This is a genomic window from Paracoccus alkenifer (assembly GCF_900108405.1).
Taxonomy (GTDB): Bacteria; Pseudomonadota; Alphaproteobacteria; order Rhodobacterales; family Rhodobacteraceae; genus Paracoccus; species Paracoccus alkenifer.
In genome coordinates, this window is sequence record NZ_FNXG01000002.1 from 781785 (window position 1) to 835818 (window position 54034).

Below are 54034 nucleotides of genomic sequence, written 5' to 3' on the forward strand. Positions count from 1 at the left end.
AATCGGCCACCATGTGCAGAACCTGCTGGGGGTGCTGCCGCAGGTGAACCGGGCGCGGGCGCAGGCGGGGCAGGCGGAATCGAATCGCCTGTCGGTCCTGACCGAGTTGCAGGCCGACTGTTTCGCCGGGATCTGGGCGCGCCACGCCGCCGACCGTTTCGGCAGCATCCAGCCCGGCGACGTGGATGATGCCGTCAACGCCGCCCGCGCCGTCGGCGACGACATCCTGATGGAGAAATCCGGCCGCGCGCCGATGCCCGACAGCTTTACCCACGGCTCGGCCGCCGACCGCAGCGCCTGGCTGATGCGGGGGATGCGCTCGGGGCAGATCGACGATTGCGACACCTTTGCCGCAGCCGGGCGCTGAGGGCAGCCGCCGCGCCCCTTACGGCATCTGCACCCGGGGCAGGCGGCGCGGGCGGTCCTGCGTGGCCCATTCGGGAACCCAGCCCATCCACTCGATCGTGCCCAGAGCCACTACCAGCGCCCCGACGATCACCACCAGCCACACCCGCCCGGCCGGGGGCGGGTTGCGCACCCAGCGCGACATGCGCAGCAGCCAGATCATGTTGTTCATCGCGCGCGACCTCTGCTAGACGGGGGCGGTCGCAAGCAAAGGACCAGCCCTTGCCCAACCACGCCGAAACCCGTGTGCTGCCCCATACTGCGCAGCAGATGTATGATCTTGTGGCGGATGTGGAAAGCTACCCGGAATTTCTGCCGTGGAACGCGGCGGCGCGCATCCGCTCGCGCAGCCCCGGCCCCGACGGCTCCGAGGTGATCGAGGCCGATCTGGTCATCAGCTTCAAGGTGTTCCGCGAACGCTTCGGCAGCCGCGTGACGCTGTTTCCTGCCGAACAGCGTATCGACACGCAATATCTCGACGGCCCGTTCAGCCATCTGCACAGCGGCTGGCAGTTCACCGACCGGCCCGAGGGCGGCTGCGAGGTGCGTTTCTTCGTCGATTTCGAATTCCGCAACGCCATCCTGCGCAAGGTGATCGGGGTGGTGTTCGTCGAAGCGATGCACCGCATCGTCCGCGCCTTTGAAGACCGGGCCCGCGCGCTTTACGGCAGCGGCGGCCAAGGCGGGGGCGGCCAAGGCGGGGGCGGCCAAGGCAGAGGCGGCCAAGGCACTGGCGGCCAAGGCAGCAGCCATCACGGCAGCGGCGGCGGGCGCAGCGACGGGTCGGCCGCCGATTCCCACAGCGCGTAATCCTCGGCCAGCGCCTCGCGCAGCCGCGCCCTTGTTGCGGGCGACAGGCTCAGGTCGGCCTTGGGCGAGACATTGACCCGCCGCGGCGCCAGCTTGCAGTCCAGCGCGGTTTCGAAATAGCGCAGCAGATCGTCCATCCGCTCATACTGGAACAGCATGTCGGGGCCGCGCTTGCCCGGTGCGGGGGCGATGAACCCCGACTGCCGCCCCAGCGCCGCATAGGGCGGGCGTTCGTCCGACAGGTAATCCTGCACAAAGCCCTCGAAACTGATGCCGATGGTGCTGTTTGGCTTGCCCAGCGTCTGCGGGCGCTGGCGATAGCGATACCAGCTGCCCAGCCATGAAATCGGCTCACGCAGGACCGCCGCCACCCGGAACCGCGGGCCGGGGATATTGGCCAGCAGCGGCTGGATGCGCAGGTTGAACTGGCTCATGGTCAGGTGCTTGATCTCGGGGCGGGCGCGCAGCACGATCTCGGCCCGCGGCGCCAGCGCGCCCTCAAGCGCGGTGGTCCCGGTCTTGGGCACCGACAGCAGCACCAGCCTTGGCGCGACGAACCCCAGCATGACAGCAGCCTTTCCCAGTTCTCGGGGCGGTATCCCCGCGCGGGCGCGGCTTGGCAAGCCTTGGCCGCGCGCGGCGCTGGACCTTGGCGGGAGGGCGTGGCAGTCCAGAGCCAGCCAGACGCCAGCAGGGAATTGCCGCCATGACGCCTCGGGACCGGGTCTTTGCCGCCATCGACGCCGCCAACGCCGCCGATCCGCGGATGGAAAGCGGCCAGCCGGTCGAGCTGCTTTACGGCCGCCGCATGACCGAGGAACAGCGCCGCCTGTTTCCCCATGCCACCGACGCGCTGGCCATCGCCTGCCGCGGCCAGCATATCGAGCGCTGGCTGCTGCCGCGCAGCGACTACCCGCAGGGGCGCGAGGGCTATCTGCTGTGGCGCCGCGACCAGTCCCGCCGCCATGCCGAGCGGGTGATGTCCCTGATGCGCGACGCGGGCTACCCCGAGGACCAGACCGCCCACGCCGGACGGATGCTGCGCAAAGAGGGGATCAAGCGCGATCCCCAGGTGCAGGCGCTGGAAGATGTCGCCTGCTTTACCTTCATCCGCCATTACATGGGCGATTTCGCCACCACCCAGACGCCCGAATCGCTGCTGGGCATCGTCGCCAAGACCGCGCGCAAGATGTCGCCCGAGGCCCGCGCCCGCGCTCTGGCCGAATTTCCGATGCCCCAGGAACTGGCGGCTGTCTTTGACCTTGGGGATGCGCGGTGATGGTCCCAGGCCCTGCCGTGTGCGAGGGCTGCCGCTGCGCCGCCGCGACCGCGCAGGACGCCCCCCCGAACGGCCCCGCAACCGGCCCCGCAACCGGTCCGGCGGCGGCGATCCTTGCCCATGGCCAGCCCGGCGATCCCGGCGCCTTGCAGCCCGAGATCGAGGCTTTGGCCGCGCAGGTGCAGGCGCTGCTGCCCGGCTGGCGCATCCATGGCGCGACGCTTGCCTGCAAGCGCAGCCTTGCGGCGCTGCATGGGGTGAGGCTGGTCTATCCGCATTTCATGGCCGACGGCTGGTTCGTGCGCAGCGAGACCCCGCGCCGGCTGGCGCTGGCGGGGATCAACGGGGTGCGGCTGACCGCGCCCCTTGGTCTCGACCCCGGCTTGCCGGCGCTGGGGGCGGTGGTTGCGCGTGAAACCGCCTCGGCGGCCGGGATCGACCCGGCCACCGCGACGCTGGTGGTCGTCGGCCACGGCTCGGGCAAATCCCGCGCCCCGGCCCTTGTGACACGCGAATTCGCCAAGGCCCTGGCCCCCGTCGCCGGGTTTGCCGCCGTAAACGTCGGCTTCATCGAGGAACCGCCGTTTCTGGCCGATGTGCTGCCCGAAGGGCCGGCGGTCTGCCTGCCGTTCTTTGCCACCGGCGGCGAACATGTCACCGACGACATCCCGCAGGGCTGGCGCGGGCAAGGCCCGATCGCCCCCCCGATCGGCACCACCGCCGGCGTGGCCGCGCTGATCGCGGCGACCTTGCGGGCCGCAATGGCGAAAGAGGCTTCGCAGGGCTGAGGGTGGTTGCCGCGCGCGCTGTCGCAGGGGGGCTGTCTGCCCCCCGTTGCCTGCGGCAACCCCCCCGAGGATATTTGGGACCGCCCGAAGCGCTTAGAAGCCGCGGGCGCGCAGCAGGCGGCTCAGGCTGCGGTCGATCACGGTGTAAAGCGTCAGCGACAGCGCCACCACCACGAACAGCGCCGCAAACATCAGGTCGATCCTCATCCGGCCGTTGGCGTGGATCATCAGCGCACCCAGACCCCGCGCGCCGCCGACCCATTCGCCGATCACCGCGCCCACCGGCGCATAGATCGCCCCCAGCCGCAGCCCCGAGGCCAGCCGCGGCAGCGCCGCCGGAAAGCGTAGGTGGCGCAGCTCGGCCCAGTTCGACGCCCCCATCGTCCGCGCCACGTCCAGCTGTGCCGAGGGCGGCGACATCAGCCCGTCGTATAGCGCCTGCGCCACCGGCACGAACACGATCAGCACCACCATCGCCACCTTGGGCGCCATGCCGAACCCCAGCCACAGCGTCAGGATCGGCGCCAGCGCAAACACCGGGATGGTCTGGCTGACGATCAGCCCCGGCGACAGCGCCCGCCCCAGCCGCGGCCACAGCGCCATCGCCACCGCCGTCCCGACCCCCAGCACGGCGCCCAGCATCAGCCCCAGCAGCGTTTCCCAGCCGGTCAGCAGCGCCGCCGGGGCGATCTCGGCCCGGTGGGTCCACAGCGCGCCACCCACGGCCAGCGGCGAGGGCAGCAGATAGGGCGGCAGGCCGGTCAGCCGCACCAGCGCCTCCCACAGCAGCAGGGCGGCGATCAGGGCCAGCAGCGCCCTCATGCCAGCAACCGGCCGGTCAGGGCGGCCTGCGCGGCCAGAACCTCGGGCGCGTCATGGGGGCGGGGGACGGGACCGGGCGGAGCCGGGTTTGCGGTCAGCCCGGCGGGGGTCATCACCAGGATCCGGTCGCCCAGACGCGCAGCCTCGGCCGGGTCATGGGTCACCATCAGCACCGTGCGCCCCGCCAGCAGCCGCGCCGCCATGTCGCCGATCTGCAACCGCAGCGCCACGTCCAGCGCCGAGAACGGCTCGTCCAGCAGCACCAGCGGCCGGTCCTCGGCCAAGGTGCGCGCCAGCGCCACCCGCTGGCGCTGCCCGCCCGACAGGCTGGCGGGCAGGCGGCGTTCCAGCCCCTCCAGCCCGACCGCCCGGATCAGTGCGGCGACGCGGGCATTGTCCACCCGCTGGCCGCGCAGCCGGGCGCCCAGACCGATGTTGCGCGCCGCGCTCAGCCATGAAAACAGCCCCGGATCCTGCCCCATCAGCGCCGCCGGCTGCGAAGCGACGCGGCCGCGGAACTCGACCCCGGTCGGCAGCCCGGCCAGCAGCCGCAGCAGGGTGGATTTCCCGACGCCCGAGGCCCCCAGCAGGCAGGTCAGCCGCCCCGGCTCAAGCACCAGCTCCAACGGGCCGAACAGCCCCGGAACCTCGCCCGAAACCGTGGGGCGCATCTTCTGTCCTGAAATATCCCCGCCGGAGGCCCCCGCGTTGCTGATCACGCCACCCCCAGCCCCCAGAACGCGACCTCAAGGCGGGTGGCGGTGGCAAAGCGCCGCTCAAGCGCCTGCCAGCGCGGCAATGCCTCGGGCGTATCGCCCAGCCTTGCGGCGACGGCGCGGTCGATCAGGGCGCCGGCCTCGACACAGGCACGCTGGAAATCCTCGCCGGCATAGGTGTCGATCCACTCGCGATAGGGGGTGTCGGGCGCGGCCTCTTGCGCCAGCCGGGCGCCGATCTCGCCATATCCCAGCACGCAAGGCGCCAGCGCCGCCAGCAGGTCCAGGAAATCGCCGCTAAAGCCCGATTCCAGAACATAGCGGGTATAGGCGAGGTTCTGGGGCGCCTCCTCCGCAGCCTCGAGCGCCTCGGGGGTGATGCCCTCGGCGCCGCAGATACGGATATGCAGCGGCATTTCCAGGTTGATCAGCGCGTCGACGGTCGCCGCGCAGGCTCGCATTTCGTCCAGCGTGTCCGCCTTGACGATCCCCAGCGCCCAGGCGCGGCTGAAATGGATCAGGAAACGGTAATCCTGCACCAGATAGTTCAGGAACCCGGCGCGCGGCAGGGTGCCGTCGGCCATTCCCTGCACAAAGCGGTGCCGCACATAGTCGTCCCAATGCGAACCGGCGGCGGCGCGCCAGGCGGTAAAGCAGCGGCCGTAGCTCATTTTTCTGCCCCCGGGTCGATGGCAAACCGTGCGACCGGCCAGATTTCCGGCACCAGCGCGTTGTCATGCAGGAACGCCTCGAACCGCGCATAGCGGCCATGGTCCAGCGCGGCGGGTGAAATGGCGAACCGGCCAAAGGTATCGGCCCAGGCGGCGGTGTTCAGCGCGTCCGACAGGTCGGGGGCGTGGGCGGCAAAGATCGCCCGCGCCTCGTCGGGGTGGTTGAGCATGAACTGCGTCGCGCGCTCCACCGCGCCGAGAAAGCGGTTGACGCGGTCGCGGTCGACAGAGTCGGCATTGGCGACATAGATCAGCTCGTCATAGGCAGGCAGCCCTTCTTCCTCCAGAAAGAAACAGCGCCCCTCGCCGCCGGCCAGCCGCATCTGGGTCAGCTCGAAATTGCGATAGCCGCCGATGGTGGCATCGACCTGGCCCGACATCAGCGCCGGCGTCAGCGCCCAGTTGACGTTGACCATCTCGACATCGTCCAGCGTCATGCCGGCCTGCGCCAGCAAGGCAGAGACCAGCGCCTGTTCGACCCCGGCCACGGAATAACCGATGCGGCGGCCGCGCAGGTCGGCCAGCGTCGCCACCGGCCCATCCGCGCGCACCATCAGGCAGTTCAGCGGCGTGCCGACCAGCGTGCCGACCCGGACCAGAGGCAACCCTTCGTGGACCTGTAGATGCAGCTGCGGCTGATAGGTGATCGCCAGATCGGCACGGCCGGCCGCGACCAGCTTGGGCGGGTCGGCGGGGTCGGCGGGGGCGATGATCTCGACCTCCAGTCCGGCGTCGGTGAAATACCCCTGTTCGGCGGCCAGCACGACGGGGGCATGGTCAGGGTTCACGAACCAATCGAGAACCAGCGTGACCTTGTCCGCGGCCTGCGCGGGAAAGGCGGGGGCCAGCGCAAGCAGCGCGGCGGCTAGCAGATGTCTCATCAATCTCCTCCGGTAGCGATCAGGACGATGTCGGGATGGGCGGTGTCGGGATGGGCGGATGCAAGGATCCGCGCCGCCCGCCACGCCCGCAGCCCCGAGCGGCAGGCGATCACCGCGCGGGCGCCCGCGGGCGGGCAGGGCGGGGTTTCGGTCCGGGCGCGAATGGCGGCGGGGTGGATGGGAACCGGCGCCTCGTCCGCGTCGCGCAGGTCAATGACAAAATCCCCCGCGGCAATTTCGCTCGTGTCGATAAAGCGGAACCCGGATTGCGGCTCGGGGGCGCCGTCAAAGCGGAACCCGCCCCAGCGCAACCCCGGCGCCAGCGTCAGCAGCTGCCCCAGCGGCGAGGGCTGCAACCCCAGCAGCAACTCAAGCGCCATCTGCGCCTGCAAGGTGCCCAGCGTGGCCACCACCGGCCCCAGCACCCCGGCGGTGGCGCAGGTGGCGGCGCGGTCGGGCAGGTCGGGAAACACCGCCCGCAGGCTGGGTGCGCCGCCGCAGAACCCGCCGACATACCCCCCAAGCCCCAGCGCCGAGGCCGAAATCAGCGCCACCCCCGCCGCCATGCAGGCGTCCGACAGGATCAGGCCCACCGCGAAACTGTCGGCACAATCCAGCACCACGTCGCAGCCCTGCACCAGCGCCCCGGCATTGGCGGGCGTCAGCCGCTCGGCCAGCGCCCGCACCTGCACGCCGGGGTCCAGCGCGGCGGCAAAGGCGGCGGCCGATGCTGCCTTGCCCATGCCGACGCGCCCGGCGTGGATCGGCTGGCGGTGCAGGTTGGGCATCTCGACCACATCCGCGTCAACGACGGTCAGCGCGCCGATGCCGGCGCCGACCAGATACATGATCGCGGGCGAACCCAGCCCACCCGCACCCACCACCAGCACGCGGGCCGCGCGCAGCCGCGCCTGCCCCTCGGCCCCGACCTCGGGCAGCACCATCTGGCGGATGTGACGTTCTTCATCACCTGCAAATATCCCACGGGGGTCCGGGGGTGTGAAACCCCCGGTCGCGGCGGCGAAGCTTTCGGGCCTGCTCATCCGACCACCTCCAGCCATTCCCGCATCCGCGCCTCGGGGTTCTGGTGCAGGGTGATGTCGGTGACCGCCGCAACCACATCGGCGCCCGCATCCAGCGCCGCGCGGCCGCGGTCCGGGGTCAGCCCGCCGATGGCGACCAGCGGCAGCGCGCCCACGCGGGTCTTCCAGTCGGCGACGCGGTCCAGCCCCTGCGGCGCCCAGGGCATCTTTTTCAGAATCGTCGGCCAGACCGGCCCCAGCGCCACATAATCGGGTTGGACCGCCAGCGCGCGGTCCAGTTCCGCCCCGTCATGGGTCGAGACGCCAAGCTTCAGCCCCGCCGCCCGGATCGCGTCCAGATCGGCCGCGTCCAGATCCTCTTGCCCCAAATGCAGCCAGTCGCAGCCCAGCTCGATCGCCAGCCGCCAATGGTCGTTGACGACCAGAATGGCGCCCGAGGCGCGACACAGATCGCGGGCGCGGGTAATCTCGGCGCGCAGCGCGGGGGCGGGGCGGTCCTTGATGCGCAGCTGCACCATGCGCACCCCGACCGCCAGCGCCCGTTCCACCCAGTCGGCGGACTCGAAGATCGGATAAAAGCGGGGCAGGGTGAGGCGCTGCTCGCTGCCGGACCGGGGCTCTGCCCCGGACCCCGGGATATTTCCAGACAGAAGATTACTCATTGCAGGAACGCCTTGCCGATGACGGGGGTCGAGGGGGCGGCCATCTCGCGCGGCTCGATCGGGTCGGCGAGATATGCTGCGCGGCCGGCATCCGCCGCCTGCGCCATGGCGCGCGCCATCGCCACAGGGTCGCCGGCCTTGGCGACGGCGGTATTCAGCAGCACTGCGTCATAGCCCAGCTCCATCGCGCTGGCCGCATGGCTGGGGCGACCGATGCCGGCGTCGACCACCAGCGGCACCTCGGGAAAGGCCGCGCGCAGCGCCCGCAGCCCGTGCGGGTTGTTCAGCCCAAGCCCCGAGCCGATGGGCGCGCCCCAGGGCATCAGCACCTCGCAGCCCGCCCGCAGCAGGCGCTCGGCGACCGACAGATCCTCGGTGCAATAGGGGAAGACCTTGAAGCCTTGGGCGGTCAGTTCTGCCGCCGCCTCGACCAGCGCAAACACGTCGGGCGACAGCAGGTCGGAATGGCCGATCACCTCGAGCTTGATCCAGTCGGTGCCCAGCAATTCGCGGGCCATCTGCGCGGTGGTCACGGCCTCTTTGACGCTGTGGCAGCCGGCGGTGTTGGGCAGGATCGCGGCGCCCAAGCCCTCGATCAGGCGCAGGAAATCCTGTCCGCCGCCGGCCTCGCGCCGCAAGGATACGGTGGCAATACCCGCGTTTGAGGCCCGGAAGGCATCCGCGAGGATTGCCGGGCTGGGGTATTGCGCCGTGCCCAGCATCAGGGGCGAGGCGATGTGCTTGCCGTAGAAAACCGGCATCTCAGCCCCCCTGCATCGGCGCGACGATTTCCAGCGCGTCGCCGGGCGACAGCGCCGTGTCTGCACGCGCCGAGACGGGGACGAAATCGCCGTTCAGCGCGGTCGCCACCCTGGCGTCGCCCATGTCCAGCGCCGCCAGCGCCTCGGCCACCGTCGCGGCGTCCAGTTCGCGCCGCTCACCGTTGATCGTCAGTTTCATGCCAGAACTCCGGTTTGTTGCCCGTAGCGATGTGGTCGGCCAGCTGCATGGCCACCGCGGGGGCCAGCAGATAGCCGTGGCGGTAGAGGCCGTTGGCATACAGCCTTCCGTCCGCCGCACGCCCGATCCGGGGCAGGTTGTCGGGAAATGCCGGGCGCGCGTCGGCGCCCAGCTCGATGATTTCGGCCTCGCCAAAGCCGGGGTGCAGCGCATAGGCGGCGCTGAGCAGTTCCAGCACCGAGCGCGCCGTCACCACCCCGCGCCGGTCGCTTTCGATCATGGTCGCGCCCAGCATGAAGATGCCGTCGCCGCGGGGCACCAGATAGATCGGCACCCGCGGATGCAGCAGCCGCACGGTGCGGGTCAGCGCCACGTCGGGGCAGCGCAGCACCAGCATCTCGCCCCGCACGCCGCGCAGCTCGGGCAGGATGTCGCGGGCGGCGAGGCCGCGACAATCGACGATCTGGCCCGGGGTTTCGGGCGGTTCGGCGGCAATGGCGATGCCGCGTTCGGACAGGCGCGATTGCAGACCCGCCATCGCCGTGCGGGGGTCCAGATGCGCCTCGGCGGCAAAGAACAGCCCGCGGTCAAAGCGGCCGGCAAGGTCGGGCTCCAGTTCCGCCAGCCGGTTGCCGCCGATCTCGTCGAAACCATGGGTGCGGCGGGCAAAGCGGTCGAGTTCCGCGCGGTCGCGCCCCAGCGCCAGCACCAAAGTGCCCTTGCGCGTCACGCCGCCGGCGTTGCGGTCCCACCAGTCGATGGCGGGCTGGCCGTGGCGCAGCACCGGTTCCTCGGCATTCTCGAATTCGCACCAGGGCGCGAGCATCCCGCCCGCCCACCAGGAACAGCCCTGCGTGCCGGGGCCAAGCGCGGGGTCGACCAGCGTCACCGCATGGCCGCGCCCGGCCAGCTCGGTCGCGACGCAAAGCCCCAGCACCCCGGCGCCAAGGATCGTAAAGCCGCTCATTCCGGCCACCATTGGTGAAAATGATGCACCGGGCCATGCCCCGAGCCGACGTCCAGCCGGTCGGCGGCAAGGATCGCGCCGTGCAGCCAGTCATGCGCCCGAGCAACGGCCGCGGGCACCGCCAGCCCCTGCGCCAGCCCGGCAGCGATGGCCGAGGACAACGTGCAGCCGGTGCCGTGGGTGTTTTTCGTCGCGATACGGGGCGCGGTGAATTCGTGGCGCTCGGCCCCCACCAGCAGGTCGGTGCAGTCGTCGCCCGCCGCATGGCCGCCCTTCATCAGCACCCAATCGGCACCCAGCGCGGCAAGGGCGCGGCCCTGCGCCTCGGCCTCGGTGGGGTCGGACGCCACCATGCGGCCCAGCAGGCGGGCGGCCTCGGGCAGGTTGGGGGTCAGGACGGTCGCGCGGGGCAGCAGCAACTCGCGCAACGCGGCGATGGCGTCGTCCCGGATCAGCCGGTCGCCGGATTTGGCGATCATCACCGGGTCCAGCACGATGGGCAGATCGCGGCCCGACAGAGCCTCGGCCACGGCCACGGTCGCCTCGGCGGTGCCCAGCATCCCGATCTTGACCGCGCCAACGGCAAGATCGTCCAGCACCGCGTCGATCTGGGCGCGGATCATGGTTGGCGATACCGGCTCGACCAGCGTGACCGCGCGGGTGTTCTGCGCGGTGATCGCGGTCAGCACGCTGGCGCCATAAACGCCTAGCGCCGAAAAGCTTTTCAGGTCGGCCTGGATACCTGCGCCGCCGCCGCTGTCGGACCCGGCGATGGTCAGCGCAATGGCCGTCTGCTTGCCCAAATCGTCTTCCCCCATGCAGGGGTCAGCGCGGACGAGACGGGGGGATGGCGCTTGTCTGGATGCGCGCAGCCCGTTCCCTTCGCCGGCATGACCCGGATCAGGTTCGATGGGTGCTGTGCCTGGCACATCTCAGCCCCGCGCGGGGCGCCCCAACGAGCGTTGCGTGTCAATATAGCGTCAGCGGCGGCAGACGCAAGCCGGCGTCGCGAAGACCTCAGCGCAGCAGGGGGGCTGTCTGCCCCCCGTCGCCTGCGGCGACTCCCCCCGAGGATATTTTGGACCGCCCGAATCGTGCAGGAGTTCGGGCGGTCCCAAATATCCTCCGGGGGTGCGGGGGTGGAAAACCCCCGCTTGCGGCGGTGACGCAAAAGGGGCGTTACAGCCCCAGCGCGTCGTAGCTGGCCGCGATGCGGCGGATCGCGACCATATAGGCGGCGGTGCGCAGGTCGGGGATGCGGCTGTCGTCCGCCTGCACCGCGACCATCTGCTGGAACGCCGCCCGCATGGTGTCGTCAAGCCCCGAGCGCACCAGTTCGAGTTCCCCAGCGCCGCGCAGGTATTTCTGCTTGAAGCCCTCGGACAGCGACCAGCCAAGGCCGCGGTCGGCGGACAGGCGTTCGAGTTCCTCGACCAGCATCTGGTGGCGGTGTTCTTCCAGCCGGCGCTCCAGCCGGCCAAAGCTGATCTGTTGCAGGTTCTTGACCCATTCGAAATAGCTGACCGTCACGCCGCCCGCGTTGGCATAAAGATCGGGGACGATCACCACCCCGCGTTCGCGCAGCATCCGGTCGGCGCCGGCGGTGGTGGGGCCGTTCGCGGCCTCGAGCACCAGTTTCGCCCTGATCTGCCCGGCGTTGGCTTCGTGGATCGCACCCTCCATCGCGGCGGGGATCAGGATGTCGCAGTCAAGCGCCAGCGCCGCGGCGGAATCGGCGATGTATTCGCCGCCGGCAAAGCCGCGCACGCCGCCGGTTTCGCGCAGATGCTCGCGCAAGCTTGCAATGTCCAGCCCGTCGGGGTTGGACACCGCGCCGTCGCGTTCCGAGACCGCGATGATACGGGCGCCGTCCTCGGTCGACAGGAAATGCGCGGCGTGAAAGCCCACGTTGCCCAGCCCCTGCATGACGATGCGCTGCCCGTCCAGACTGCCCGACAGCCCGGCGCTTGCCAGCACCTCGGGGGTGCGGAACAGCTCGCGCAGCGCGTATTGGACGCCGCGGCCGGTGGCCTCGACCCGGCCGGCGATGCCGCCCAGCCCCAGCGGCTTGCCGGTCACGCAGGCGCGGGCGTCGATGTCCTCGGGGTGCAGGCGTTTATAGGCGTCGGCCATCCACGCCATTTCGCGTTCGCCCGTGCCCATGTCGGGGGCCGGCACGTTCTGGCTGGGCGAGATCAGGCGGCGGCGCGACAGCTCATAGGTAAAGCGGCGGGTGATCTTTTCCAGCTCGTCCGCATCCCATTCGCGCGGGTCGATCGACAGCCCGCCCTTGGCGCCGCCAAAGGGCAGATCCACCAGCGAGCATTTATAGCTCATCAGCGCGGCCAATGCCTCGACCTCGTCCTGATCGACGTTGGGGGCATAGCGGATGCCGCCCTTGACCGGTTCGTGATGTTCGGAATGGACCGAGCGATAGCCGGTAAAGGTGTGGATCTGCCCGCGCAGCCGCACGCCGAATCGCACCACATAGGTCGAGTTGCAGACCCGGATCTTTTCCTCCAGCCCGGGCCCGAGGTCCAGCAGCCGCGCGGCGCGGGTGAACATCTGGTCGACGGAATCGCGAAAGGACGGGTGTTGAATGGCGGTGTCGGTCATGGCGGCGTCCTTGTGGCGGCGGGGCTGGAATGGGGTTGGTGATCCCGCCCTTTTGCCAGTCAGGTGACGCGACGTCCAGCGATGCGGATCATTCCGCGGCCTGCGGGGATTTCTGCGCCCGCCCCGCGACATAGGTTTCCACCACCGCGCGGTCGTCGCCCATCACTTGCAGGATGAACAGCTCCTGCATCAGGCTGTCCACCTTGTCATGGCGCAGCCGCATGGCTGCGGTCGCGCACGGGTCCAGCACCACCAGATCGGCAAAGCGCCCCGGCTGGACGCTGCCGATGCGGTCCTCCATCCCCAGCGCGATGGCGTTGCCGCGGGTGGCCCAGTGAAACGCCGCCAGCGGGTGCATCCGCCGCCCGCGCAGCTGCGCGATCTTGTAAGCCTCGGCCAGCGTCGCCAGCATCGACCAGCTGGTGCCGCCGCCGATGTCGGTGGCAACGCCCGTGACCACCCCCGCCGCGCGCATGGCGTGGTCGTCAAACAGCCCCGAGCCGAGAAACAGGTTCGAGGTCGGGCAGTGGATCGCCCGAGTGCCGGTCTCGGCCATGCGGGCGGTTTCGCGGTCGCTCAGGTGGATCGAATGCCCCATCAGGCTGCGCGGCCCCAGCAGGCCAAAGTGGTCGTAGATGTCCAGATAATCGCGCACCTCGGGGTAAAGCTGCATGGTCAGCTCGATCTCGGCGCGGTTCTCGCTCAGATGGGTCTGGACCGCCATGCCGGGGTTTTCGGCGGCAAGCTGGCCCGCCGCGCGCAGCTGTTCGGGGGTCGAGGTGATCGCAAATCGCGGGGTGATCGCGTATTCCAGCCGCCCGCGCCCGTGCCAGCGTTCGATCAGCGCGCGGCTGTCGTCATAGGACGATTGCGCATCGTCCAGCACTGCGTCAGGCGCGTTGCGGTCCATCATCACCTTGCCGGCCAGCAGCGCCATGCCGCGGGATTCGGCGGCCGCGAACAGCGCCTCGGCACTGGCCTTGTGGACCGAGCCGAATGCGCAGGCGGTGGTGGTGCCGTTCCGGATCAGCTGGTCCAGAAACGCCCCGGCCATGCGGGCGGCGTGGTCGGGGTCGCGATACTGCGCCTCGATCGGAAAGGTATGGTCGTTCAGCCAGTCCAGCAGCTCGGCCGCCCAGGCGGCGACCACCTGCACCTGCGGGAAATGAAGATGCGGGTCGATGAAGCCCGCCATGACGATATGCGGGCGGTGGTCGATTTCCTGCGCCTGCGGGTCCGCGATGTCGGCGTAATCCCCGACCGCAAGGATACGCCCGTCCTGCACCAGAATCGCGCCGTTGTCCCAGAAACGATGGTTGTCGTCGGTCTCGGCGGGATCGGCGTAAAAGCTCAGCACGCGGCCGCGGATCAGGGTTTTCATCGGGGTTCCTTCAGGCGGGCGCAGGGGCGGGGCCGGGGGTCGGGGCAGAGGCGGTGGCCAGCAGCCGGGCCATGATCTCGGTGGCGGTAAAGGCGGCGATCACCTCGGGGCGCTTGTCATGGATGCCTGCGCCGATGGGGCAGGTCAAGCCGCCCGAGTCGATGCCGCGGGTGCGGGCGAAACGGGCGAAGGTGGCGCGTTTTGTGGCGCTGCCGATCATGCCGACATAGGCGGCATCGCCCCTTGCCAGCGCCTCGGCCGCGATCAGGAAATCCAGCGCGTGGTCGTGGGTGACGATGACATGGGCGGCGCCTTCGGGCGCGCGGCGGACCTCGGCCTCGGGCAGGGGGGTAAGGGTCTGCGGGATGCCGGGCGCCAGCGCCAGTTCCGCCGCGCGGGGGTCGATCAGCCGCACCGACACCGGCAGCGGCAGCATGGCGCGCGCGAGCGCCCGGCCGACATGGCCGGCGCCAAAGATCAGCACCGCAGTCCGGGGCGCGGGCGGGCTGGCGGGTTCGCGGTCCAGCGTCAGTTCCACCCGCCCGCCACAGCATTGGCCGATTTCCGGGCCCAGCGGGATATCCATCACCGCCAGCGCCTCGTTTCGCCGCAGCATCTGCCGGGCGCGGTCGATGGCCAGATATTCCAGCTGCCCGCCGCCGATGCTGCCCAGCGTCCGGTCGGGGCCGACCAGCATCTCGGCGCCCAATTCGCGCGGGGTCGAGCCGCGGGCGCGTGTGATGCGGACGCGGATCATCGGTCCCGCAGCCCCAGCGCCCCGCCGCGCAGCCGTTCGGCCGCCATCAGCACCCGTTCCGGCGTCGCGGGCGCGTCCAGCCGTGGGCATTCACGGTAATCTGCCAGCGAGGCCACGGCATGGCCGATCGCCTCGAACACCGAAATCCCCAGCATGAAGGGGGGCTCGCCCACCGCCTTGGACCGCCGAATCGTCGGCTCGCGGTTCACCGACCAATCGGCAAGCGCCACGTTGAAGACCTTGGGCCGGTCGGACGCCAGCGGGATCTTGTAGGTCGAGGGCGCGTGGGTGCGCAGCCGCCCCGCATCATCCCACCACAATTCTTCGCTGGTCAGCCAGCCGGCGCCTTGCACGAAACCGCCCTCGATCTGGCCGATGTCGATGGCGGGGTTGAGCGATCGGCCCACGTCATGCAGCACATCCGCGCGCTCGATCACATATTCCCCGGTCAGCGTGTCGACCGAAACCTCGGCGCAGGCGGCGCCATAGGCGAAATAATAGAACGGCCGCCCCGAGCCTTGCGCGCGGTTCCAGTGGATTTTCGGCGTCGCATAGAACCCCGCCGCCGACAGCTGCACTCGGGCCATATAGGCCATCTGCACCGCTTGGGAAAAGGGGATGGTTTCGTCGCGGACCACGATGTGATCGGGGATGAAACGGATTTCCTCGGGGGTGGCATCCTTGGCCTTGCACAGGAAATCGACCAGCCGCGCCTTGATCTGATTGGCCGCATCCAGCGCCGCCATGCCGTTGAGATCAGTCCCCGAGGACGCCGCCGTGGCCGAGGTATTGGGCACTTTTTCCGTGGTGGTTTTCGTCACCCGGATGCGCTCCAGCCCGACCTGAAACGCCTCGGCCACCACCTGCGCGATCTTGGTGTGCAGGCCCTGTCCCATCTCGCAGCCGCCGTGGTTCAGCTGGATCGAGCCGTCGGTGTAGATGTGGACCAGCGCGCCCGCCTGATTGAAATGCGTGGCGGTAAAGCTGATGCCGAACTTGACCGGAGTCATCGCGATGCCGCGGCGGATCGGGCTGCCGGCGCCATCCATCCGCGCGTTGAAATCCAGCACCGCCTGCTGGCGGGCGGCATAGTCGCAAGAGGATTCCAGTTCGTCGAAGATGCGCGGCAGGATCATGTCCTCGACCGGCTGGTGATAGGGGGTGGGCTGGCCGTTCTGGTAAAGATTCGCGCGGCGGACCGTCAGCGTGTCCTGCCCGGTGGCATAGGCGATTTCCTCGATGATGCGTTCCGCGACGATCACCCCCTGCGGGCCGCCAAATCCGCGAAAGGCGGTGTTCGACACGGTGTTGGTGCGCAACGGATACGAGCGCAGTTCCACATCGGGGTAGAAATAGGCGTTGTCGGCGTGAAACAGCGCCCGGTCGGTCACCGCCATGCTGAGATCGGCCGAAAACCCGCAGCGCGCATACCAGTCGCCCGTCACCGCAAGGATACGGCCCGAGTCGTCAAAGCCGACGCTGTAATCCACCACGAAATCATGGCGCTTGCCGGTGGCGATCATGTCGTCGTCGCGGTCGGGGCGCAGCTTGACCGCCCGGTTCCACTTGCGCGCGGCGATGGCGGCGACGCAGCAGAACAGGTTCATCTGGGTTTCCTTGCCGCCGAAACCGCCCCCCATCCGGCGCACGTTCACCACCACCGCATTGGCCGGCACGTCCAGCGCATGGGCAACCATGTGCTGCACCTCGGTCGGGTGCTGGGTCGAGGTAAAGACGGCCATTTCCTCTTCGTTCGGGATCGCCAGCGCGATCTGGCCCTCAAGATAGAAATGGTCCTGCCCGCCGATGGTAAAACGCCCGTCCAGCCGCCGGGGCGCGGCGCCCAGACCGGCAGCGGCATCGCCCCGGCGCAGGGTCATGCCCGGCACCACCAGATCGCCCCCCGATTCCAGCGCCGCCAGCGGGTCCAGCGCATGGGGCAGAGCCTCGTATTCGATCCGCGCCAGCACCGCCGCGCGGCGGGCCTGATCGCGGGTCTCGGCGATCACGGCAAACACCGGCTGGCCGTGGAAATGCACCTCGCCGCGCGCAAGGATCGGGTCGTCGCCGGCCCCGATCGGGCTGACGTCGTTGCGGCCGGGGATGTCCTCGGCGGTCAGCACGTCGATCACGCCGGGCGCTGCGCGCACCGCCGACAGCTCCATCGACAGGATGCGCCCATGCGCGACCGAGGACAGCCCCAGATAGGCGTGCAGCGCGCCCTGCGGCAGCGCCAGATCGTCGGTATAATCGGCGGTGCCCGTCACATGCCGCTGCGCCGATTCATGCGGCGTGTCGGCGGGTCGGGCGCTCAGGGTTTCGTGTTTCATGCTCAGCCCCCCACTGCCCGGTCCAGCCGGACGGGAATGTCGCCGCTGCCATGTTCCAGCCAGAAACGCCGAAACAGATTGCCCGCCACCATGCGGCGGTAATCGGCGGTGGCGCGGAAATCGGACAGAGGCGCAAAATCGCCCTGCACGGCGGCGGCCGCAGCCTCGAAACTGGCGGCGGCAAAGGGCTGGCCGATCAGCGCCGATTCCGCCGCCCGCGCGCGCAAAGGCGTGCCCGCCATGCCGCCAAAGGCCACGCGGGCGTCAGCGATCACCCCGCCGTCCACCCGGATGCAGAACCCCGCCGCCACCGCTGAAATATCCGACGCCTGCCGTTTCGACACCTTATAGGCCGCAACCAGCGCCTCGCCCGGCCGGGGGATTACCACGGTTTCCAGAAACTCGCCCTCGGCCCGGTCCTGCCGCCCGTATTCGATAAAGAAATCCTCAAGCGGCAGTTCGCGCCGCGCGTCCCCCCGGCGCAGGACGATCCGCGCCCCCAGCGCGATCAGCAGCGGCGGGGTTTCCCCGATGGGCGAGCCGTTGGCGATATTGCCGCCGATGGTGCCGGCGTTGCGCACCTGCCAGCCGCCGATGCGCTGGATGTAATCCTGAGCCTGCGGCAGATGCTCGCGGACCACCGGCAGGAACTCGGAATAGGTGACGCCGGCGCCGATGCGGATCTCGTCTGCGGTGATCTCGATGTCTTTCAGCAGATGGCCGATGAAGATGGCGGGGGAAATCGCACGCATCTGCTTGGTCACCCACAGCCCGACATCGGTTGCCCCTGCAACGATATGGGCCTTGGGGTGATCCAGCAGCGCCGCCGCCAGCGCGTCGCTGTCCGCGGGCAGGATGGCGCGCTCGTCGCCGCGGGCAACCTCGGCCCCCGCGGGAATGGCCGAGAGTTTCCCGCGCACCGAGTCCCGCTCGACCGTCAGGAAATCCTGCAACTGCCCGCCCGCCTGCGCCGCCGCCAGCGCCGCCCGGATGATCGGCGCATAGCCGGTGCAGCGGCACAGATTGCCCTGCAATGCGGTTTCGATCTGCACCGCATCCGGGTCGGGGTTCGCCATCCACAGCCCATACAGCGCCATGACGAAACCCGGCGTGCAGAAACCGCACTGGCTGGCGTGATGATCGACCATGGCGCGCTGGATCGGGTGCAAGCCGCCGTCCTGGCCGCGCAGATGCTCGATGGTGACGACATGGCAGCGGTGGCAGGACGCAAGGAACCGGATGCAGGCGTTCACCGGCTCATAGACCAGCGCGTCGCCCGACAGCCGCCCGACCAGCACCGTGCAGGCGCCGCAGTCGCCCTCGGCGCAGCCCTCCTTGGTGCCGGTCAGCCGACGCCCCAGCCGCAGGAAATCCAGCAGCGTATCGTCCGGCCCGGCCTCGGTCAGGCGGATCTCGGTATCGTTGAGCAGGAAACGGATCATTGTAAAACAGCCGCCTTTCGTCACTGCGCCCCAGCATGGCGCATTTTCCCGCTTGCACAAAACGCCCCCACGCGTGAACAGTTTATGCCATTTCAAGAAAAAGCGGGCGAAAATGTCCTATCTGGAAAGCCTCAAGGTGTTCGTGCGGGTGGTCGAGCTGGGCTCGATCACCGCGGGCGGGCGCGACATGCGGCTGTCGCCCGCCGCCGCCTCGACCCGGATCCGCGACCTGGAAAACCGCTTTGGCGCGCGGCTTTTGAACCGAACCACCCGAACCCTGACCCCGACCGAGATCGGGCAGGTGCTTTACGACAACGCCCGCAAGGTTCTGGCGGCGCTGGACGAGGCCGAGGCAGCCGTCGCCAGCCACTCCGGCACGCCGCTGGGGGCGATGCGGGTATCGGCGCCGCTGGGCGCGGGGCGGCGGCTGATCGCGCCGCTGGTGCCGCGCTTTGTGGCCGAAAACCCCGAGGTGCAGGTGCGGCTGCGCCTGTCCGACCGGGTGGTGAACATCGTCGAGGACGCCATCGACCTGGCATTCTATCTGGGCCAGCCCGAGGATTCGACGCTGATCCGCCGCAAGATCGCCGATTGCCCGCGGGTGCTGGTGGCCTCGCCCGAATATCTGGCGCAGCACGGAACGCCCGATGCGCCCGAAGACCTGAAACGCCACAACTGCCTGTTGCTGCGGTTTCCGCGCTCGCCCGAATATTACTGGGTGCTGCAAACGCCGGAAGGGCCGCGGAAATTGGCGGTGGCGGGCGGGTTCGATTCCGACGACGGCGAGGTGCTGACCGACTGGGCGCTGGCCGGAACCGGCATCGCCAACCGCCCCCGCTACGAGGTCGCGGCGGCGCTGCGCGATGGCCGGCTGGTCGAGATCCTGCCCGACACGCCGCCGGTCGCCGTGGAATTCGGCGTGCTGACCCCGCACCGCGACCTGCAAGACCCCAAGCTGCGCCTGTTCATGGATTTTGCCGTGCGAGAGCTGAAATTCGCGATGGGGTAAAGGGGGGCGTTGCCCCCCGCGCTGCGCGCTCCCCCCAGGATATTTTCACACCAAAGACGAAGCCTGGAAAAAAGGGTCGCGCGCGTCTTTGGTGGGCAAATATCCTCCGGGGGTCCGGGGGCGGAAAGCCCCCGGCTGCGGCGACACCGGATCAGCTGCGGCCGGCGCTGTCGAACCAGGCGCGCAGGATGGCGCGTTCCTGCGGCTCCATGAAGCTGACGTTCGCCGGGGGCATGGCGTCGGTCAGCCCGGCTTGCAGAAAGATCTCGCGTGCGTGGCGGGCGATCTGGGCGTCGGATTCCAGCACCACCCGTTTCGGCGCGGTGGCGATGCCTTGCCAGCCCGGTTCCGCCGCGTGGCACATCGAGCAGCGGCCCAGCACGATGTCGCGCACCTCGTCGAAATGCGCGTCGCCGACCAGTCGCGCCTCGGCCGTGGTCAGGGCGGCGGCATCGTCTTCGAGCCGCTGGGTGCCTTGCGCAGACAGGAACACCGCCGCCAGAAACAGCGCCGCCGTCGCCCCCCAAGTCCACCACGGCGCGGGTTTGCGCGCGTGCATGGTGTTGAAGAAATGCCGGATCGTCACCCCCATCAGGAACACCAGCGCTGCGATCAGCCAGTTCCAGCGGCTGGCGAACACCAGCGGGTAGTGGTTCGACAGCATCAGAAACACCACCGGCAGGGTCAGGTAGTTGTTGTGCGTTGACCTCAGCTTGGCGATCTTGCCATAGCGTGGGTCGGGCGTCCGCCCGGCCTTGAGGTCGGCGACCACGATCCGCTGGTTGGGGATGATGATCATCGCCACATTCGCGGTCATGATCGTCGCGGTAAAGGCGCCCAGATGCAGCAGCGCCGCGCGGCCGGTGAAGACTTGATCATATCCCCACGCCATCGCGACCAGAGCCACGAACAGCAACAGCATCAGCGTGGTGGGGTTCTCGCCCAGCCGGCTTTTGCACAGCTGGTCGTAGATCACCCAGCCCCCCGCCAGCGACAGCGCCGAAATCAGCATCGCACCCCAGGGCGCCAGCGCCAGCTTGGCCGGGTCGATCAGGTAAAGCTCGGACTGCGCCCAGTAGAGCACCATGAGCATCGCCACCCCCGACAGCCAAGTGGAATAGCTTTCCCATTTGAACCAGGTCAGATGCTCGGGCAGGCGTTCGGGCGCCACCAGGTATTTGGTGATATGGTAAAACCCGCCGCCGTGGACCTGCCATTCCTCGCCATGCGCCTTGTCGGGCAGGCCGGGGGCTTTTCGCAGGCCAAGGTCCAGCGCGATGAAATAAAAGCTCGACCCGATCCAGGCGATGGCGGTGACGACATGAAGCCAGCGGATCGCAAAGGCCGCCCAGTCGTGCAGGATGATCCATTCCATCTCAGCTGCCCCTGTAGGTGGAATAGCCGTAGGGCGAGATCAGCAGCGGGACGTGGTAGTGATCGTCCTCGGCCATGAGGAAACGGATCGGCACCTCGTCCAGGAACCGCGGCGCGGGGGCGTCGTCCTGCCCCCCCAGCCACTCGCCGACGTGGAACAGCAGCTCGTAGCGGCCGGGGCGGAACTCGGCCTCGGGCAGGATCGGGCCGTCGGTGCGGCCGTCGGCGTTGGTGACTAGCTCGCGCAGGCAGCGCCGCTCGCCCTCCAGCGCGTATAGCGTGATGCGCAGCCCCGCGGCGGGGCGGCCCCGCGCGGTGTCCAGCACATGGGTGGTCAGATAGCCGGCCATGGTCCCCCCGTTGGTTGCCTGTTCCCGTGATAGGGCAGGAACGCCGGCGCTGGACAGCGCCCGCGTCAACATTCAGCTTATCGTTTCGCGAAAGAATGATAAGCGAGGAATCATGTCAGACGACCGCATCATCCGGGCCGCGCCCCTGACCGCGCAGGCATTCGCCCCCTGGGGGCAGGTGATCGAGGCTGCGGGCGACCCCGACCGGCTGATCAACGCGGGCCGCTGCGGGCGCTGGCACGACCGCGCCGCGCCCGATGTCGAGGGCCGGGCCGGGATCTCGGTATTTCGGTCGCAATCGGTGCGGCTGCCCTATCGCTTTCGGCTGGTCGAGCGGCATCCGCTGGGCAGTCAGGCGTTCCTGCCGATGACCGAAAACCCGTTTCTGGTGATCGTGGCGCCGGATGAGGGCGGGCATCCGGGCCGGCCGTTGGCGTTTGTCACCGCGCCGGGGCAGGGGATCAACCTTGCGCGGGGCGCGTGGCACGGGGTGCTGACGCCCCTGGCCGATCCGGGGCTGTTTGCGGTGGTGGACCGCTGCGCCGAGGGGCCGAATCTACAGGAATACCGCTGGGATCAGGACTGGACGGTGCTGGGCTGAGCGGCAAGGAAAGCCGCGAACTCATCCGGCGTGGCGTAAGAGGACTGCGCCCCCGGCCGTGTGACCGACAGCGCCGCATAGGCCGAGGCAAGGCGCAGGGCACGCTCGGGCGCATTGCCCGCGGCAAGGTGATGGGCGAATGCGCCGACAAAGGCATCGCCCGCGCCGGTGGTGTCGACCGGGGCAACCGTCAGCGCCGGAATAGCGGTCGTGCCTGCGGCGGTGACCAGAGCCGCGCCGCGCGCGCCCAGCGTGACCACCACATTGCCGAGGTCTTGCGCGTATAGCCTGCGCGCGGCGGCTTCGATCTGCGCCGGGGTCTCGACCGCCAGCCCGGTCAGCTGCGACAGCTCGGTTTCATTGGGACAGATCCACGCCAGCCCGCGCAGGCGCGACAGATCCAGCCCCGGGGCGGCGGGGGCGGGGTTCAGGATCACCCCCAGCCCCAGCCGGGCGGCAAGCGCGACGGTATGATAGACGGTGTCCAGCGGGATTTCGAGTTGCAGCAGGATCAGGTCGCAGCGGGCCAGATCCGGGGCCGCGCGGTCCACGTCGGCGGGCGACAGCGCCGCATTCGCCCCCGCCACGATGACGATGGTGTTTTCGCCCGCCGGATCGACGAGGATCGAGGCGACCCCGTTCGGCAGCCCCGGCGCCTTGGTCACATGGGTCAGATCAATGCCGGCGGCCAGAAGATTGCGGCGCATGTCGCGTCCGAAACCGTCGTCGCCGGTACGCGTGACCATGGTCACCGCCGATCCCAGCCGCGCCGCCGCCACCGCCTGATTGGCGCCCTTGCCGCCGAAGCCGGTGGAAAACCCGGTTCCCGCCAGCGTTTCCCCCGGCGCGGGCATCCGGGGCACGGTGGCGACCAGATCGACGTTGTTCGACCCGATCACCGCGATCCGCCCGGCCATGCGCCGCCCCCTTTGCCCTGCCGGCCGCGCGGCTTAGCGCACCACCAGCACCGGCACCGCGGTCTTGACCAGCACTTCCGAGGTCTGGCTGCCCAGCAGCAGCTTTTGCAGCCCGCGCCGCCCGTGCGAGGACATCACGATCAGGTCGCAGCCCTGCAAATTGGCGGTGCGCAGGATCGCCTCGGCCGGGGAATCGTCGATCTCGTGGATCAGCTCGACGGGCACGCCTTGCTCGGCGGCCTCGGCCTGCACGGCGGCCAGACGTTCTTTCATCATTTCATCGACTTGCAGGTCGTAGCGGCCGACAGGATCGTCGATTCCGGCCATCTGGGCGGCCTGCGCGACCTGCGGGCGCAGCGGCTCGATCACCGTCAGCGCCGTGACCTTGGCGCCCGACAGCTTTGCCAGCCCCAGCCCCTGGCGCAGCCCCTTGAGCGAAAGTTCCGAGCCGTCGGTGGCGATCAGAATATGCTTATACATTCGCAACCCCTTCTGTTTTCAGAAACAAGGTGCATGATCCCGTGGCAAACGCAAGCTGTCAGCTTGTCCCACGGCGCATCGAGGGGGCATCGAGCGCGCATCGGCGGGGCAGGGTGACAGCTGCGAAACTAGCGCTTGTCAGGGGCGCCAGCTTGCCGCGAACACCGGGGCATAGATCGCGGCCAGACGCTCGACCGCCTGCGCGGGCGGCAGCTCGACCGATTCGCCGCTGCGGCGGCTGGTCAGCTCGACCACGTTCGAGGCCAGCCCGCGCGGCCCGACGGTGATCCGCCACGGCAGCCCGATCAGGTCCATGGTGGCGAATTTCGCCCCCGCGCGCTCGTCGCGGTCGTCGTAAAGCACCTCGAGCCCATGGGCGCGCAGCTCGCGTTCCAGCGCCTCGCAGGCGCTGTCGGTCGAGGCATCGCCCTGTTTGAGGTTCACCAGCCCGACGTGGAACGGGGTCACGCCCTCGGGCCAGATGATGCCGCGATCGTCGTGGCTGGCCTCGATGATGGCGCCCAGCAGGCGAGAAACGCCGATGCCGTGGCTGCCCATGTGAACGGGCACCCGCGCCCCGTCCGGGCCGACCACGGTTGCGCCCATCGGTTCTGAATACTTGGTGCCGAAATAAAAGATCTGCCCGACCTCGATGCCGCGGGCAGAGCGACGGCGGTCCTTGGGGATCTGGTCGAACAGCGTCTCGTCGTGGGTTTCATCCGTGCGGGCGTAGCGGCTGGTGAATTCATCCAGCACCGCGCGGCAGGCGGCGGGGTCGTCATAGTCGATGGCGCGGTCGCCGAAACGCAGCTCGGTGATGGCGCTGTCATAGAACACCTCGGATTCGCCGGTCTCGGCGAGGACCAGGAATTCATGCGTGTCCTCGCCGCCGATGGGGCCGCTGTCGGCGCGCATCGGGATCGCCTGCAACCCCATGCGTTCATAGGTGCGCAGATAGCTGACCAGATGGCGGTTATAGGCGTGCAGCGCGTCTTCGCGCGTCAGGTCGAAGTTGTAGCCGTCCTTCATCAGGAACTCGCGCCCGCGCATGACGCCGAAGCGGGGGCGGATCTCGTCGCGGAATTTCCACTGGATCTGATAGAGCGTCAGCGGCAGATCCTTGTAGCTGTTCACATGGCCGCGGAAGATGTCGGTGATCATCTCTTCGTTGGTGGGGCCATACAGCATGTCGCGCTTGTGGCGGTCGGTGATGCGCAGCATCTCTTCGCCGTAATCGTCGTAGCGGCCGGATTCGCGCCACAGGTCCGCGGGTTGCAGCGTCGGCATCAACAGCGGGATATGGCCGGCGCGGCCCTGTTCCTCGTGCACGATCTGCTCGATGCGCTTCAGCACCTTGAGCCCCAGCGGCAGCCAGGAATAGATCCCTGCGGCCTGCTGCTTGATCATGCCGGCGCGCAGCATCAGCCGGTGGCTGACGATCTGTGCCTCGGCGGGGTTTTCTTTGAGGACGGGCAGGAAATAGCGCGACAGACGCATGGGGCAGCACCTTTGGGCGAGTTCACGGCCGGGTTAGCGGATCGCGGCGCAAGGGGCAACGGTTGCGGCGGGGGGCAAGGTCCGGGACGCCTGCGGCGCGGGTATTTGGGCCAGAAAGAAGCCACGGTCGCGGGGCGCGGGCGACGCATTTGCGTGAGGCGGGGGCCGGGTGCGCTTGCGCCGCGCCGGCGGACGCGACAAACAGGGGCGACGCCGGGCCTGGCCCGGGATGAGGCGGGGCCGATGGCCCCAGGCGGGAGCGTTCGCGATGCGGTTTGCCGGCAGCAAGCAGGCCATCTGGTGGGGCGCCGCGGCGCTGGTGCTGGTGCTGGTCCTGTGGTTTCTGGGCAATGCGATCATGCCGTTCCTGCTGGGCATGGCCATCGCCTATTTCCTTGACCCGGTGGCCGACCGGCTGGAACGCGCGGGATTGTCGCGCACGCTGGCGGTGGTGCTGATCACCGCCGTGGTGGTGCTGACCTTTGCCGCGGCGATGGTGTGGCTGGTGCCGCTGCTGATCCGGCAGGGCACCCAGCTGGTCGAGACCACCCCTCACATGATCCAGCGCCTGCAAGAGGTCGTGCAGGCAAGATTTCCCGATCTGCTGCCCTCGGGCGGGTTTCTGGACATGGCGCTGGCCAAGGGGCGCGAGACCGTGGCCGGCAGCATGGGCACCATCGTCGGCAGCGTGATGGGATCGCTGAACGGGGTGATCGGCTTTGTCATGGTGGTGGTGATCGCGCCGGTGGTGGCGTTCTACATGCTGCTGGACTGGGACCGCATGGTCGAGCGGATCGACGCGCTGCTGCCGCGCCCGCATCTGGACACGCTGCGCAGCCTGTTTTCGCAGATCAACGACAGTATTTCCGGGTTCGTGCGCGGGCAGGCGGTGGTGATCCTGATTCTGGCGCTGCTGTATTCGACGGGGCTGGCGCTGGCGGGGCTGCCGTTCGGCATCGTGATCGGGGTCTCGGCGGCAATGCTGTCCTTCATCCCCTATCTGGGCACGCTGCTGGGGGGCGTGCTGTCGATCGGAGTGGCGCTGTTTTCCTTTTGGGACGAGCCGGCGCGGATCCTGATCGTCGCGGGGATATTTGCCGCAGGACAGATGCTGGAAAGCAATTACCTGCAACCCAAGATCATCGGCGGCCATGTCGGGTTGCATCCGGTCTGGCTGATGCTGGCGCTGGCGGTGTTCGGCACGCTGTTCGGGTTTGTCGGGCTGCTGGTGGCGGTGCCTTTGGGCGCCGCCGTGGGGGTGGTCGTGCGCCACACCGTCCAGCGCTACAAGGAAAGCGCGCTTTACACCGGCGCGCAGCAGCCCTTGCCGCCGCCGCAGCCGACGCTGGTCGAGATCGTTCCCAACGGCACCGTCGCCCGCCGCATCGCGCATGAGCAGCGCACCCATGACGAGGCCGTGCGCGAGGCGCGCGTCGGCGCGCAGCCGCCCGAGGCGCAGGGGCCCGGGCTGCCCGGCGGCAGGGCGGGGTTCGCCGCGCCGCGCGGCAGGGCCGGGGAGCCTTAGGATTGCCGCGGCAACTGACGCTGGACCTGCGCACGCCTCCGGCGCTGTCGCGGCAGGATTTCCTGCCCGCCCCCGCCAATGCCGAGGCCCTGGCGCTGCTGGACCGGCCGCAGGACTGGCCGCAGGGGCGGTTGCTGCTGGTCGGCCCCGAGGGTTCGGGCAAGTCGCATCTGGCGGCGTTCTGGGCGGCCGAAAACGGGGCGCAGCGGATCCGTGCCTCGGCGCTGCGGCCCGAGACCGCGGATGCGCTGGTCGCGCCCGGCGGCGCGCTGGTGGTCGAGGACGCGCATCGCGCCGGGGGTGCGGCCGGGGCCGAGGCGGCGCTGTTTCACCTGTGGAACCTGTGCGCCGCGCAACGGACGCTGCTGCTGGTCACCGCGCGGACGCCTCCGCGCGGCTGGGGGCTGGCGCTGCCCGACCTTGCCTCGCGCATGGAGGCGATGGCGCTGGTGCGGCTTGAGCCGCCCGACGAGGCGCTGCTGGCCGCGGTGCTGGTCAAGCTGTTCGCCGACCGCCAGCTGATGCCCGGGCCGGGGGTGGTCGAATCGCTGGCGCGGCACATGGACCGCGACCTGGGGCTGGCCCGGCGCGTGGTGACCGAGATCGACCGCACCGCCCTGGCCGAGGGGCGGGCGGTGACGCGGCCCCTGGCGCTGGCGGCGCTGGCGCGGATCGCGGGCGCGGCGGGATGAGTGGCGGGATGAGCGGCGGGATTACTGGCGGGATTACTGGGGGGGCCGAAGCCGGGGGGCTGTCTGCCCCCCGCACCCCCCCGAGGATATTTGGGGCAAGATGAAAGCGCCGGGCGCGCGGCGCGGGGGCGTGGGGTGCGGACGCGCATTCATGTCGGTTGTGTGAAGAATATCCGGCGCGGTTTGACACTTGTTGGCGGGCGTTCCAGAAACCTCGGGACCGCCCCGCGTTTTCCTGCATGATGTTTCCATGACCCAGGCCGATTTTCTCAAGACCCCGATCCCCCCCGCCCGTGCCCTGGCCGAAGGGGCGCCCGAAGGCCCGGCGCGGTTCTTCAACCGCGAGCTCAGCTGGCTGAGCTTCAACTGGCGGGTTCTGGACGAGGCCCGCAACCCGCGGGTGCCGCTGCTGGAACGGCTGCGCTTTCTGTCGATCTCGGCCGCCAATCTGGACGAGTTCTATACCGTCCGCGTCGCCGGGCTGCGCGAGCTGGTGCGCGAGGGCAACGTCACGCCGTCGGACGACGGGCTGACCCCGGGCGACCAGCTGGCGCTGATCAACGCCGACGCCCGCCGGCTGATGGGCGCGCAGCAGACCGTGTGGAACAAGCTGCGCCGCGAGATGGAGGCCGAGGGCATCACCATCCTGTCGCGTTCGCGGGTAAGCCGGGCAGAGGCCGCGTTCCTGCGCACGCATTTCCTGGAACAGGTGTTCCCGGTGCTGACGCCGCTGACCATCGACCCCGCGCACCCGTTTCCCTTTATCCCCAACGCCGGCTTCTGCCTGGCGCTGGAGCTGGCGCGCGAATCCGACGGCAGCCAGATGCAGGCGCTGCTGCCGATTCCGGGGCAGCTCAAGCGGTTCATCCCTTTGCCGGGGGGGCAGCGGTTCCTGCGGCTGGAAGATCTGCTGCTGATGTATCTGCCGCGGCTGTTCCCCGGCTATCGCGATGTCGGCCACTGCGCCTTTCGGGTGCTGCGCGACAGCGATCTTGAGCTTGAGGACGAGGCCGAGGATCTGGTGCGCGAGTTCGAGACCGCGCTGAAGCGTCGCCGCCGCGGCGATGTGATCCGGCTCAAGATCACCGCCGGCGCCCCCGACCGCCTGCGCAAGCTGATCATGCAGCGGTTGCAGGTCGGGCTGGACGAGGTGATCCAGGTCGAGGGGCTGCTGGGCATGGCCGATGTGCGCGAGCTGGTGCTGGACGGCCGCACCGACCTGCAATGGCCGTCCTTTGTGCCGCGGGTGCCGGAACGGGTGCAGGATCACCACGGCGACATGTTCGCCGCGATCCGGCAAAAGGACATGCTGCTGCATCACCCCTATGAGACCTTCGACATGGTGGTGCGGTTCCTGCAACAGGCGGCGCGCGACCCCGATGTGGTGGCGATCAAGCAGACGCTTTACCGCACCAGCCGCGACAGCCCCATCGTCAGCGCCCTGTGCGAGGCGGCCGAATCGGGCAAGTCGGTGGTGGCGCTGGTCGAGCTCAAGGCCCGTTTCGACGAAGCCGCCAACATACGCCAGTCGCGGCGGCTGGAACGGGCGGGGGCGCATGTGGTCTACGGGTTCTTCAACTACAAGACCCACGCCAAGATCTCGACCGTGGTGCGGCGCGAAGGCGACGCGCTGGTCACCTATACCCATTTCGGGACCGGCAACTACCACCCGATCACCGCGCGCATCTATACCGACCTGTCGCTGCTGACCTGCGACCCGGCGCTGGGGCGTGATGCGACCAAGGTGTTCAACTACCTGTCGAGCTATGTCGAGCCGGTGGGGCTGGAAAACCTGGCGATCAGCCCGATCGACCTGAAATCCTCGCTGATCGAACTGATCGCGCGCGAGGCCGAATTCGCCCGCCAGGGTCGCCCGGCCGAGATCTGGGCCAAGCTCAACAGCCTGGTGGAAAAGGACGTGATCGACGCGCTTTACGCGGCCTCGGCCGCGGGGGTGCGCATCAATCTGGTGGTGCGGGGCATCTGCGCGCTGCGCCCCGGCATCGCGGGGCTGTCGGACAATATCCGGGTCAAGTCCATCGTCGGGCGGTTTCTGGAACACAGCCGCGTGGTCTGTTTCGGCAACGGCCACGGGCTGCCCTCGCGCCGGGCACGGGTGTTCATCAGCTCAGCCGACTGGATGGACCGCAACCTGTCGCGGCGGGTCGAGGCGCTGGTCGAATGCATGAACGAAACCGTCAAGGCGCAGATCACCAGCCAGATCATGGCCGCAAACCTTGCGGACGAGGCGCAAAGCTGGATCCTGCAACCCGACGGCCGCTATCTGCGCCACCTGCCCGAGGACCGCGAGGATCTGTTCAATTGCCACCAGTATTTCCTTGACAACCCGTCGCTGTCCGGGCGCGGAACCGCCGGGGCGCAGGATGTCGCGGCACTGACCCACGCCCCGGATTGATCACCAGCGCCGGGGGGCGCCTGCTGCGCCCCTTGGCAAACCGTCGGCAAAACGAAAAGGCCCGCCATGAACGTCAAGTCCGCCAGCGGCCAGAAATTCGCCCCCTTCGGCAAGCACGGGCTGCCGGTCCGATCGATGCGGGAACTGGCACGGGTGGGGGTGGTGGATGTCGGCTCGAACTCGATCCGGCTGGTCGTCTTTGACGGCGCCGCCCGCAGCCCGGCGTATTTCTACAACGAAAAGGTCATGGCCGGGCTGGGGCAGGGGCTGGCCTCGACCGGGCGGCTGAACCCCGAGGGCGTGCAGCGCGGGATGGCGGCGCTGAAGCGGTTCTCGACCCTGGCGCGCGACATGGGGATCGAGGCGCTGACCTGCGTCGCCACCGCCGCCGTGCGCGAGGCCGAGGACGGCCCCGCCTTTCACCGCGCCGTCGCCCGCAAGACCGGGCTGAAGCTGGTGATCATCGACGGCGAGGAAGAGGCGCGGCTGTCGGCGCAGGGCGTGCTGCTGGGCTGGCCCGACGCGCGCGGGCTGGTCTGCGACATGGGCGGCAGCTCGGTGGAGCTGGCCGAGGTCGCCGACGGAAAGATCGGCCGGCGCGCCACCTCGCCGCTGGGGCCGTTCCGGTTGCAGCTGGTCGAGCGCAAGGCGCTGCGCCGCCATGTGGAAAAGCTGGTCGAGGCGCTGGCGGAATCCGTGGGCCGCGACCATGCGCGCATCTATCTGGTCGGCGGCTCGTGGCGGGCGATCGCGCGGCTGGACATGGAACGGCGCGGCTATCCGATGACGGTGCTGCACGAATACCGCATGACGCCCGACGACGTGATGGCGACGCTGAAATGGATCGGCAACGCCACCCCGGCCGAGCTGAAATCGCGCACCGGCATTTCCGCCCTGCGGCTGGAACTGGTGCCGCTGGCCGTGCAGGTGCTGCGCCAGATGGTGCTGACCTTTGCCCCGCAGGAAATCGCCGTCAGTTCCTACGGGATCCGCGAGGGGCTGCTTTACGAACAGATGTCCTCGGGTATCCGCAAGCGCGACCCGCTGATCGAGGCCGCCAAGTTCACCGAGCGCAAGATGGCGCGGCTGCCCGGCGCCGGCAAGCGGCTGTTCCAGTTCCTCGCGCCGGTCTTTGCGGGCGCGGCCCCCGAACGCGAAAGGCTGATCCGCGCCGCCTGCCTGCTGCACGATACCAGCTGGCGCGCCCATCCCGATTACCGGGCCGAGGCCAGTTTCGACAACGTGACCCATTCCAACATGACCGCGCTTTCGCACCCCGAGCGGGTGTTTCTGGGGCTGTCGCTGCTGCACCGCTATACCAACAGCCGCACCGGCTGCCTGGTCGAGCCGCTGCTGCCGCTGCTGGGGGCCGAGGAAATCCGCGATGCCGAGATCGTCGGCCGCGCCATGCGCTTTGGCGCGATGTTTTCCATCGGTGACCCGACCGAGGCCGGCGCGCTGGAACTGGACCGCGACGCCGGCACCCTGACCCTGACCCTGACCGACAGCGGCCGCGAGCTGATGGGCGAGGTGGTCGAGGCCCGCTTTCGCGCCCTCGCCTCGGCGCTCAAGGTGACGGCGGTGATAAGCTGAACACCTGCAAGAAAGGTCAGGGCGATGACGTTCGAGACATGGTTGCTGTTCCTGCTGACCTCGACGGGCATCGCGCTGACCCCGGGGCCGAACGGGCTGCTGGCGCTGACCCATGGCGCGCTGCACGGCAATCGCCGCGCCCTGTGGACCATCTGCGGGGGCGTTGCCGGGCTGGTCGCGGTGATGGGGCTGTGCATGTTCGGGATCGGGGCGCTGGTGCAGCGCTCGGCGCTGTGGCTGACCGGGCTCAAGCTGGTGGGCGGCGCCTATCTGGTCTGGCTTGGCATCCGGCTGTGGCTGTCGCCGCCGATCGTGCTTGACGCGCCGGTGGCGGGCCTGCCCGTGCGGGGCTGGGGGCTGTTTCGTGCCGGTTTCCTGACCGCAGCCACCAACCCCAAGGGGCTGTTGTTCTTCAGCGCGCTGCTGCCGCAGTTCCTGTCGGCGGATCGCAGCCTTGCCGGGCAGTTTCTGGTGATGGGCGCCACCTATGCGGTGGTCGAATTCGCGGTGGAATATCTTTACGCCGCCGCCGCGCATCGGGTGCGGCCGTGGCTGGCCCGGGTCGGCCGCCGCTTCAACCGGGTCTGCGGCGGCATCTTTGTCACCATCGGCGCGGCGCTGCCGCTGCGCTGAGCGCGTCAGGCCCGGGCGCGTTGCAGGCTGCGGCTCAGCCGTCGCCCGTCGCGCATGTTCAGCGCCAGCAGGGTGAGGTTGCCGGCCCCGGCCAGCAGCTCCAACGCCTGCACGGCATAGAACACCGCGTCGAACTGGCCGTGCCGGGCCTTCCACGCCAGGAACAGCGCCGAGGGGATCAGCACCAGCAACCCGTTGGCGGCGATCAGCGGCATCCGCCGGATCTTGGCGCCGACCAGCCCACCGCGCCGGCCCTTTGCCGCGGCAAAGCCGCTGCCTCCGGTGGCGGCCAGCGCCGGGATCAGCAGAATGAACCCCCAGGGGATTGCGGTCTTGACTGCCACCACCACAGCGGTGGGCGCGAACAGCTCGGACAGCACCGTTGCCAGCCAGAAGCCGGCGATCATCGCCAGCGCAATGGCGCCGGCAATCGGATGGATGGTTCTGGACATGGTATTTCATCCCCAATATGACACTATGATGACAAACTGCCCGATGCATATGGAGATATTGACATGGTGATGTCAATGCGGCGTGGTGATGAATATGGGATGCCGCAGGCGACCGAGGCCGGCGCCGAGCTGACCGGCCTGATCCTGGCGCTGTTTCGCACCAGCAACCGCACCCTGGCCTGGGGCGACCGGCTGGTGGCGCCGCTGGGGTTGACCAGCGCCCGCTGGCAGGTGCTGGGGGCCATCGCGCTGGCCGAACACCCGCAGCCGGTGGCTTGGCTGGCCCGCGACCTTGGCGCCAACCGCCAGAACGTGCAGCGCATCGTCAACGACCTGCTGGCCGAGGGGCTGGTCACGCTGGAACCCAACCCCCACCACCGCCGCGCCCGGCTGGTGGTGCTGACCGACAAGGGCAGGGCGGCCTATGAAACGGCGCTGGCGCGTTACACGCCGCGGGTCAATGCGCTGGCCGAGGCGCTGTCGCTGCCCCAGATCGAGACCGCCCGGCAGGTGCTGGCGACATTGCGCGAATTGATCGAGGCTGAGGATGACACCGGCGAGGGCACCGGCGACGGCACTGGCAACAGCACCGGCGACGGCGGGAACCGCGAGGGCGGCGGCTGACTCTCGCCGCGCCGCTGGCCCTCAGATCACCCCGTGCCGGCGCAGCAGCGCCTGTTCGTCGCCCGAGACCCAGCCGAACACGCGCGCCTCGCCCCCGGCCAGCCGGACCAGGTAATGCACGTCAAAGTCGATGTAGGTTTCGGGCAGGTCGTCGCGGGCATAGGTCGCGGTCCAGCCGACATGGGCGATGCAATGCAGCGCGTCGATCGGCGACAGGCGCAGGTCGCGGATGCGCATCGCGGCGGTGCCGATGGCGCGGTAATGGGCATAGCCCTCGGCCATGCGGTCGCGCAGCTGCGCGTCGTTGCGGCCGCAGACCACCCCGGCCGGTGTGCTGGCGATGAACTCGGGCGCATAGAGCGTCGCCAGCTCGTCCATCGACACCCGCCCGGCCAGCGCCTGCGCGAACATCTGCTCATAACGGCGAAACAGCGCCGTGACCGCGGCGTCCATGCCGTCCCCCAGCTCTTCCGACCGCGCCAGCCTGCCACGGCCCGCCGCCGGCGGCCATGAAAAAGGGCGCCCGCAGGGGGCGCCCTTTCTGTCCGTGCGGGATCCGCGCGGGTGGGGGTGATTACATCATCCCGCCCATGCCGCCCATGTCGGGCATCCCGCCGCCGGCCGGGGCCTTGGGCTCGGGCTTTTCGGCGATCATGGCTTCGGTGGTGATCAGCAGGCCGGCGACCGAGGCCGCGTCCTGCAACGCGTGACGCACGACTTTCGCCGGGTCGATCACACCGAACTTGAACATGTCGCCATATTCTTCGGTCTGCGCGTTGAAGCCAAAGGTCTTGTCGTCGGATTCGCGGATCTTGCCGGCAACCACGGCGCCGTCGACGCCGGCGTTTTCGGCGATCTGGCGCATCGGCGCCTCAAGCGCGCGGCGGATGATGCCGATGCCGGCGTTCTGGTCGGCGTTGGCGCCTTTCAGCCCTTCCAGCGCCTTGCCGCCCTGGACCAGCGCAACGCCGCCACCGACGACGACGCCTTCCTGCACCGCGGCGCGGGTGGCGTTCAGCGCGTCATCGACGCGGTCCTTGCGCTCTTTCACCTCGACCTCGGTCAGGCCGCCGACGCGGATCACCGCAACGCCGCCGGCCAGCTTGGCCACGCGCTCTTGCAGCTTTTCGCGGTCATAGTCGCTGGTGGTTTCCTCGATCTGCTGGCGGATCTGGGACACGCGCGCCTCGATCTCGGCTTTTTCGCCGGAACCGTCGACAACGGTGGTGTTGTCCTTGTTGATCGAGACCTTCTTGGCGCGGCCCAGCATGTCGAGGCCGACGTTTTCCAGCTTCATGCCCAGGTCGTCGCTGATGACCTGGCCGCCGGTCAGGATCGCGATGTCCTGCAACATGGCCTTGCGGCGATCGCCAAAGCCCGGCGCCTTGACGGCCGCGACCTTCAGCCCGCCGCGCAGGCGGTTGACGACCAGCGTGGCCAGCGCCTCGCCCTCGACGTCCTCGGCGATGATCAGCAGCGGCTTCTGGGTCTGGATCACGGCTTCCAGCAGGGGGACCATCGGTTGCAGCGACGACAGTTTCTTTTCGTGCAGCAGGATATAGGCGTCTTCCAGCTCGGCGATCATTTTGTCCGGGTTGGTGACGAAATAGGGCGACAGATAGCCGCGGTCGAACTGCATGCCTTCGACGACTTCGACCTCGGTCTCCATCCCCTTGTTTTCTTCGACGGTGATCACGCCTTCGTTGCCGACGCGCTGCATCGCCTCGGCGATCTGTTCACCGATGAAGGTTTCGCCGTTGGCCGAGATGGTGCCGACCTGCGCGACTTCGGCGCTGTCGTTGACCGGGCGGGCGGCGGATTTGATCGATTCCACGACGCTGGCGGTGGCCAGGTCGATGCCGCGCTTGAGATCCATCGGGTTCATGCCCGCGGCGACGGCTTTCAGCCCTTCGCGCACGATGGCCTGCGCCAGAACGGTGGCGGTGGTGGTGCCGTCGCCGGCCTCGTCATTGGTGCGCGACGCGACTTCGCGGACCATCTGCGCGCCCATGTTCTCGAACTTGTCGGAAAGTTCGATTTCCTTGGCGACCGAAACACCGTCCTTGGTGATGCGCGGGGCGCCGAACGACTTGTCGATGACCACGTTGCGACCCTTGGGGCCCAGCGTCACCTTGACCGCATCCGCCAGGATGTTGACGCCCTTGAGCATCCGGTCGCGGGCATCAGTGCCGAACTTGACTTCCTTGCCAGCCATTTATCTATTCCTTGTCAATGAGTTGGAAATGATCCGTCAGGGATTACGAGATGATCCCGAGGATGTCGCTTTCCTTCATGATCAGCAGTTCTTCGCCGTCCAGCGTGATCTCGGTGCCCGACCATTTGCCAAACAGGATGCGGTCGCCCGCCTTGACGTCCAGCGCGATGCGGTCGCCGTCGTCGTCACGGGTGCCGGCGCCGACGGAAACCACCTCGCCCTCGGCGGGCTTTTCCTTGGCGGTGTCGGGGATGATCAGGCCGCCCTTGGTCTTTTCGTCGGATTCGACGCGACGGACCAGGACACGGTCGTGCAGAGGGGTGAAAGCCATCGTGAACACTCCGATTCAGGTTGCAGTGTTGCGTTGTTGGCACTCGGGCTTGCTGAGTGCCAATGACCGCCAGATAGGCCGCGGTCACGACCCTGTCAAGCCGGCTGCGCGCCCCGGATGCCGGGTTGGGTTCGCCCGCCCGCCATGCAATGCTTGCCGCGAAAAAAGAGGGCGAAACAAGATGATGAAGCTCGCTAAAGGATGGGCGGCCGCGCTGCTTGTGGCCCTGTCGGCCCCTATCCCCGGCCACGCGGACGAGAGCGCGGCGATCTGCGCCGGCCGCGACCTGATGGCGACGCTTTCGAATGCGGACCGGGCGCAGATCGCCCGCGCGGTGGCCGCGACCCCCTATGCCGCCGGCACCCGCTGGCGGGCCACCCGCGATGATGCGGTGATCGAGATCGTCGGCACCTATCACTTTCCCGACCCCCGCCACGCGCCGGTCGTTGCAGCGCTGCGCCCGCTGATCGCAGAGGCGGGCGCGCTGCTGGTCGAGGTCACCCCCGAGGGCGAGCTGCAGCTGACCCGCGCGCTGGCGCAAGACCCCTCGCTGATGGTGGACGCCGACGGCCCGACCCTGCCCGAACGCCTGCCCCCCGAGCAATGGCAGCAGCTGGGCCGCGCGATGGAGGCCCGCGGAATCCCCCCGATCATGGCCAGCAAGATGCGTCCCTGGTATGTGGCGACGGTGCTGGGGCTGTCGCCCTGCATGATCGAGACATCGCGCAGGCGCGGCGCCTCGCCCGATGCTGCGGGGCTGGACCACCAGCTGATCGCCGCCGCGCAGGATGCCGGCACCAGCGTGCTGGCGCTGGAGCCGTGGGACAGCATGTTCGCGATCTTTGCCGGCCTGACCCCCGAAGAAGAGCTGGACATGATCCGCGCCGCCCTGCCGGCCGCGCAGCTGGCCGACGACTATGCGGCCACCACCATCGAGGCGTATTTCCGCGGCGACATCTGGGCGATCTGGGAATTCAGCCGGCTGGATGCGCTGAATTCCTCGGACCTCCCGGCCGAGACCGTGGCCCACCAGATGCAGCTGGCCGAGGAACGGCTGATGACCGCACGGAACGGAAACTGGATCGCGCCGTTGACCAAGGCGGCACAAGAGGCCGCGACACAGGGCCGCCACGTTGTCGCCGCCTTTGGCGCGCTGCATCTGCCGGGCGAAAACGGGGTGCTGCGGCTTCTGGAACGGGACGGCTGGACGATCGAATAACCGGGGAGAGACAGCATGGGCAGGACCACGGACCGCTGGGGCGGCGAAGAGGCCCTGTGGACAATGGGCGCGGCCGAGGCTGCGCTGCGCATCGCCCCCGTCTGCATCATGGTTTTCCCCGAGGGCGTGATGCAGGGACCGCAGATCATCGACGGGATGAAACAGGGCAGCCGCTGGAAGAACCTGCGCATCAGCCAGCGCCACACCTCGGAACTGGGCGATACGATGGTGCTGGCCTATCGCGCCCGCGCCACCCGCGGAACCACCCAATGCGACGTGCTGTGCAGCTCGACCTGGGTGCGCCAGGGCGGCGACTGGAAACTGATCCAGCACCAGCAGACCTTGCCCGCCACGGACTGACCCCGACCGCCGCCCCACCGCCGCGCCCCACCGCCGCCCCGACCGTGTGTCCGCGCCTATGCGCCGGTTCTTTCATCTTGCCCCAAATATCCCGGGGTGCGGGGCAGCGCCCCGGCTCGGCGCCGCGCCGCGCTTCACAAGCCCCCGACACGCCCCTATAAGCGCGGGCGACTCCGCCATGAAGGAACGCGTTGGATGATCCAGGTTTTCGGCCACAAGGCCCCCGATACCGATTCCACCGGCTCGCCCCTGATCTGGGCCTGGTATCTGTCGGATATCCGCAAGACCCCGGCAAAAGCGGTGCTGCAAGGCACGCCCAACACCGAGGCGCTGTGGATGCTGGGCAAATGGGGCGTGGACATGCCCGAGATCATCCAGGACGTGGCCGCGGGCGACCAATGCGTGATCGTGGACACCAACAACCCCGCGGAACTGCCCGCCTCGCTGGCGCAGGCCGAGGTGCTGGAAATCATCGACCACCACCTGCTGGCCGGCGGCATCACCACCCGCACCCCGATCAACGTCACCATCCGGCCGCTGGCCTGCACCGCGACGATCATGCACGACCTGATCGGCGACGACCTTGACCGCGCGCCGGCTGCGATCAAGGGCATGATGCTGACCTGCATCCTGTCGGACACGCTGGAATTCCGCAGCCCCACCACCACCCCGCATGACCGCTGGGTGGCGGAAAAGCTGGCGAAAGACCTGGGCATCGCGATCCCCGCCTATGCGGCCGAGATGTTTGCCGCGAAATCCGATGTCTCGGCGTTTTCCGATGCGGCGCTGCTGCGGATGGACAGCAAGGAATACGAACTCGGCGGCACGCAGCTGCGGGTCTCGGTGCTGGAAACCACCGCGCCGCAGGTGCTGATCGACCGCAAGGCGGCGCTGATCGCCGCCATGCCGGGCGTCGCGGCCGAGGACGGCGCCGATCAGGTGCTGCTGTTCATCGTCGATATCCTGAACGAACGCTCGACCCTGCTGGTCCCCAACGACTTTGTGGCCCGCATGGCGCAGGCGTCGTTCGGCGTCAGCGTGGACGGCGACAGCGTGGTGCTGCCCGGCGTCGTCAGCCGCAAAAAGCAGATCATCCCCGCGCTCAAGCTCTAAGGCGCACCAGCGCCGCATTTTCGGGGGGCCGGGCGGATCGCGCCCCGGCCCCCTCTCCATGTCCATTCCCCTGAAAGGCCCCCACATGACCCGGATCATCCACGAGCTTGCCGAGATCGGCGGCGATTACGGCGTGTTGTTCTGCGATCTCTGGGGCTGCGTCCACAACGGCAAGGCTGCCTATCCGGCGGCGATCGCGGCGTTGCAGCGCTGGCGGCAGGGCGGGGGCAAGGTGGCGCTGGTCACCAACGCACCGCGCCCGCGCGCCATGGTGGAACGGCAGATCGACCGGCTGGGGGTGCCGCGCGACGCCTGGGACGACATCGTCACCTCGGGCGATGCGGCGCAGGATGCGATGTTTTCGGGCCGGGTCGGGCGCCGGGTCTGGCATGTCGGGCCGGACAAGGATCTGAGCTTTTTCACCGACACCGCCGATCCCCGCGCCGCCGGGCTGGAACGGGTCGCGCTGGACGAGGCCGAGGGCATCGTGGTCACCGGCCCCTATGATGACCTGACCGAGACCCCCGAACATTACCGCGAACGCCTGGCCGCCGCCCGCGCCCGCAACCTGCCGCTGCTGTGCGCGAACCCCGATCTGGTGGTGGATTACGGCGAACAGCGGCTTTATTGCGCCGGCGCCCTGGCCCAGCTTTACGAAGAGATGGGCGGAGAGGCGCTGTATTTCGGCAAGCCCCACGACCCGATCTATGACCTTGCCCGCCGCCGGCTGGGCGTTGGCCGCGACGTGCCGGCGCTGGCCATCGGCGACGGCATCGGCACCGACGTCGCGGGCGCCGTGGCGCAGGGAATCGATTCGATCTTTGTCACCGGCGGGCTGGCGGCCGAGTTCATGGGCGGCGACGTCGAAAGCCCCGATCCGGCGCTGCTGGAGCGCTGGCTGGACGGGCAGGGGATCCACCCGAGCTTTGCCATCGGCCGGCTGCGCTGACGGCTGCGCAACAATCCATCCCCGCACGCGCCCCGCGCATAATATTGTTGCGGGGCGGTTTCGCCGCTGCTATGCTGCACCGCGGCTAAGGGAGGCCGGAATGATGCTCGACAATCAGCCCCGGGGCACCATCGTCATCGAGGATCTCGAAGTCGGGATGCTTCGCTACCTGCAAAAACAGGTGACGGATCAGGACATCGAGATGTTCGCGCAGGTCTCGACCGACCGCAACCCGGTGCATCTGGACGATGATTACGCCCGCGACACCATCTTTCAGGGCCGCATCGCCCACGGGATGCTGACCGCGGGGCTGATCTCGGCGGTGATCGGGGAACAGCTGCCCGGGCATGGCACCGTCTATCTGGGCCAGACGCTGAAATTCATGGCCCCCGTGCGCCCCGGCGACATGGTGCGCGCCGAGGTTCAGGTCGAGGCGATCGACCATTCGCGCCGCCGCGTGACCCTTGCCACCCGCTGCCTCGTGGGCGATACGGTCGTGCTCAAGGGCGAGGCGGTGGTTCTGGCGCCGTCGCGCAAGTTCGACTGACCACGACGACCGGGGCATCGCATGGCCCGGAGACGGGAGCCCATGCAAAATCCGCCGATGCATATCCATCGCGACTGGCGCGGGCTTGCCGCGTCCTCTCGCGGCGCAACCGTGGCCATGGGCAATTTCGACGGTGTGCATCGCGGCCACCGCGCGGTGATCGAGGCGGCGCGCGCCGCAAGCCCCGACGCACCCCTGGGCATCATCACCTTTGAACCCCACCCGCGCGAATATTTCGCGGCGCAGGCCGGGCGGGTCGAGCCGCCGTTCCGGCTGATGAACGCCGAATCGCGGGCGACGCGGCTGGCGCGCCACGGGGTCGGGCAGCTTTACGAGCTGCCCTTTGGCCCGTATCTGGCCGGGCTTTCGCCCGAGGATTTCGCCCGGCAGGTGCTGGCCGAGGGGCTGGGCATCGCCCATGTCGCCGTGGGCGAGGATTTCCGCTATGGCCGCGGCCGGGCGGGTGACGCGGCGACGCTGGCCGAGGCCGGCGCCCGGCTGGGTTTCGGCGTCACCATCGTGCCGCTGGTCTGCGGCGGGGCCGAGGGTCGCGCCAGTTCCACCGCCATCCGCGCCGCGCTGGCCGAGGGCCGCCCCCGCGATGCCGAAGCGATGCTGGGCCACTGGCACCGGATCGAGGGCGAGGTGCTGCACGGCGAGAAACGCGGCCGCGAGCTGGGTTTTCCCACCGCCAACATGGAGCTTGACGGGCTGCACCTGCCGCGGCTTGGCGTCTATGCGGTGCTTGTCGATGTGCTGGACGGCCCCGACCGCGGCAGTTATCGCGGCGTGGCATCCTTGGGGGTGCGGCCGATGTTCGGGCAGAACGCACCCAATCTTGAAACTCATCTGTTTGATTTCAAAGGCGATCTTTACGGGCATCACCTGTCGGTCGCCCTGGTCGAATATCTGCGCCCCGAGGAAAAATTCGACGGGCTCGACGCGCTGATCGCCCAGATGCAGGCCGATGCGACGCAGGCACGGCGCATCCTGTCGGCGCCATGAGGCGGAAACGATAATGCGGGAACGGTTCTGGGAACTGCCGCTCGAATCGCTCAGCGCCGAGGAATGGGAATCGCTTTGCGACGGCTGCGGCAAATGCTGTCTCAACAAGATCGAGTATGAGGACGACGGCGCGCTGGTCTATACCCGCGTCGCCTGCCGGCTGCTGGACGGGCACAGCTGCCGCTGTTCGTCCTATGAAAACCGCCACGACTACGTTCCCGAATGCGTGGTGCTGACCCCTGAAAAGCTGCAATCCATCGCCTGGTGGCTGCCCGCGACCTGCGCCTATCGCCTGCGGGCCGAGGGCAAGCCGCTGTATGACTGGCACCACCTGATCTCGGGCGACCCGGAATCGGTGCATCGCGCCGGGGCCTCGGTCCGCGGCTGGACGATCAGCGAGGCCGAGCTGTCCGAAGACGACTGGGAAGACCATATCATCGAGGATCTGTCATGAATTTCGGCTCTGACAACGCGTCTGGCGTGCATCCGGCGGTGATGGCGGCGCTGGCGGCCGCCAATGACGGCACCGTGGCGTCCTATGGGCGCGATCCGCTGACCGCACGGGCGGCCGATGCGGTGCGCGAGATGCTGGGCGCGCCCGATGCGGCGGTATTCCTGCTGGGCACCGGCACCGCGGCGAACGCGCTGGCGCTGGCGCAGCTGTGCCCGCCCTGGGGCCGGATCTTCTGCCACCGCAGCGCGCATATCGAGACTTCGGAATCCGGCGCCCCCGCCTGGATGGCCGGAGGCGCGCAGCTGGCGCTGGTCGAGGGTGATTTCGGGCGGATGACCCCGGAGACGCTGTCCTCCCGCATCGCCGATTATCCGCAAGAGGACGAACACGACGGCCGGAACGCCGCGCTTTCGATCACCAACGCCACCGAATGGGGGACGGTGCATGCGCCGGATGCCGTGGCGGCACTGGCCAAGGTCGCGCATGGGGCCGGCATGGCGGTCCACATGGACGGCGCCCGTTTCGGCAATGCCGTCGCGGCCACCGGCGCCACCCCCGCGGCGCTGACCCATCAGGCCGGCGTCGATGCGCTGTCGCTGGGGGGCACGAAAAGCGGCTGCCTCGCGCTTGAGGCGGTGGTGTTTTTCGACCCCGAGCGCGCCCGCGATTTCGCCTTTCGCCGGATGCGCGCCGGGCAGCTGTGGTCCAAGCACCGCTTTCTGGCCGCGCAGATGCTGGCCTGGCTGGACGGCGGGCTGTGGCTGCTACTGGCGTCCCACGCCAACGCGGCCGCGGCGGAACTGGCCTCGGGGCTGCAAGCCGCGGGGATGCAGCCGATGGCCCCGGTGCAGTCGAACGAGATCTTTCTGCGCCTGCCCCGCACCACCATCGTGCGGCTGCGCAACGCCGGCCTGCGCGCCGCCGACTGGCCGACGCCGGGGGACAATACGGACAATGCCACGATCCGGCTGGTGACCAGCTGGGCCACGCGCGAGGACGAAATCGCGGCGCTACTTGGCGCGCTCTGACCCCAGCGCCGCCAGCAGCAACGCCAGCGCACGGGCGACGGTCGCCCGGCGCACGGCGTCCCGGCCGATGGCGCCGAACTCTACCGTTTCGGTGCTTGTGCCGGCGGGGGTCGAGATGCCGAAACAGACCCGCCCCTCGGGCTTGGGGCCGCTGCTGCCCGGCCCTGCGACGCCGGTGACCGCGACCGCCAGCGTGGCCGCGGAATTTCGGCGCGCACCCTCGGCCATTTCTGCCGCGACCTCTTCGCTGACCGCGCCATGCCCGCGCAGGGTGGCGGGCAGCACGCCCAGCATCTGGGTCTTGGCCTCGTTGGAATAGGTGATAAAGCCGCGGTCGAACACGTCCGAGGCCCCGGCGATGTCGGTCAGCGCCGCCCCGATCATCCCGCCGGTGCAGCTTTCGGCGGTGGCGAGCATCACGCCCCGCGCGCGGGCGGCCTCAATGACGCTTGCGGCGGCGGCGGTGAAATCCCCGCTCACAGCATCGGCTCCAGCACCGCGTGGTAAAGCCCGGCCAGCACGACCGATCCCAGCCCCGCGAACACCCCGGCCAGAATATCGTCCAGCATCAGCCCGGTGGCGTCGCCGCGCCGGTCCGCGCGGCCGATCAGCCAGGGTTTCCAGATGTCGAACAGCCGAAACAGCAGGAACGGCACCACATAGCCCGGCCAGGCGTCAAGGATCGACACCCCGTGCCTTGCCAGCGGCACCACGGTGAAACACAGCGCCAGCGACTGCCCGGAAACCTCGTCGATCACCACCCAGGACGGGTCGCGGTCGGCGCTGGTGGCCAGCAGCCGCGGCACCGCCCAGAACCCCAGCAGCGTCGAGGCGACGAACCCCGCCGGCACCAGCCACGGGCTGAGGTGTTCATAGGCCAGCACCGCCAGCAGAACCGTCACGGCCGAGGCCCATGTCCCCGGCGCCGGCCGCAGATAGCCGATGCCGAAACCGCTTGCGATCATCCGCTTCATCAGCGCCCCCCGATCAGCGTGGCGGTGGCGATGGCGGCGATGCCTTCCTCGCGCCCGACGAAACCCAGCCGTTCCGAGGTGGTGGCCTTGACGCTGACCCGCGCCGGCTCGATCCCCATGATCCCGGCCAGCCGCGCCTGCATGGCGCCGGCATGTGGGCCGATCTTGGGCCGCTCGGCGATCAGGGTCACGTCGACGTTGCCGATGGCATAGCCCATCTCGCGCGCCAGTTCGGCGGCGTGGCGCAGGAAAATTTCGCTGGCCGCGCCCTTCCACTGCGGGTCCGAGGGCGGGAAATGCCGGCCGATGTCGCCCTGCGCCAGCGCCCCATAGATGGCGTCGGTCAGCGCGTGCATCCCCACATCGGCGTCGGAATGGCCGATCAGCCCGCGGTCATGCGGCAGCTCGACCCCGCACAGAAACACCCGGTCCCCCGGCCCAAAGGCGTGCACGTCATATCCGTTGCCCAGCCGCACATCCATGCCGGTCCCCCGTTCTGCCAAGATAAGTTCGGCCCGCGCCATGTCGCCGGGCCAGGTGAGTTTCAGGTTATCCTCGTCGCCCGGGGTAATGCGCACCGGCACCCCGCGGCGCTGCATCAGCTCGACATCGTCGGCGGCATCCCCGCCGCCCTCGCGATGCGCGGCCAGGATCGCCGCCAGTTCAAACCCCTGCGGGGTCTGCGCCCGAAACAGCCCCTCGCGCGAGGCAATCCCGGTGACTACCCCCCCCGCGCCGCGCCACAGCGCATCGGTGACCGCCAGCCCCGGCGCCGCCGCAACCGCGCCTGCGTCCAGAGCGGCGACCACCGCATCAATCACCGCCGACGATACCAGCGGCCTTGCGCCGTCATGGATCAGCACATGGGTGATGGCGGAACCTTCCAGAACCTCAAGCCCCGCGCGCACGCTTTCGGCGCGGCTGGCACCGCCCGCGACCAGCGTGACCCGCCCGCCCAGCAGCTCGACGGCGCGGTCCATGTCGCCCGGCGCCACCGTCACCACCACCCGGCCGAACCCGTCGAACGCCGCGATGCTGCGCGCCAGCACCGACCGGCCCGCCAGCGCCTGCCACTGCTTGGGCAGATCGCCGCCCATCCGCTCGCCTCGGCCGGCGGCGGTGATCAGGACGGCGACATGGGCGCGGGTCGGGGCAGGGGCGGTTTCCATCCGCACCCGATACGCCATGCGCCCCGGCCCCGCAATCGCGGCCATCTCTTTCATCTTGCGATAAGTATCCCGGGGGTGCGGGGGCTGGCCCCCGCTGCGGCCCCGCCGCCGCGCCCCCTCGCATCCTCCGGCCATCCCCGTTATAGCCGCAACGGACACGCAACCGCAGGAGCCCGCGATGCCAGACCTGTCACCGGCCGACACCGCCAAGGACGCCGCAGCCCGCGCCGCCATCGCCCTGGTCGAGGACGGGATGCGGCTGGGGCTGGGCACCGGCTCGACTGCCGTGTTCATGGTCCAGCGCCTGGCCGAGCGGGTGCGGGCCGAGGGGTTGCGGCTGCGCTGCGCCGCGACCAGCCGGGCCACCTGCGATCTGGCCGAAAGCCTCGGGATCCGCATCGAGGAACTGGACGCGATCGGCTGGCTGGACCTGACCATCGACGGCGCCGATGAAATCGACCCCGACCTGAACCTGATCAAGGGCGGCGGCGGCGCGCATCTGCGCGAAAAGATCACCGCCGCGGCCTCGGACCGGATGGTGGTGGTGGCCGATCCCGGCAAGGTGGTCGAGCGTCTGGGCGCCTTTCACCTGCCGGTCGAGGTGGTGCCCTTTGGCATGGAAACCACCCGCATCCATATCCGGGGCCTGCTCGATTCGCTTGGGCTGAGCCAGCGCCCGATGCTGCTGCGCCAGCGCGAAGGGCAGGATTTCCGCACGGATGAGGGCAATGTGATCCTTGACCTGTCGCTTGACGAAATCCCCGAATGCGGCGCGCTGGCGCAGGGGCTGGCGGCGATTCCGGGCGTGGTGGAACACGGGCTGTTTCTGGGCATGTGCGACCTGGCGCTGATCGGCAGCCCCGACGGCCGCGTGATCGAGATGACTGCGGCGCAGGTGGCGCAATGAGCTTTGACTATGACCTGTTCGTGATCGGTGGCGGCTCGGGCGGGGTGCGGGCCGCACGGATCGCCTCCAGCCAGCACGGCGCCCGCGTGGGCCTGGCCGAGGAAAGCCGCATGGGCGGCACCTGCGTCATCCGCGGCTGCGTGCCGAAAAAACTGATGATCTTTGCCTCGCAAGCCCCCGCTGCGGCGGCCGAGGCGCGCGGCTATGGCTGGCCCGATGCCGACGCCGGCAGCTTTGACTGGCCGGCATTCCGCGCCAAGCTGCATGACGAGCTGTCGCGGCTTGAGGGGATCTATACCGACGGGCTGCGTGCGGCGGGGGTCGAAATTCACCATGCCCGCGCCCATCTGGTTGACCACCACACGGTGGCGCTGGCCGACGGGCGGCAGTTCACCGCGAAACACATCCTGATCGCGGCCGGCGGTCGCCCCAGCCTGCCCGGCATCCCGGGCGAGGAACTTGGGATGATCTCGGACGATCTGTTCACCATGGACCGGGTGCCGGGCCGGGTGCTGGTGGTCGGCGGCGGCTTTATCGCCTGCGAATACGCCACCATCCTGCAAGGGCTGGGCGCCGACGCCACGCTGGCCTATCGCGGCGACAAGGTGCTGCGCGGTTTCGACGAGGAATGTCGCCAGCTCGTCACCCATCAGCTGGAACATGTCGGCATCACCCTGCGGCTGAACGCCAACCCGGCGCGGCTGGACCGCGAAGGGGCAGGGGTCCGCGTCACCTATGAGGACGGCGCGGCGGAAAGCTACGACGCGGTGATGTTCGCCACCGGCCGCCACCCCTATACCGCCGGGCTGGGGCTGGAAAACACCGGCGTGCAGCTGGGCGAGCGCGGCGAGATCGTGGTGGACGAATGGTCGCAGACCGCGGTGCCCTCGGTCTATGCGGTGGGGGATGTGACCGACCGGGTGAACCTGACCCCGGTGGCGATCCGCGAGGGGCATTCATTCGCCGACACCGTGTTCGGCGCCCAGCCCCGCCGTGTCGATCACGATCTGGTGGCCAGCGCCGTCTATGTCCGCCCGCATGAGCTGGCCACCATCGGCCTGACCGAGGACGAGGCCGCCGACCGCGGCCCGGTCGAGGTCTATCAGGTGCTGTTCCGGCCCATGCGCTCGCTTTTCGCGGGGTCCGAGATCCGCGCGATGATGAAGCTGGTGGTCGATTGCAACAGCCGGCGGGTGCTGGGCTGCCATATCTTCGCCCCCGAGGCGGGGGAAATGATCCAGCTGGCCGCGGTGGCGGTCGGCATGGGCGCGACCAAGGAACAGTTCGACGCCGCCATCGCCGTGCATCCGACCCTGGCCGAAGAGCTGGTGACCATGCGCCAGCCGGTCCGGCGGGGCGGAGCGACGGTCTGAACGACGGACCAATCAGCGCGGTGCCGGGAATGGCACCCGAAAACTCTTGTCCTTCACGGCTTTGACCCTAGTTAGGACACAGGCTCAGACGAAAGGCAGATGGATGGCACAACAGGGACCATGGGGCGGCGGCAGCGGCGGAGACGACAACGGCCGCCCCCGCCCCCCGCACACCCCCGGCCCCGAGCGTGGGGACAACCCGCGCCCATGGGGTCAGAGCGGCCCCGGCCAGCAGGGCGGCGACCAGCCCCCCGGCGGCGGACGGCGCCCCGAGCAGGTCCCCGAGATCGAAGAGATGATGCGCCGCGGCCAGGAAAAGCTGCGGGTGCTGATGGGCGGGCGCGACGGCGGCGCCCGGCGCCCGGGCGGCCCGCGCGGGCCGCGCCCCGAACTGCCGCGGATGAATCGCGGACAGTGGGGGATCTTTGCGCTTGGCGCGGTGGCGCTGTGGGCATTTGCCAGCGTCTATCAGGTGGACACCTCGGAAAAATCGGTCGAACTGCTGTTCGGCCGCCCCTATGCGGTGCGCGACGACGGTCTGAATTTCGCGCCATGGCCCTTTGTCACCCGCCAGATCGTGGGGGTGACCCGCGAACGCACCATCGACATCGGCGTGGGCCGCGACCCGATGGATAGCGGGCTGATGCTGACCCGTGACCAGAACATCGTCGACATCACCTATCAGGTGGTGTGGAACGTCTCGAACCCCGAACAATATCTGTTCAACCTTGCCGACCCCGAGGGCACCATTCGCGCCGTCGCCGAAAGCGCGATGCGCGACATCGTGGCCCGCAGCGAGCTGGCGCCGATCCTCAACCGCGACCGCGGCGTGATCCAGGTCGATCTGGAACAGGCGATTCAGGCCACGCTGGACAGCTATCAGGCCGGCATCAACGTGCTGCGCGTCAACCTTGGCCGCGCCGACCCGCCGGGCGAGGTGATCGACAGCTTCCGCGAGGTGCAGGCCGCCCAGCAGGAACGCGACCGCCTGGAAAAAGAGGCCGACGCCTATGCCAATCGCGTTCTGGCCGCCGCAAGGGGCGAGGCCGCGGCGCTGGTCGAACAATCCGAGGCTTACCGCGCGCAGGCCGTGAACGGCGCGCAGGGCGAGGCCGCGCGCTTTATCTCGGTCTATGACGAATACATCAAGGCGCCGGACGTGACCCGCCGCCGCATGTATCTGGAAACCATGGAAAAAGTTCTGGGCGGCATCGACAAGGTGCTGATCGACGGCGACACCGGGCAGGGCGTCGTGCCCTATCTGCCGCTCGACCAGCTGCGCCAGACCCCGCCGCCGCAGACCCGCAGCAATGGCAACACCACTCAGCAGGGGGGCAACTGATGCGCCGCACGCTTTCCATCATCGCCCTGCCGCTTGTGGTCATCGTCGCGCTGGCGGTGATGGCCTCGGTCTATATCGTCGATGTCCGCGAAAAGGCGCTGGTGCTGCGCTTTGGCGAGGTCGTGAACGTGCGCGAGGAACCGGGGCTTGGTTTCAAGCTGCCGGTGATCGACCGCGTGGTGCGCTATGACGCGCGCATCCTGGGGTTGCAGACCGACCCGATGGAGGTCACGCCGCTGGACGACCGCCGTCTGGTGGTGGACGCCTTTGCCCGCTGGCAGATCTCGGACGCGGTGACCTTTCGCCGCGCGGTCGGCGAGGGCGGCGTCGATTTCGCCCAGCAGCGGCTGGGGGGCATCCTGACCAACGCCATCCGCGGGATGCTGGGTTCGGTGCCCTCGACCACGGTGCTGTCGGACGACCGCACCGCGCTGATGAACCGGATCCGCGACATCGCCCGCGCCGAGGCCGACGCTTTGGGCGTTCAGGTCATCGACGTGCGGCTGACCCGCACCGACCTGCCCGAGCAGAACCTGACCGCCACCTATGCGCGGATGCGCGCCGAACGCGAACGCGAGGCCGCGGACGAAATCGCCCGGGGCGGCGAGGCCGCGCAGCGCGTGCGCGCCACCGCCGACCGCACCGTGGTCGAACTGACCTCGGACGCGCGCCGCCAGGCCGAGATCATCCGGGGTGAGGCCGACGCGCAGCGCAACGCAATCTACGCCGACGCCTTTGGTCGCGACCCGGAATTCTTTGCCTTCACCCGCTCGATGACCGCTTATGAGCGGGCCTTGCAGACCGGCAACAGCTCGGTGGTGATCAGCCCGGATGGCGAGTTCTTCAGCTATCTGGGTGCGGGCGGGCAGGGCGGCACCAGCCCCGTCACGGTCCCCGATCAGGTCGCGGCCGCGGTGCCGCCGGACGCGCCCTCGTCGCAAGAGGTGGCAGCCGAGGCCGCGGCGCAGGCCGCCGCCGCAGCAGCAGCGGCCGAGGCCGAGGCCGCGCTTGCCGCCGATGAAAGCGCCGCTGTCGCCGGTGTTCCCGACGACGACGCGGCCGAGCCGGATGCCCAGGCCCAGGCCGACGCAGCCGCCGCTGCGGCTGACGCGGCCGAGGTGGTGGTCGATGATACCACCCCGCCCGCGTCGCTTGAGCCGCTGCCCGAGGCCGAGACCGAGCCTGCGCCCGGCAATTGATCGGCGCTGCCCGGCCGCCCGGCAGGCGGGATAAACAGGCCGCACTGAAAACGGGGCGGGGCGCGTTTTGTCGAAATGCGCCCCGCCCCCTGCGCGGCCCGGCGGCAAGACCTGTCAACCCGCGCCGCGCATCACGATGAAATGACGCAGGAACAAGTTGCCAATCCGCAACGGCTGTCTCCATATCGGGGACGCATCCCGCAACCGGCCGGGGTCAGCTGTGCCGGTCAGTCATGGAGATCATGCATGAGGTTTCTTCCGCTTACGACACGGCTCAGCCTGACCGCATCCGCGGCGGCGCTGATGCTGGCCCTGCCTGCGGTGCTTGGGGCGCCGGCGCTGGGGCAGGCCGTTCCCGATGCCCAGCCCGAGGTTCAGGCGCAGGCGCTGCCCCCGGCCGAGGCCGTGCCGGGCACCCCCGAGACCACCACCACCCCCGATGCCGCCAACAGCGGCGAGGTGCCGCAGGCGCCCGACGCCACCACGGCCGTGGGGGACCATGTGGCGGCGGTCGGCTCGATCATGCCGCAAAGCTTTTCCGGGATCGTGGCCGAGGTCAGCCCGGCGGTGGTCAACATCACCACCACCTCGGTGGTGTCGCGGCCGGCGGGGCGCCAGCGCGGCGGGCCCGCATTCCCGCCGGGCAGCCCGTTTTCCGACCTGTTCCGCGACTTTGGCATCCCCGGCTTTCCCGGCCCCGAATCGCCCTTTGGCGACCCGGGCTTCGGCGCGCCGCAGATGCAGCAGCGCTCGAATGCGCTGGGGTCGGGGTTTGTCGTGTCGGCCGAAGGGCTGATCGTCACCAACAACCACGTGATCGACGGCGCCGACGAGATCGAGATCGAGTTCCAGTCCGGCGCCCGCCTGCCCGCGACGCTGATCGGCACCGACCCCTCGACCGATATCGCCGTGCTCAAGGTTCAGGTGGACAAGCCGCTGCCCTTCGTGCGCTTCGGCGACAGCGACCGCGCGCAGGTCGGCGACTGGGTGCTGGCACTGGGGAACCCGCTGGGTCAGGGGTTTTCGGCCTCGGCCGGGATCATCTCGGCGAAAAGCCGCGCGCTGACCGGCACTTACGACGACTTCATCCAGACCGACGCCGCCATCAACCGCGGCAACTCGGGCGGGCCGCTGTTCAACCTGCAAGGCGAGGTGATCGGGGTGAACACCGCGATCCTGTCGCCCAACGGCGGCTCGATCGGGATCGGGTTCTCGATGGCCTCGAACGTGGTCAAGGGGGTGGTCGACCAGCTGGAAAACTTTGGCGAGACCCGTCGCGGCTGGCTGGGCGTCAAGATCCAGGACGTCAGCCCCGAAATCGCCGAATCGCTGGGGATGGAGGTCGAATCGGGCGCCATGGTCACCGATGTGCCCGCCGGCCCCGCGCTTGAGGCCGGGATCCAGGCGGGCGACGTCATCACCTCGTTTGCGGGCAATCCCGTCACCGACACCCGCGATCTGGTGCGCCGCGTGGCCGACGCGCCGGTGGGCGAGGCGGTGGATGTGACTGTCCTGCGCAGCGGCGCGCCGGTCACCTTGCAGGTGACGCTGGGCCGGCGCGAGCTGGCGGATGCCGACGGCAGCGGTGCGCCGCAGGGCGAACAGCCGTCCGAGGGCGCCAGCTCCGAGCTGCTGGGCATGTCGCTGGTGCCGATGACCCCGGAACTGGCGGCGCGGCTGCAACTGCCGGAAACCGCGCAGGGGCTGGTGGTGCAGGACATCGACGCGACCAGCGATGCCTCGGCCAAGGGGCTGCGGATCGGCGACGTGATCGTCGAGGCCGGGCAGCAGCCGGTGGCCGCGCTGGCCGACCTGCGCGCCCGCATCGACGAGGCGCGCGAGGCCGGGCGCCAGTCGGTGCTGGTGCTGGTGCGCCGCGAGGGCGAGCCGCGGTTTGTCGCGCTGTCCATCGCCGAGGACTGACCCGGCGGCACATGGCCAAAACGCAAAGAGGCGCCCCGGGGCGCCTCTTTTTTCGATCATGGGGGGCGGTTTATTCGGTCGCCGGCCCGTCGCCCAGCGGCTGCGCATGCAGCGCGTCAAAGCCGGCGGTAAAGCCTTTCAGCGACACTGGCAGGTTGACCGCGTTCTTTTCCGGGTCGCCGCCGAACGGCAGCAGCGTCACAGTGGCCTGATTGCCGCGCTTGAGCGCGCCCAGCTCAGCCTCGGACATGCCGATACGCGCCACGCAGCCGATGGGCGCGCAGACGAGGAACGGATAGCGGCGACCCTCGGCGGCATCGATCTTCAAGCCCATGCCCATTTCCAGATCGGTTTCCAGCGGGGCCACGAAATTCATGATTGCGGCGGCCTGACCCTCGAACGGGATCACGGAAATCTCGGCCACCGGGCCCTGATTTTCGTCGCGCAGCAGCTGGTAAAGCTCGCACGGATCCTTGCCGTCCGGCGTGCGCAGGCAGCGCAACTGCCAGTCGCCATGGCTTTCGCGGTTGTAATAGGCGGCGACGATCTGGTCGTCGGCGGGCTGTTGCTCGGCTGCTTCCCCGGCCGTTTCCCCGGCCGCAGCTTCGGCGGGTGCAGCTTCGGATTCGGCGGCCTCGGGTTCGGTCGCCGGGGCCTCGGCGGCCTCGGCCGGGGTGGTATCCGGGGCGGCGTCTTGCGCAGCCGCGGGCGGAGTTTCGGGCTGGGTCTCGGATTGCGCAAGCGCGCCCGCGACAGGCGCTATCGCGAGCAGAGCCGCCAGAACGGCAGAAGTTGTGCGAGCCATGTCTTTTCCTTTTCGGCTGAACGCGTCCGGGCATGTAGCATGGGCAGGCGCGGTTGTCAGCGTCCGCAGCCGGGCGCCGAATAACCTTTGCGTGGAAAGGAGTTGCGCGGTTTCGCGCCGGCGATTTCTCGCTGTTTGCGGGGGCGTGGAAACGGGGAATGCAACGTCGCGGCTGCATCCCCCGTCTGTCCCTGTCGGACCGGCGGTTTATTGCCTGCGACGTTAGGCTGGGGGATACAGCGCGTCAACTGCCTGAAAAGACAGGTTGTTCGACATTTTTCATGTCGGGCGGCGGCGGGGAAAAGCGTGAAACCTCTGGCGGGGCCGAGGGGCTGCGCTATGCTGGGCGCAAACCCGCGCCTGCGGGGACCACCCAAAGGATCGCCCGTGACCGACCAGCCAGCCCAGCCCGACAGCCCTGTGCCCGTGACCGACCATGCGGACGCAACCCCTTGGTCCCTGGTGGATTTCGCCGCCGGCACCGTCTTTGTCGGCGGGGGCGGCGAGGCGCACGCCACCCCCCAGACCCTGCTGCTGAAATACGCCAACCGCCACGGGCTGATCGCGGGCGCCACCGGGACCGGCAAGACCGTGACCCTGCAAACGCTGGCCGAATCGCTGTCGCTGGCGGGGGTGCCGGTGGTGCTGGCCGACGTCAAGGGCGACCTTGCCGGCATGGCGCTGCCGGGGGGCGGCAATCCCAAGCTGCTGCAACCCTTTGCCGAACGCGCAGCCCAGATCGGCGCGCCGCTGGATTACCGCGGCTTTCCGGTCACCTTCTGGGATGTCTGGGGCCAGCAGGGCCACCCGGTCCGCACCACCCCGGCCGAGATGGGGCCGCTGCTGCTGTCGCGGCTGATGGACCTGACCCCGGCACAAGAGGGGGTGCTGAACATCGCCTTTCGCGTCGCGGACGAAGAGGGGCTGCCCATCGCCGACATGAAGGATCTACAGGCGATGCTGCTGTGGGTCGGGCAGAACGCGCGCGAATTGTCGCTGCGCTATGGCAATATCGCCGCCGCCTCGGTGGGCGCGATCCAGCGCGCGCTTCTGGTGTTGGAACAGCAGGGCGGCGACCGGCTGTTCGGGGAACCGGCGCTGGAGCTGGCGGACATGATGCGCACGGATGCCTCGGGGCTGGGGATGGTCAACATCCTGGCGGCGGACCGGCTGATGCAGTCGCCCCGGCTGTATTCGACGCTGCTGCTGTGGCTGCTGTCCGAGCTGTTCGAGCAGCTGCCCGAGGTCGGCGACCCGGAAAAGCCGCGGCTCGCGTTCTTTTTCGACGAGGCGCATCTGCTGTTCGACCGCGCCCCCCGCGCGCTGGTCGAAAAGATCGAGCAGGTGGCGCGGCTGGTGCGGTCGAAAGGGGTCAGTGTCTGGTTCATCACCCAGAACCCCGCCGATCTGCCCGATTCGGTGCTGGGCCAACTGGGCAACCGCGTCCAGCACGCGCTGCGCGCCTTTACCGCCAAGGACCAGCGGGCGCTGCGGATGGCGGCGGAAAACTATCGCGCAAATCCGGGGTTCGACACCGCCGACGCCATCCAGCATGTCGGCACGGGCGAGGCGGTGACCTCGTTTCTGGGGGCCAAGGGCGCGCCGGGGGTGGCCGAGCGGACGCTGATCCGGCCGCCGCTGTCGCAGCTGGGGCCGATCCCGGATGCCGAGCGGGCGCGGGTGATGCAGCTGTCGCCGCTGGGGCTGAAATACGACACCACCATCGACCGCGATTCCGCCCATGAGATGCTGGCCCGGCGCACCGAGGCCGCAGCCCGCACCGAGGCCGAGGCGGATGCCCCGCAGGCCCCGGACGCACCCGACAAAGACTATGCGCGCGGCCGTCGCTATCAACCCGGGACCACGGCGGCCCGCAAACCGGCCGCCTCGCGCCGCAGCGATTCGATGCTGGAGGCATTCGGCAAAAGCATGGCCCGGCAGCTGGGCACCCGCTCGGGCCAGATTCTGGTGCGCGGGATCCTTGGGTCGCTGTCGCGCGGGCGCTGACGTTCAGCCAAGCCCGCGCAGCCGGGAAACAGGGCGGGAATCGGGGCGGACATCAGGCTGGGCCGCACGGCGTGTTTCGGCAAGAATCGCGACCAGCAGCAACACATGCCGCCGCATGTCGTAGTCGGCGGCGCCGTCAAGCCGGGCGGTGTTCAGCCGTTCCTCGTCCTCGCGCAGCCGCAACAGCGCCCGCCCCGGCGCTGGCGTCGAATCGCTGCCCAGCACCCTGCGCAGATCGCGCTCGCGCCGCCACAGCGCCTGCCCGGCGACTGCCGCCCGGATCAGCACCGCCGGCCGGCGCAGGGGTGCGGCTGCATGGGCAGCAGCGGCCGGCACCGGCACGGCGTATGTGGGAACGGCG

The 54034-nt window shown here is 69.1% G+C and carries 56 protein-coding genes, 1 pseudogene and 1 riboswitch (2 of these 58 only partly in view); of the genes and pseudogenes, 26 read left to right on the plus strand and 31 right to left on the minus strand.

The genetic code is table 11. From position 1 onward, the window contains the following. Nucleotides 1–367: the final stretch of a KPN_02809 family neutral zinc metallopeptidase gene (gene ypfJ, locus BLW83_RS07885; protein ID WP_090847236.1), read on the plus strand. 479 nt of this gene lie to the left of the window's left edge; only the last 367 of its 846 coding nucleotides appear in the window; its start codon lies off the left edge, out of view; the stop codon is at nt 365–367. A gap of 18 nt (nt 368–385) precedes the next feature. Here the strand turns inward: ypfJ and BLW83_RS07890 are convergent, their stop codons facing one another. Then, on the minus strand, nt 386–577 hold the full coding sequence (locus BLW83_RS07890; protein ID WP_090847238.1) for a hypothetical protein: 192 nt from the start codon (nt 575–577) through the stop codon (nt 386–388). 50 nt (nt 578–627) lie between these two features. Here BLW83_RS07890 and BLW83_RS07895 point away from each other — a divergent pair. Continuing rightward, a pseudogene (locus tag BLW83_RS07895) lies at nt 628–1074 on the plus strand (type II toxin-antitoxin system RatA family toxin); the annotation flags it as partial. An 83-nt stretch (nt 1075–1157) separates the two neighbouring features. On the opposite strand, the gene BLW83_RS07900 reads toward BLW83_RS07895, so the two are convergent. Next, nucleotides 1158–1781 carry a sulfotransferase family protein gene (locus tag BLW83_RS07900; RefSeq protein ID WP_090847242.1) on the minus strand — a complete coding sequence of 208 codons (624 nt, stop codon included), beginning with the start codon at nt 1779–1781 and terminating at the stop codon, nt 1158–1160. 140 nt (nt 1782–1921) lie between these two features. Between BLW83_RS07900 and BLW83_RS07905 the strand changes: the two genes are divergently transcribed. After that, nucleotides 1922–2494 carry a DUF4202 domain-containing protein gene (locus BLW83_RS07905; RefSeq protein WP_090847244.1) on the plus strand — a complete coding sequence of 191 codons (573 nt, stop codon included), beginning with the start codon at nt 1922–1924 and terminating at the stop codon, nt 2492–2494. Beyond that, the gene (locus BLW83_RS07910) at nt 2494–3282 is read left to right on the plus strand and encodes a cobalamin biosynthesis protein CbiX (RefSeq protein ID WP_245728676.1); all 789 of its coding nucleotides are present in this window, start codon (nt 2494–2496) and stop codon (nt 3280–3282) included. Before BLW83_RS07905 ends, BLW83_RS07910 begins: the two co-directional genes overlap by 1 nt. Before the next feature lie 93 nt (nt 3283–3375). Here BLW83_RS07910 and BLW83_RS07915 read toward each other — a convergent pair whose 3' ends face one another. From BLW83_RS07915 to xdhA, 15 genes are all read right to left on the minus strand, one after another. After that, nucleotides 3376–4104: an ABC transporter permease gene (locus BLW83_RS07915; protein ID WP_090847246.1), complete on the minus strand. Its 729-nt coding sequence runs from the start codon at nt 4102–4104 to the stop codon at nt 3376–3378. Next, entirely contained in the window at nt 4101–4775 is a 675-nt protein-coding gene (locus BLW83_RS07920; protein ID WP_090847248.1) for an ABC transporter ATP-binding protein, read from the minus strand. Before BLW83_RS07920 ends, BLW83_RS07915 begins: the two co-directional genes overlap by 4 nt. Nucleotides 4776–4819: 44 nt before the next feature. Continuing rightward, complete coding sequence (gene tenA, locus BLW83_RS07925) at nt 4820–5491, minus strand: thiaminase II (RefSeq protein ID WP_090847250.1); 672 nt, start codon at nt 5489–5491, stop codon at nt 4820–4822. Next, the gene (locus BLW83_RS07930; RefSeq protein ID WP_090847252.1) at nt 5488–6432 is read right to left on the minus strand and encodes an ABC transporter substrate-binding protein; all 945 of its coding nucleotides are present in this window, start codon (nt 6430–6432) and stop codon (nt 5488–5490) included. Before BLW83_RS07930 ends, tenA begins: the two co-directional genes overlap by 4 nt. Further along, nucleotides 6432–7376, minus strand: a complete 945-nt coding sequence (locus BLW83_RS07935; RefSeq protein ID WP_245728678.1) for a HesA/MoeB/ThiF family protein — start codon at nt 7374–7376, stop codon at nt 6432–6434. The genes BLW83_RS07930 and BLW83_RS07935 overlap by 1 nt, the downstream gene beginning before the upstream one ends. A gap of 95 nt (nt 7377–7471) precedes the next feature. After that, complete coding sequence (locus BLW83_RS07940) at nt 7472–8137, minus strand: thiamine phosphate synthase (RefSeq protein WP_090847255.1); 666 nt, start codon at nt 8135–8137, stop codon at nt 7472–7474. Then, entirely contained in the window at nt 8134–8898 is a 765-nt protein-coding gene (locus tag BLW83_RS07945; protein WP_090847257.1) for a thiazole synthase, read from the minus strand. The genes BLW83_RS07940 and BLW83_RS07945 overlap by 4 nt, the downstream gene beginning before the upstream one ends. Nucleotide 8899: 1 nt before the next feature. Then, nucleotides 8900–9097, minus strand: coding sequence for a sulfur carrier protein ThiS (gene thiS, locus BLW83_RS07950; RefSeq protein WP_090847259.1), 198 nt, complete (start codon nt 9095–9097; stop codon nt 8900–8902). Further along, the gene (locus tag BLW83_RS07955; RefSeq protein WP_090847261.1) at nt 9075–10064 is read right to left on the minus strand and encodes an FAD-dependent oxidoreductase; all 990 of its coding nucleotides are present in this window, start codon (nt 10062–10064) and stop codon (nt 9075–9077) included. Before BLW83_RS07955 ends, thiS begins: the two co-directional genes overlap by 23 nt. After that, nucleotides 10061–10882, minus strand: a complete 822-nt coding sequence (gene thiD / locus BLW83_RS07960) for a bifunctional hydroxymethylpyrimidine kinase/phosphomethylpyrimidine kinase (RefSeq protein WP_090847263.1) — start codon at nt 10880–10882, stop codon at nt 10061–10063. Before thiD ends, BLW83_RS07955 begins: the two co-directional genes overlap by 4 nt. Before the next feature lie 42 nt (nt 10883–10924). After that, nucleotides 10925–11029: riboswitch (TPP riboswitch) on the minus strand. A gap of 214 nt (nt 11030–11243) precedes the next feature. Then, complete coding sequence (locus BLW83_RS07965; protein WP_245728680.1) at nt 11244–12680, minus strand: Glu/Leu/Phe/Val family dehydrogenase; 1437 nt, start codon at nt 12678–12680, stop codon at nt 11244–11246. An 88-nt stretch (nt 12681–12768) separates the two neighbouring features. Next, complete coding sequence (gene guaD, locus BLW83_RS07970) at nt 12769–14061, minus strand: guanine deaminase (protein ID WP_090847265.1); 1293 nt, start codon at nt 14059–14061, stop codon at nt 12769–12771. A 10-nt stretch (nt 14062–14071) separates the two neighbouring features. Then, complete coding sequence (gene xdhC, locus BLW83_RS07975; RefSeq protein ID WP_090847266.1) at nt 14072–14818, minus strand: xanthine dehydrogenase accessory protein XdhC; 747 nt, start codon at nt 14816–14818, stop codon at nt 14072–14074. Continuing rightward, nucleotides 14815–17148: a xanthine dehydrogenase molybdopterin binding subunit gene (xdhB, locus tag BLW83_RS07980; protein ID WP_090847268.1), complete on the minus strand. Its 2334-nt coding sequence runs from the start codon at nt 17146–17148 to the stop codon at nt 14815–14817. Before xdhB ends, xdhC begins: the two co-directional genes overlap by 4 nt. A gap of 2 nt (nt 17149–17150) precedes the next feature. Continuing rightward, the gene (gene xdhA, locus BLW83_RS07985; protein ID WP_090847270.1) at nt 17151–18590 is read right to left on the minus strand and encodes a xanthine dehydrogenase small subunit; all 1440 of its coding nucleotides are present in this window, start codon (nt 18588–18590) and stop codon (nt 17151–17153) included. Between the two features lie 112 nt (nt 18591–18702). Here xdhA and BLW83_RS07990 point away from each other — a divergent pair, with 112 nt between their 5' ends. Then, nucleotides 18703–19599, plus strand: coding sequence for a LysR family transcriptional regulator (locus BLW83_RS07990; protein WP_090847272.1), 897 nt, complete (start codon nt 18703–18705; stop codon nt 19597–19599). Nucleotides 19600–19750: 151 nt separating this feature from the next. Here BLW83_RS07990 and BLW83_RS07995 read toward each other — a convergent pair whose 3' ends face one another. Then, entirely contained in the window at nt 19751–20974 is a 1224-nt protein-coding gene (locus BLW83_RS07995; RefSeq protein ID WP_090847274.1) for a urate hydroxylase PuuD, read from the minus strand. Nucleotide 20975: 1 nt separating this feature from the next. Then, on the minus strand, nt 20976–21323 hold the full coding sequence (gene uraH / locus BLW83_RS08000) for a hydroxyisourate hydrolase (RefSeq protein WP_090847276.1): 348 nt from the start codon (nt 21321–21323) through the stop codon (nt 20976–20978). A 112-nt stretch (nt 21324–21435) separates the two neighbouring features. Here uraH and BLW83_RS08005 point away from each other — a divergent pair, with 112 nt between their 5' ends. After that, the gene (locus BLW83_RS08005; RefSeq protein WP_090847278.1) at nt 21436–21924 is read left to right on the plus strand and encodes an ureidoglycolate lyase; all 489 of its coding nucleotides are present in this window, start codon (nt 21436–21438) and stop codon (nt 21922–21924) included. Here the strand turns inward: BLW83_RS08005 and rbsK are convergent. The 3 genes from rbsK to proS all read right to left on the minus strand — a co-directional run bounded on the left by rbsK (nt 21900) and on the right by proS (nt 24818). Then, nucleotides 21900–22841, minus strand: a complete 942-nt coding sequence (gene rbsK / locus BLW83_RS08010) for a ribokinase (protein WP_090847280.1) — start codon at nt 22839–22841, stop codon at nt 21900–21902. The genes BLW83_RS08005 and rbsK overlap by 25 nt on opposite strands. A 33-nt stretch (nt 22842–22874) precedes the next feature. Continuing rightward, complete coding sequence (locus BLW83_RS08015) at nt 22875–23321, minus strand: universal stress protein (RefSeq protein ID WP_090847282.1); 447 nt, start codon at nt 23319–23321, stop codon at nt 22875–22877. A gap of 138 nt (nt 23322–23459) precedes the next feature. Further along, nucleotides 23460–24818, minus strand: a complete 1359-nt coding sequence (gene proS / locus BLW83_RS08020) for a proline--tRNA ligase (protein ID WP_090847284.1) — start codon at nt 24816–24818, stop codon at nt 23460–23462. Nucleotides 24819–25086: 268 nt separating this feature from the next. Here proS and BLW83_RS08025 point away from each other — a divergent pair, with 268 nt between their 5' ends. The 5 genes from BLW83_RS08025 to BLW83_RS08045 all read left to right on the plus strand — a co-directional run bounded on the left by BLW83_RS08025 (nt 25087) and on the right by BLW83_RS08045 (nt 31677). Then, nucleotides 25087–26343, plus strand: coding sequence for an AI-2E family transporter (locus BLW83_RS08025; RefSeq protein ID WP_090847286.1), 1257 nt, complete (start codon nt 25087–25089; stop codon nt 26341–26343). A gap of 2 nt (nt 26344–26345) precedes the next feature. Next, nucleotides 26346–27035 (plus strand): P-loop NTPase family protein, encoded by a 690-nt coding sequence (locus tag BLW83_RS08030; RefSeq protein WP_090847288.1) that lies wholly within the window; start codon nt 26346–26348, stop codon nt 27033–27035. 250 nt (nt 27036–27285) lie between these two features. Beyond that, entirely contained in the window at nt 27286–29451 is a 2166-nt protein-coding gene (locus BLW83_RS08035) for an RNA degradosome polyphosphate kinase (RefSeq protein WP_090847290.1), read from the plus strand. Between the two features lie 66 nt (nt 29452–29517). Continuing rightward, the gene (locus tag BLW83_RS08040; RefSeq protein WP_090847292.1) at nt 29518–31044 is read left to right on the plus strand and encodes a Ppx/GppA family phosphatase; all 1527 of its coding nucleotides are present in this window, start codon (nt 29518–29520) and stop codon (nt 31042–31044) included. A gap of 24 nt (nt 31045–31068) precedes the next feature. Beyond that, complete coding sequence (locus tag BLW83_RS08045) at nt 31069–31677, plus strand: LysE family translocator (protein WP_090847294.1); 609 nt, start codon at nt 31069–31071, stop codon at nt 31675–31677. A gap of 5 nt (nt 31678–31682) precedes the next feature. Here BLW83_RS08045 and BLW83_RS08050 read toward each other — a convergent pair whose 3' ends face one another. Beyond that, nucleotides 31683–32129 (minus strand): hypothetical protein, encoded by a 447-nt coding sequence (locus BLW83_RS08050; RefSeq protein ID WP_090847298.1) that lies wholly within the window; start codon nt 32127–32129, stop codon nt 31683–31685. A gap of 63 nt (nt 32130–32192) precedes the next feature. Between BLW83_RS08050 and BLW83_RS08055 the strand changes: the two genes are divergently transcribed. After that, nucleotides 32193–32753 (plus strand): MarR family winged helix-turn-helix transcriptional regulator, encoded by a 561-nt coding sequence (locus tag BLW83_RS08055; RefSeq protein ID WP_245728682.1) that lies wholly within the window; start codon nt 32193–32195, stop codon nt 32751–32753. A gap of 21 nt (nt 32754–32774) precedes the next feature. Here the strand turns inward: BLW83_RS08055 and BLW83_RS08060 are convergent, their stop codons facing one another. From BLW83_RS08060 to BLW83_RS08070, 3 genes are all read right to left on the minus strand, one after another. Then, the gene (locus BLW83_RS08060) at nt 32775–33206 is read right to left on the minus strand and encodes a hypothetical protein (RefSeq protein WP_090847302.1); all 432 of its coding nucleotides are present in this window, start codon (nt 33204–33206) and stop codon (nt 32775–32777) included. Nucleotides 33207–33327: 121 nt separating this feature from the next. Continuing rightward, nucleotides 33328–34968, minus strand: a complete 1641-nt coding sequence (gene groL, locus BLW83_RS08065) for a chaperonin GroEL (protein ID WP_090847303.1) — start codon at nt 34966–34968, stop codon at nt 33328–33330. A 43-nt stretch (nt 34969–35011) separates the two neighbouring features. Then, nucleotides 35012–35299 (minus strand): co-chaperone GroES, encoded by a 288-nt coding sequence (locus tag BLW83_RS08070; RefSeq protein WP_073066221.1) that lies wholly within the window; start codon nt 35297–35299, stop codon nt 35012–35014. 181 nt (nt 35300–35480) lie between these two features. Here BLW83_RS08070 and BLW83_RS08075 point away from each other — a divergent pair, with 181 nt between their 5' ends. The 8 genes from BLW83_RS08075 (at nt 35481) to BLW83_RS08110 (ending at nt 41974) form a co-directional block, all read left to right on the plus strand. Continuing rightward, complete coding sequence (locus BLW83_RS08075) at nt 35481–36518, plus strand: TraB/GumN family protein (RefSeq protein WP_177172517.1); 1038 nt, start codon at nt 35481–35483, stop codon at nt 36516–36518. Nucleotides 36519–36533: 15 nt separating this feature from the next. Beyond that, the gene (locus BLW83_RS08080) at nt 36534–36878 is read left to right on the plus strand and encodes a nuclear transport factor 2 family protein (protein ID WP_090847307.1); all 345 of its coding nucleotides are present in this window, start codon (nt 36534–36536) and stop codon (nt 36876–36878) included. 195 nt (nt 36879–37073) lie between these two features. Beyond that, nucleotides 37074–37991, plus strand: a complete 918-nt coding sequence (locus BLW83_RS08085; protein WP_090847309.1) for a manganese-dependent inorganic pyrophosphatase — start codon at nt 37074–37076, stop codon at nt 37989–37991. An 85-nt stretch (nt 37992–38076) separates the two neighbouring features. After that, nucleotides 38077–38940: a TIGR01459 family HAD-type hydrolase gene (locus BLW83_RS08090; RefSeq protein WP_090847312.1), complete on the plus strand. Its 864-nt coding sequence runs from the start codon at nt 38077–38079 to the stop codon at nt 38938–38940. A 103-nt stretch (nt 38941–39043) separates the two neighbouring features. Then, nucleotides 39044–39487 carry a MaoC family dehydratase gene (locus BLW83_RS08095; protein ID WP_090847618.1) on the plus strand — a complete coding sequence of 148 codons (444 nt, stop codon included), beginning with the start codon at nt 39044–39046 and terminating at the stop codon, nt 39485–39487. 57 nt (nt 39488–39544) lie between these two features. Further along, the gene (locus BLW83_RS08100; protein WP_090847314.1) at nt 39545–40492 is read left to right on the plus strand and encodes a bifunctional riboflavin kinase/FAD synthetase; all 948 of its coding nucleotides are present in this window, start codon (nt 39545–39547) and stop codon (nt 40490–40492) included. Between the two features lie 13 nt (nt 40493–40505). After that, nucleotides 40506–40946: a YcgN family cysteine cluster protein gene (locus tag BLW83_RS08105; protein ID WP_090847316.1), complete on the plus strand. Its 441-nt coding sequence runs from the start codon at nt 40506–40508 to the stop codon at nt 40944–40946. Beyond that, a complete protein-coding gene (locus tag BLW83_RS08110; protein ID WP_090847318.1) occupies nt 40943–41974 on the plus strand; it encodes a threonine aldolase family protein in 1032 nt (343 codons plus the stop codon). The genes BLW83_RS08105 and BLW83_RS08110 overlap by 4 nt, the downstream gene beginning before the upstream one ends. Here BLW83_RS08110 and BLW83_RS08115 read toward each other — a convergent pair. The 3 genes from BLW83_RS08115 to BLW83_RS08125 are packed head-to-tail and all read right to left on the minus strand — an operon-like array spanning nt 41957 to nt 44117. After that, nucleotides 41957–42454: a CinA family protein gene (locus BLW83_RS08115; protein WP_281245533.1), complete on the minus strand. Its 498-nt coding sequence runs from the start codon at nt 42452–42454 to the stop codon at nt 41957–41959. The two genes, BLW83_RS08110 and BLW83_RS08115, sit on opposite strands and share 18 nt — an antisense overlap. Then, nucleotides 42451–42948 carry a phosphatidylglycerophosphatase A family protein gene (locus BLW83_RS08120; RefSeq protein ID WP_090847350.1) on the minus strand — a complete coding sequence of 166 codons (498 nt, stop codon included), beginning with the start codon at nt 42946–42948 and terminating at the stop codon, nt 42451–42453. Before BLW83_RS08120 ends, BLW83_RS08115 begins: the two co-directional genes overlap by 4 nt. Beyond that, the gene (locus BLW83_RS08125) at nt 42948–44117 is read right to left on the minus strand and encodes a bifunctional 2-C-methyl-D-erythritol 4-phosphate cytidylyltransferase/2-C-methyl-D-erythritol 2,4-cyclodiphosphate synthase (RefSeq protein WP_090847622.1); all 1170 of its coding nucleotides are present in this window, start codon (nt 44115–44117) and stop codon (nt 42948–42950) included. The genes BLW83_RS08120 and BLW83_RS08125 overlap by 1 nt, the downstream gene beginning before the upstream one ends. Nucleotides 44118–44295: 178 nt before the next feature. Here BLW83_RS08125 and rpiA point away from each other — a divergent pair, with 178 nt between their 5' ends. The 5 genes from rpiA (at nt 44296) to BLW83_RS08150 (ending at nt 50861) form a co-directional block, all read left to right on the plus strand. After that, nucleotides 44296–45024, plus strand: coding sequence for a ribose-5-phosphate isomerase RpiA (gene rpiA / locus BLW83_RS08130; RefSeq protein ID WP_090847352.1), 729 nt, complete (start codon nt 44296–44298; stop codon nt 45022–45024). After that, complete coding sequence (gene gorA / locus BLW83_RS08135; protein ID WP_090847354.1) at nt 45021–46397, plus strand: glutathione-disulfide reductase; 1377 nt, start codon at nt 45021–45023, stop codon at nt 46395–46397. The genes rpiA and gorA overlap by 4 nt, the downstream gene beginning before the upstream one ends. A gap of 103 nt (nt 46398–46500) precedes the next feature. Beyond that, on the plus strand, nt 46501–47739 hold the full coding sequence (gene hflK, locus BLW83_RS08140) for an FtsH protease activity modulator HflK (RefSeq protein ID WP_090847357.1): 1239 nt from the start codon (nt 46501–46503) through the stop codon (nt 47737–47739). Beyond that, nucleotides 47739–48938: a protease modulator HflC gene (gene hflC / locus BLW83_RS08145; protein WP_090847359.1), complete on the plus strand. Its 1200-nt coding sequence runs from the start codon at nt 47739–47741 to the stop codon at nt 48936–48938. The genes hflK and hflC overlap by 1 nt, the downstream gene beginning before the upstream one ends. 522 nt (nt 48939–49460) lie before the next feature. After that, nucleotides 49461–50861: a Do family serine endopeptidase gene (locus BLW83_RS08150; protein WP_245728713.1), complete on the plus strand. Its 1401-nt coding sequence runs from the start codon at nt 49461–49463 to the stop codon at nt 50859–50861. Between the two features lie 70 nt (nt 50862–50931). On the opposite strand, the gene BLW83_RS08155 is transcribed toward BLW83_RS08150, so the two are convergent. After that, on the minus strand, nt 50932–51666 hold the full coding sequence (locus BLW83_RS08155) for an invasion associated locus B family protein (protein ID WP_090847364.1): 735 nt from the start codon (nt 51664–51666) through the stop codon (nt 50932–50934). 462 nt (nt 51667–52128) lie between these two features. Between BLW83_RS08155 and BLW83_RS08160 the strand changes: the two genes are divergently transcribed. Beyond that, nucleotides 52129–53673: a helicase HerA-like domain-containing protein gene (locus tag BLW83_RS08160; RefSeq protein WP_245728715.1), complete on the plus strand. Its 1545-nt coding sequence runs from the start codon at nt 52129–52131 to the stop codon at nt 53671–53673. A gap of 3 nt (nt 53674–53676) precedes the next feature. Here the strand turns inward: BLW83_RS08160 and BLW83_RS08165 are convergent, their stop codons facing one another. After that, nucleotides 53677–54034 carry the 3' portion of a DUF6477 family protein gene (locus BLW83_RS08165; RefSeq protein WP_245728684.1) on the minus strand. Its footprint extends 38 nt past the window's final position, so the window shows 358 of its 396 coding nt (coding positions 39–396); the start codon falls outside the window, past its right edge — the gene reads right to left on this strand; its stop codon occupies nt 53677–53679.

Excerpts from the sequence above, each read along its gene's own strand:
- BLW83_RS07890 (WP_090847238.1), bottom strand. The coding sequence starts at position 577 with ATGAACAACATGATCTGGCTGCTGCGCATGTCGCGCTGGGTGCGCAAC.
- BLW83_RS07900 (WP_090847242.1), bottom strand. The coding sequence starts at position 1,781 with ATGCTGGGGTTCGTCGCGCCAAGGCTGGTGCTGCTGTCGGTGCCCAAG.
- BLW83_RS07905 (WP_090847244.1), top strand. The coding sequence starts at position 1,922 with ATGACGCCTCGGGACCGGGTCTTTGCCGCCATCGACGCCGCCAACGCC.
- BLW83_RS07910 (WP_245728676.1), top strand. The coding sequence starts at position 2,494 with ATGGTCCCAGGCCCTGCCGTGTGCGAGGGCTGCCGCTGCGCCGCCGCG.
- BLW83_RS07915 (WP_090847246.1), bottom strand. The coding sequence starts at position 4,104 with ATGAGGGCGCTGCTGGCCCTGATCGCCGCCCTGCTGCTGTGGGAGGCG.
- BLW83_RS07920 (WP_090847248.1), bottom strand. The coding sequence starts at position 4,775 with ATGCGCCCCACGGTTTCGGGCGAGGTTCCGGGGCTGTTCGGCCCGTTG.
- tenA (WP_090847250.1), bottom strand. The coding sequence starts at position 5,491 with ATGAGCTACGGCCGCTGCTTTACCGCCTGGCGCGCCGCCGCCGGTTCG.
- BLW83_RS07930 (WP_090847252.1), bottom strand. The coding sequence starts at position 6,432 with ATGAGACATCTGCTAGCCGCCGCGCTGCTTGCGCTGGCCCCCGCCTTT.
- BLW83_RS07935 (WP_245728678.1), bottom strand. The coding sequence starts at position 7,376 with ATGGTGCTGCCCGAGGTCGGGGCCGAGGGGCAGGCGCGGCTGCGCGCG.
- BLW83_RS07940 (WP_090847255.1), bottom strand. The coding sequence starts at position 8,137 with ATGAGTAATCTTCTGTCTGGAAATATCCCGGGGTCCGGGGCAGAGCCC.
- BLW83_RS07945 (WP_090847257.1), bottom strand. The coding sequence starts at position 8,898 with ATGCCGGTTTTCTACGGCAAGCACATCGCCTCGCCCCTGATGCTGGGC.
- thiS (WP_090847259.1), bottom strand. The coding sequence starts at position 9,097 with ATGAAACTGACGATCAACGGTGAGCGGCGCGAACTGGACGCCGCGACG.
- BLW83_RS07955 (WP_090847261.1), bottom strand. The coding sequence starts at position 10,064 with ATGAGCGGCTTTACGATCCTTGGCGCCGGGGTGCTGGGGCTTTGCGTC.
- thiD (WP_090847263.1), bottom strand. The coding sequence starts at position 10,882 with ATGGGGGAAGACGATTTGGGCAAGCAGACGGCCATTGCGCTGACCATC.
- BLW83_RS07965 (WP_245728680.1), bottom strand. The coding sequence starts at position 12,680 with ATGACCGACACCGCCATTCAACACCCGTCCTTTCGCGATTCCGTCGAC.
- guaD (WP_090847265.1), bottom strand. The coding sequence starts at position 14,061 with ATGAAAACCCTGATCCGCGGCCGCGTGCTGAGCTTTTACGCCGATCCC.
- xdhC (WP_090847266.1), bottom strand. The coding sequence starts at position 14,818 with ATGATCCGCGTCCGCATCACACGCGCCCGCGGCTCGACCCCGCGCGAA.
- xdhB (WP_090847268.1), bottom strand. The coding sequence starts at position 17,148 with ATGAAACACGAAACCCTGAGCGCCCGACCCGCCGACACGCCGCATGAA.
- xdhA (WP_090847270.1), bottom strand. The coding sequence starts at position 18,590 with ATGATCCGTTTCCTGCTCAACGATACCGAGATCCGCCTGACCGAGGCC.
- BLW83_RS07990 (WP_090847272.1), top strand. The coding sequence starts at position 18,703 with ATGTCCTATCTGGAAAGCCTCAAGGTGTTCGTGCGGGTGGTCGAGCTG.
- BLW83_RS07995 (WP_090847274.1), bottom strand. The coding sequence starts at position 20,974 with ATGGAATGGATCATCCTGCACGACTGGGCGGCCTTTGCGATCCGCTGG.
- uraH (WP_090847276.1), bottom strand. The coding sequence starts at position 21,323 with ATGGCCGGCTATCTGACCACCCATGTGCTGGACACCGCGCGGGGCCGC.
- BLW83_RS08005 (WP_090847278.1), top strand. The coding sequence starts at position 21,436 with ATGTCAGACGACCGCATCATCCGGGCCGCGCCCCTGACCGCGCAGGCA.
- rbsK (WP_090847280.1), bottom strand. The coding sequence starts at position 22,841 with ATGGCCGGGCGGATCGCGGTGATCGGGTCGAACAACGTCGATCTGGTC.
- BLW83_RS08015 (WP_090847282.1), bottom strand. The coding sequence starts at position 23,321 with ATGTATAAGCATATTCTGATCGCCACCGACGGCTCGGAACTTTCGCTC.
- proS (WP_090847284.1), bottom strand. The coding sequence starts at position 24,818 with ATGCGTCTGTCGCGCTATTTCCTGCCCGTCCTCAAAGAAAACCCCGCC.
- BLW83_RS08025 (WP_090847286.1), top strand. The coding sequence starts at position 25,087 with ATGCGGTTTGCCGGCAGCAAGCAGGCCATCTGGTGGGGCGCCGCGGCG.
- BLW83_RS08035 (WP_090847290.1), top strand. The coding sequence starts at position 27,286 with ATGACCCAGGCCGATTTTCTCAAGACCCCGATCCCCCCCGCCCGTGCC.
- BLW83_RS08040 (WP_090847292.1), top strand. The coding sequence starts at position 29,518 with ATGAACGTCAAGTCCGCCAGCGGCCAGAAATTCGCCCCCTTCGGCAAG.
- BLW83_RS08045 (WP_090847294.1), top strand. The coding sequence starts at position 31,069 with ATGACGTTCGAGACATGGTTGCTGTTCCTGCTGACCTCGACGGGCATC.
- BLW83_RS08050 (WP_090847298.1), bottom strand. The coding sequence starts at position 32,129 with ATGTCCAGAACCATCCATCCGATTGCCGGCGCCATTGCGCTGGCGATG.
- BLW83_RS08055 (WP_245728682.1), top strand. The coding sequence starts at position 32,193 with ATGGTGATGTCAATGCGGCGTGGTGATGAATATGGGATGCCGCAGGCG.
- BLW83_RS08060 (WP_090847302.1), bottom strand. The coding sequence starts at position 33,206 with ATGGACGCCGCGGTCACGGCGCTGTTTCGCCGTTATGAGCAGATGTTC.
- groL (WP_090847303.1), bottom strand. The coding sequence starts at position 34,968 with ATGGCTGGCAAGGAAGTCAAGTTCGGCACTGATGCCCGCGACCGGATG.
- BLW83_RS08070 (WP_073066221.1), bottom strand. The coding sequence starts at position 35,299 with ATGGCTTTCACCCCTCTGCACGACCGTGTCCTGGTCCGTCGCGTCGAA.
- BLW83_RS08075 (WP_177172517.1), top strand. The coding sequence starts at position 35,481 with ATGATGAAGCTCGCTAAAGGATGGGCGGCCGCGCTGCTTGTGGCCCTG.
- BLW83_RS08080 (WP_090847307.1), top strand. The coding sequence starts at position 36,534 with ATGGGCAGGACCACGGACCGCTGGGGCGGCGAAGAGGCCCTGTGGACA.
- BLW83_RS08085 (WP_090847309.1), top strand. The coding sequence starts at position 37,074 with ATGATCCAGGTTTTCGGCCACAAGGCCCCCGATACCGATTCCACCGGC.
- BLW83_RS08090 (WP_090847312.1), top strand. The coding sequence starts at position 38,077 with ATGACCCGGATCATCCACGAGCTTGCCGAGATCGGCGGCGATTACGGC.
- BLW83_RS08095 (WP_090847618.1), top strand. The coding sequence starts at position 39,044 with ATGCTCGACAATCAGCCCCGGGGCACCATCGTCATCGAGGATCTCGAA.
- BLW83_RS08100 (WP_090847314.1), top strand. The coding sequence starts at position 39,545 with ATGCATATCCATCGCGACTGGCGCGGGCTTGCCGCGTCCTCTCGCGGC.
- BLW83_RS08105 (WP_090847316.1), top strand. The coding sequence starts at position 40,506 with ATGCGGGAACGGTTCTGGGAACTGCCGCTCGAATCGCTCAGCGCCGAG.
- BLW83_RS08110 (WP_090847318.1), top strand. The coding sequence starts at position 40,943 with ATGAATTTCGGCTCTGACAACGCGTCTGGCGTGCATCCGGCGGTGATG.
- BLW83_RS08120 (WP_090847350.1), bottom strand. The coding sequence starts at position 42,948 with ATGAAGCGGATGATCGCAAGCGGTTTCGGCATCGGCTATCTGCGGCCG.
- BLW83_RS08125 (WP_090847622.1), bottom strand. The coding sequence starts at position 44,117 with ATGGAAACCGCCCCTGCCCCGACCCGCGCCCATGTCGCCGTCCTGATC.
- rpiA (WP_090847352.1), top strand. The coding sequence starts at position 44,296 with ATGCCAGACCTGTCACCGGCCGACACCGCCAAGGACGCCGCAGCCCGC.
- gorA (WP_090847354.1), top strand. The coding sequence starts at position 45,021 with ATGAGCTTTGACTATGACCTGTTCGTGATCGGTGGCGGCTCGGGCGGG.
- hflK (WP_090847357.1), top strand. The coding sequence starts at position 46,501 with ATGGCACAACAGGGACCATGGGGCGGCGGCAGCGGCGGAGACGACAAC.
- hflC (WP_090847359.1), top strand. The coding sequence starts at position 47,739 with ATGCGCCGCACGCTTTCCATCATCGCCCTGCCGCTTGTGGTCATCGTC.
- BLW83_RS08150 (WP_245728713.1), top strand. The coding sequence starts at position 49,461 with ATGCCGCAAAGCTTTTCCGGGATCGTGGCCGAGGTCAGCCCGGCGGTG.
- BLW83_RS08155 (WP_090847364.1), bottom strand. The coding sequence starts at position 51,666 with ATGGCTCGCACAACTTCTGCCGTTCTGGCGGCTCTGCTCGCGATAGCG.